Origin of the sequence: Streptomyces sp. NPDC001093, from assembly GCF_040298985.1 — a bacterium.
GTDB lineage: Bacteria > Actinomycetota > Actinomycetes > Streptomycetales > Streptomycetaceae > Streptomyces.
Genome location: NZ_JBEPBF010000051.1, coordinates 1 through 56,969 on the forward strand (window position 1 = coordinate 1; position 56,969 = coordinate 56,969).

The 56,969-nt window shown below is 72.0% G+C and carries 51 protein-coding genes (1 of these 51 running past the window's edge); 26 read left to right on the forward strand and 25 right to left on the reverse strand.

Annotated elements, in window-relative coordinates:
• On the forward strand, window positions 1-1,276 hold a 1,276-nt coding region (locus ABT288_RS24440; protein ID WP_351611473.1), incomplete at its 5' end, for an outer membrane protein assembly factor BamB family protein.
• 118 nt (window positions 1,277-1,394) lie between these two features.
• Here the strand turns inward: ABT288_RS24440 and ABT288_RS24445 are convergent.
• Genes ABT288_RS24445 through ABT288_RS24455 form a run of 3 tightly spaced genes read right to left on the reverse strand, consistent with a single transcriptional unit; the run spans window position 1,395 to window position 3,735 of the window.
• Window positions 1,395-2,171, reverse strand: a complete 777-nt coding sequence (locus tag ABT288_RS24445) for an enoyl-CoA hydratase/isomerase family protein (RefSeq protein ID WP_351611476.1) — start codon at window positions 2,169-2,171, stop codon at window positions 1,395-1,397.
• A complete protein-coding gene (locus ABT288_RS24450) occupies window positions 2,168-2,578 on the reverse strand; it encodes a Zn-ribbon domain-containing OB-fold protein (RefSeq protein WP_351611478.1) in 411 nt (136 codons plus the stop codon). The genes ABT288_RS24445 and ABT288_RS24450 overlap by 4 nt, the downstream gene beginning before the upstream one ends.
• Before the next feature lie 2 nt (window positions 2,579-2,580).
• Window positions 2,581-3,735 carry a lipid-transfer protein gene (locus tag ABT288_RS24455; RefSeq protein WP_351611480.1) on the reverse strand — a complete coding sequence of 385 codons (1,155 nt, stop codon included), beginning with the start codon at window positions 3,733-3,735 and terminating at the stop codon, window positions 2,581-2,583.
• A gap of 89 nt (window positions 3,736-3,824) precedes the next feature.
• On the opposite strand from ABT288_RS24455, the gene ABT288_RS24460 reads away from it, so the two are divergent.
• On the forward strand, window positions 3,825-5,429 hold the full coding sequence (locus ABT288_RS24460) for a FadD3 family acyl-CoA ligase (protein WP_351611482.1): 1,605 nt from the start codon (window positions 3,825-3,827) through the stop codon (window positions 5,427-5,429).
• 994 nt (window positions 5,430-6,423) lie between these two features.
• Here ABT288_RS24460 and ABT288_RS24465 read toward each other — a convergent pair.
• Genes ABT288_RS24465 through ABT288_RS24475 form a run of 3 tightly spaced genes read right to left on the reverse strand, consistent with a single transcriptional unit; the run spans window position 6,424 to window position 8,456 of the window.
• A complete protein-coding gene (locus tag ABT288_RS24465) occupies window positions 6,424-7,359 on the reverse strand; it encodes a hypothetical protein (RefSeq protein ID WP_351611485.1) in 936 nt (311 codons plus the stop codon).
• 58 nt (window positions 7,360-7,417) lie between these two features.
• On the reverse strand, window positions 7,418-7,624 hold the full coding sequence (locus tag ABT288_RS24470; RefSeq protein ID WP_351611487.1) for a DUF397 domain-containing protein: 207 nt from the start codon (window positions 7,622-7,624) through the stop codon (window positions 7,418-7,420).
• Complete coding sequence (locus ABT288_RS24475) at window positions 7,605-8,456, reverse strand: helix-turn-helix domain-containing protein (protein ID WP_351611489.1); 852 nt, start codon at window positions 8,454-8,456, stop codon at window positions 7,605-7,607. The genes ABT288_RS24470 and ABT288_RS24475 overlap by 20 nt, the downstream gene beginning before the upstream one ends.
• A gap of 119 nt (window positions 8,457-8,575) precedes the next feature.
• Between ABT288_RS24475 and ABT288_RS24480 the strand changes: the two genes are divergently transcribed.
• The gene (locus ABT288_RS24480; RefSeq protein ID WP_351611490.1) at window positions 8,576-9,067 is read left to right on the forward strand and encodes an ATP-binding protein; all 492 of its coding nucleotides are present in this window, start codon (window positions 8,576-8,578) and stop codon (window positions 9,065-9,067) included.
• An 83-nt stretch (window positions 9,068-9,150) separates the two neighbouring features.
• Here ABT288_RS24480 and ABT288_RS24485 read toward each other — a convergent pair whose 3' ends face one another.
• Window positions 9,151-9,384 (reverse strand): hypothetical protein, encoded by a 234-nt coding sequence (locus ABT288_RS24485; protein WP_351611492.1) that lies wholly within the window; start codon window positions 9,382-9,384, stop codon window positions 9,151-9,153.
• Window positions 9,385-9,568: 184 nt separating this feature from the next.
• Window positions 9,569-12,541: an SARP-family global regulator AfsR gene (gene afsR / locus ABT288_RS24490; protein WP_351611494.1), complete on the reverse strand. Its 2,973-nt coding sequence runs from the start codon at window positions 12,539-12,541 to the stop codon at window positions 9,569-9,571.
• A 179-nt stretch (window positions 12,542-12,720) separates the two neighbouring features.
• Between afsR and ABT288_RS24495 the strand changes: the two genes are divergently transcribed.
• From ABT288_RS24495 to ABT288_RS24520, 6 genes are all read left to right on the forward strand, one after another.
• Window positions 12,721-13,944 (forward strand): amidohydrolase family protein, encoded by a 1,224-nt coding sequence (locus tag ABT288_RS24495; RefSeq protein ID WP_351611496.1) that lies wholly within the window; start codon window positions 12,721-12,723, stop codon window positions 13,942-13,944.
• Window positions 13,945-13,949: 5 nt separating this feature from the next.
• Entirely contained in the window at window positions 13,950-14,867 is a 918-nt protein-coding gene (locus ABT288_RS24500; RefSeq protein ID WP_351611597.1) for an LLM class F420-dependent oxidoreductase, read from the forward strand.
• Between the two features lie 10 nt (window positions 14,868-14,877).
• Entirely contained in the window at window positions 14,878-15,648 is a 771-nt protein-coding gene (locus tag ABT288_RS24505) for an SDR family NAD(P)-dependent oxidoreductase (RefSeq protein ID WP_351611498.1), read from the forward strand.
• A gap of 100 nt (window positions 15,649-15,748) precedes the next feature.
• Window positions 15,749-16,867 (forward strand): LLM class flavin-dependent oxidoreductase, encoded by a 1,119-nt coding sequence (locus ABT288_RS24510; protein ID WP_351611500.1) that lies wholly within the window; start codon window positions 15,749-15,751, stop codon window positions 16,865-16,867.
• A 14-nt stretch (window positions 16,868-16,881) separates the two neighbouring features.
• Window positions 16,882-18,612 (forward strand): N-acyl-D-amino-acid deacylase family protein, encoded by a 1,731-nt coding sequence (locus ABT288_RS24515; RefSeq protein WP_351611503.1) that lies wholly within the window; start codon window positions 16,882-16,884, stop codon window positions 18,610-18,612.
• Window positions 18,609-20,057 (forward strand): aldehyde dehydrogenase family protein, encoded by a 1,449-nt coding sequence (locus ABT288_RS24520; protein WP_351611506.1) that lies wholly within the window; start codon window positions 18,609-18,611, stop codon window positions 20,055-20,057. The genes ABT288_RS24515 and ABT288_RS24520 overlap by 4 nt, the downstream gene beginning before the upstream one ends.
• Before the next feature lie 16 nt (window positions 20,058-20,073).
• On the opposite strand, the gene ABT288_RS24525 is transcribed toward ABT288_RS24520, so the two are convergent.
• Window positions 20,074-20,469: a nitroreductase/quinone reductase family protein gene (locus tag ABT288_RS24525; protein ID WP_351611509.1), complete on the reverse strand. Its 396-nt coding sequence runs from the start codon at window positions 20,467-20,469 to the stop codon at window positions 20,074-20,076.
• Window positions 20,470-20,556: 87 nt separating this feature from the next.
• Here ABT288_RS24525 and ABT288_RS24530 point away from each other — a divergent pair, with 87 nt between their 5' ends.
• Genes ABT288_RS24530 through ABT288_RS24540 form a run of 3 tightly spaced genes read left to right on the forward strand, consistent with a single transcriptional unit; the run spans window position 20,557 to window position 23,091 of the window.
• Complete coding sequence (locus ABT288_RS24530; protein WP_351611511.1) at window positions 20,557-20,979, forward strand: hypothetical protein; 423 nt, start codon at window positions 20,557-20,559, stop codon at window positions 20,977-20,979.
• 10 nt (window positions 20,980-20,989) lie between these two features.
• Window positions 20,990-22,636, forward strand: a complete 1,647-nt coding sequence (locus ABT288_RS24535) for a peptidoglycan-binding protein (protein WP_351611514.1) — start codon at window positions 20,990-20,992, stop codon at window positions 22,634-22,636.
• 59 nt (window positions 22,637-22,695) lie between these two features.
• A complete protein-coding gene (locus ABT288_RS24540; RefSeq protein ID WP_351611516.1) occupies window positions 22,696-23,091 on the forward strand; it encodes a hypothetical protein in 396 nt (131 codons plus the stop codon).
• On the opposite strand, the gene ABT288_RS24545 is transcribed toward ABT288_RS24540, so the two are convergent.
• Complete coding sequence (locus ABT288_RS24545; protein WP_351611519.1) at window positions 23,088-24,401, reverse strand: carotenoid oxygenase family protein; 1,314 nt, start codon at window positions 24,399-24,401, stop codon at window positions 23,088-23,090. The genes ABT288_RS24540 and ABT288_RS24545 overlap by 4 nt on opposite strands.
• Window positions 24,398-24,967 carry a hypothetical protein gene (locus tag ABT288_RS24550; RefSeq protein ID WP_351611521.1) on the reverse strand — a complete coding sequence of 190 codons (570 nt, stop codon included), beginning with the start codon at window positions 24,965-24,967 and terminating at the stop codon, window positions 24,398-24,400. The genes ABT288_RS24545 and ABT288_RS24550 overlap by 4 nt, the downstream gene beginning before the upstream one ends.
• 94 nt (window positions 24,968-25,061) lie before the next feature.
• Here ABT288_RS24550 and ABT288_RS24555 point away from each other — a divergent pair, with 94 nt between their 5' ends.
• Window positions 25,062-25,598: a PadR family transcriptional regulator gene (locus ABT288_RS24555; RefSeq protein WP_351611524.1), complete on the forward strand. Its 537-nt coding sequence runs from the start codon at window positions 25,062-25,064 to the stop codon at window positions 25,596-25,598.
• On the opposite strand, the gene ABT288_RS24560 is transcribed toward ABT288_RS24555, so the two are convergent.
• Window positions 25,567-27,084, reverse strand: coding sequence for a CehA/McbA family metallohydrolase (locus ABT288_RS24560; RefSeq protein ID WP_351611526.1), 1,518 nt, complete (start codon window positions 27,082-27,084; stop codon window positions 25,567-25,569). The genes ABT288_RS24555 and ABT288_RS24560 overlap by 32 nt on opposite strands.
• A 153-nt stretch (window positions 27,085-27,237) precedes the next feature.
• Between ABT288_RS24560 and ABT288_RS24565 the strand changes: the two genes are divergently transcribed.
• From ABT288_RS24565 to ABT288_RS24575, 3 genes are all read left to right on the forward strand, one after another.
• Window positions 27,238-28,083 carry an LLM class F420-dependent oxidoreductase gene (locus ABT288_RS24565; RefSeq protein WP_351611528.1) on the forward strand — a complete coding sequence of 282 codons (846 nt, stop codon included), beginning with the start codon at window positions 27,238-27,240 and terminating at the stop codon, window positions 28,081-28,083.
• Between the two features lie 64 nt (window positions 28,084-28,147).
• Window positions 28,148-30,733 (forward strand): bifunctional FO biosynthesis protein CofGH, encoded by a 2,586-nt coding sequence (locus ABT288_RS24570; protein WP_351611530.1) that lies wholly within the window; start codon window positions 28,148-28,150, stop codon window positions 30,731-30,733.
• Window positions 30,734-30,792: 59 nt separating this feature from the next.
• On the forward strand, window positions 30,793-31,359 hold the full coding sequence (locus tag ABT288_RS24575) for a hypothetical protein (RefSeq protein WP_351611532.1): 567 nt from the start codon (window positions 30,793-30,795) through the stop codon (window positions 31,357-31,359).
• Here ABT288_RS24575 and ABT288_RS24580 read toward each other — a convergent pair.
• Complete coding sequence (locus tag ABT288_RS24580) at window positions 31,352-31,861, reverse strand: DUF2165 domain-containing protein (RefSeq protein WP_351611534.1); 510 nt, start codon at window positions 31,859-31,861, stop codon at window positions 31,352-31,354. The genes ABT288_RS24575 and ABT288_RS24580 overlap by 8 nt on opposite strands.
• Window positions 31,862-31,946: 85 nt before the next feature.
• Here ABT288_RS24580 and ABT288_RS24585 point away from each other — a divergent pair, with 85 nt between their 5' ends.
• Both ABT288_RS24585 and ABT288_RS24590 read left to right on the forward strand, forming a co-directional pair.
• A complete protein-coding gene (locus tag ABT288_RS24585; RefSeq protein ID WP_351611536.1) occupies window positions 31,947-34,451 on the forward strand; it encodes a tetratricopeptide repeat protein in 2,505 nt (834 codons plus the stop codon).
• Window positions 34,452-34,583: 132 nt separating this feature from the next.
• The gene (locus ABT288_RS24590; RefSeq protein WP_351611538.1) at window positions 34,584-35,699 is read left to right on the forward strand and encodes an ADP-ribosylglycohydrolase family protein; all 1,116 of its coding nucleotides are present in this window, start codon (window positions 34,584-34,586) and stop codon (window positions 35,697-35,699) included.
• Between the two features lie 60 nt (window positions 35,700-35,759).
• Here ABT288_RS24590 and ABT288_RS24595 read toward each other — a convergent pair whose 3' ends face one another.
• Both ABT288_RS24595 and ABT288_RS24600 read right to left on the reverse strand, forming a co-directional pair.
• Window positions 35,760-37,319, reverse strand: coding sequence for a sodium:solute symporter family protein (locus ABT288_RS24595; protein ID WP_351611540.1), 1,560 nt, complete (start codon window positions 37,317-37,319; stop codon window positions 35,760-35,762).
• A gap of 207 nt (window positions 37,320-37,526) precedes the next feature.
• Complete coding sequence (locus ABT288_RS24600; protein ID WP_351611542.1) at window positions 37,527-38,315, reverse strand: SDR family oxidoreductase; 789 nt, start codon at window positions 38,313-38,315, stop codon at window positions 37,527-37,529.
• 90 nt (window positions 38,316-38,405) lie between these two features.
• Here ABT288_RS24600 and ABT288_RS24605 point away from each other — a divergent pair, with 90 nt between their 5' ends.
• Window positions 38,406-39,245, forward strand: a complete 840-nt coding sequence (locus tag ABT288_RS24605) for a hypothetical protein (RefSeq protein WP_351611544.1) — start codon at window positions 38,406-38,408, stop codon at window positions 39,243-39,245.
• A 19-nt stretch (window positions 39,246-39,264) separates the two neighbouring features.
• On the opposite strand, the gene ABT288_RS24610 is transcribed toward ABT288_RS24605, so the two are convergent.
• Window positions 39,265-41,175, reverse strand: a complete 1,911-nt coding sequence (locus ABT288_RS24610; RefSeq protein ID WP_351611546.1) for a DUF8823 domain-containing protein — start codon at window positions 41,173-41,175, stop codon at window positions 39,265-39,267.
• A gap of 186 nt (window positions 41,176-41,361) precedes the next feature.
• Window positions 41,362-43,761 (reverse strand): D-alanyl-D-alanine carboxypeptidase, encoded by a 2,400-nt coding sequence (locus ABT288_RS24615; protein ID WP_351611549.1) that lies wholly within the window; start codon window positions 43,759-43,761, stop codon window positions 41,362-41,364.
• A gap of 181 nt (window positions 43,762-43,942) precedes the next feature.
• Here ABT288_RS24615 and ABT288_RS24620 point away from each other — a divergent pair, with 181 nt between their 5' ends.
• From ABT288_RS24620 to ABT288_RS24630, 3 genes are all read left to right on the forward strand, one after another.
• Entirely contained in the window at window positions 43,943-44,701 is a 759-nt protein-coding gene (locus ABT288_RS24620) for a GOLPH3/VPS74 family protein (RefSeq protein WP_351611552.1), read from the forward strand.
• Between the two features lie 256 nt (window positions 44,702-44,957).
• Window positions 44,958-45,815 (forward strand): helix-turn-helix domain-containing protein, encoded by an 858-nt coding sequence (locus ABT288_RS24625; protein WP_351206220.1) that lies wholly within the window; start codon window positions 44,958-44,960, stop codon window positions 45,813-45,815.
• Between the two features lie 189 nt (window positions 45,816-46,004).
• Complete coding sequence (locus tag ABT288_RS24630) at window positions 46,005-46,196, forward strand: DUF397 domain-containing protein (RefSeq protein WP_351611555.1); 192 nt, start codon at window positions 46,005-46,007, stop codon at window positions 46,194-46,196.
• Window positions 46,197-46,341: 145 nt separating this feature from the next.
• Here the strand turns inward: ABT288_RS24630 and ABT288_RS24635 are convergent, their stop codons facing one another.
• Together ABT288_RS24635 and ABT288_RS24640 are read right to left on the reverse strand one after the other, a co-directional pair.
• Window positions 46,342-46,830 (reverse strand): glutathione peroxidase, encoded by a 489-nt coding sequence (locus tag ABT288_RS24635; protein ID WP_351611557.1) that lies wholly within the window; start codon window positions 46,828-46,830, stop codon window positions 46,342-46,344.
• A 31-nt stretch (window positions 46,831-46,861) separates the two neighbouring features.
• Complete coding sequence (locus ABT288_RS24640) at window positions 46,862-47,845, reverse strand: ArsR/SmtB family transcription factor (protein WP_351611559.1); 984 nt, start codon at window positions 47,843-47,845, stop codon at window positions 46,862-46,864.
• An 87-nt stretch (window positions 47,846-47,932) separates the two neighbouring features.
• On the opposite strand from ABT288_RS24640, the gene ABT288_RS24645 reads away from it, so the two are divergent.
• Window positions 47,933-49,129, forward strand: coding sequence for an MFS transporter (locus ABT288_RS24645; RefSeq protein ID WP_351611561.1), 1,197 nt, complete (start codon window positions 47,933-47,935; stop codon window positions 49,127-49,129).
• Here the strand turns inward: ABT288_RS24645 and ABT288_RS24650 are convergent.
• The 5 genes from ABT288_RS24650 to ABT288_RS24670 form a co-directional block, all read right to left on the reverse strand.
• Window positions 49,068-49,901 carry a slipin family protein gene (locus ABT288_RS24650; RefSeq protein ID WP_351611564.1) on the reverse strand — a complete coding sequence of 278 codons (834 nt, stop codon included), beginning with the start codon at window positions 49,899-49,901 and terminating at the stop codon, window positions 49,068-49,070. The genes ABT288_RS24645 and ABT288_RS24650 overlap by 62 nt on opposite strands.
• A 105-nt stretch (window positions 49,902-50,006) precedes the next feature.
• Window positions 50,007-51,401 (reverse strand): sensor histidine kinase, encoded by a 1,395-nt coding sequence (locus tag ABT288_RS24655; protein WP_351611567.1) that lies wholly within the window; start codon window positions 51,399-51,401, stop codon window positions 50,007-50,009.
• A complete protein-coding gene (locus tag ABT288_RS24660; RefSeq protein WP_351611600.1) occupies window positions 51,398-52,003 on the reverse strand; it encodes a phosphatase PAP2 family protein in 606 nt (201 codons plus the stop codon). Before ABT288_RS24660 ends, ABT288_RS24655 begins: the two co-directional genes overlap by 4 nt.
• 162 nt (window positions 52,004-52,165) lie before the next feature.
• On the reverse strand, window positions 52,166-52,924 hold the full coding sequence (locus ABT288_RS24665) for a polysaccharide deacetylase family protein (protein WP_351611570.1): 759 nt from the start codon (window positions 52,922-52,924) through the stop codon (window positions 52,166-52,168).
• Complete coding sequence (locus ABT288_RS24670; RefSeq protein WP_351611573.1) at window positions 52,921-54,327, reverse strand: glycosyltransferase; 1,407 nt, start codon at window positions 54,325-54,327, stop codon at window positions 52,921-52,923. Before ABT288_RS24670 ends, ABT288_RS24665 begins: the two co-directional genes overlap by 4 nt.
• Window positions 54,328-54,487: 160 nt before the next feature.
• Here ABT288_RS24670 and ABT288_RS24675 point away from each other — a divergent pair, with 160 nt between their 5' ends.
• Together ABT288_RS24675 and ABT288_RS24680 are read left to right on the forward strand one after the other, a co-directional pair.
• Window positions 54,488-54,907 carry a BlaI/MecI/CopY family transcriptional regulator gene (locus ABT288_RS24675; protein ID WP_351611575.1) on the forward strand — a complete coding sequence of 140 codons (420 nt, stop codon included), beginning with the start codon at window positions 54,488-54,490 and terminating at the stop codon, window positions 54,905-54,907.
• 4 nt (window positions 54,908-54,911) lie between these two features.
• A complete protein-coding gene (locus ABT288_RS24680) occupies window positions 54,912-55,928 on the forward strand; it encodes a M56 family metallopeptidase (RefSeq protein WP_351611578.1) in 1,017 nt (338 codons plus the stop codon).
• 26 nt (window positions 55,929-55,954) lie between these two features.
• On the opposite strand, the gene ABT288_RS24685 is transcribed toward ABT288_RS24680, so the two are convergent.
• Window positions 55,955-56,314 (reverse strand): hypothetical protein, encoded by a 360-nt coding sequence (locus ABT288_RS24685; protein ID WP_351611580.1) that lies wholly within the window; start codon window positions 56,312-56,314, stop codon window positions 55,955-55,957.
• 488 nt (window positions 56,315-56,802) lie between these two features.
• On the opposite strand from ABT288_RS24685, the gene ABT288_RS24690 reads away from it, so the two are divergent.
• Window positions 56,803-56,969: the 5' portion of a GYD domain-containing protein gene (locus tag ABT288_RS24690; RefSeq protein ID WP_351611583.1), read on the forward strand. 130 nt of this gene lie beyond the right edge of the window; 167 of the gene's 297 nt are visible here — the first part of the coding sequence; its start codon is at window positions 56,803-56,805; the stop codon falls past the right edge of the window.

Here is a 56,969-nt window from a genome sequence, read left to right on the forward strand (position 1 = left end):
CGCCCGCGCCGCCGCCGTCAAGGCGCCCCCGCCGGAGGCCGGCCTGGTCGCCAGCTGGTCCCGCCCGCGTCCCGGCGTCGCCGGCACAGACCCTGCCGTAGGCCCTGCCGTACCGTCCGCCCCGCCCCAGCCCCCCGAGACCGCGAGCGGCTGGCGGCCCTGGCGGTTCCGCATGTCCAACGAGGTCTGGGGCACCCCCTCGGTCGACGGCGACCTGGTCTACGTCACCTCCTTCGAGGTGCACGCCCTGGACGTGGCCACCGGCCGGCGCCGCTTCAAGACGCGGGACGTCGCCTGGTCCATGGCGGTGGCGGACGGCCGTATCCACGCCTCCGACGGCCCGACCCTGTTCGCCCTGGACGCCCGCGAGGGCAGCGACCTGTGGCGGCTGTCCACGGACGCCTGGGTGTACTCCCTGCACGCCGACCACGGCACGGTCGTCACCGGCACCCGGGGCGGCGGCGTGCAGGCCTGGGAGGCCGCGCACGGGCAGAAGCTGTGGGAGATCAGCGGCTGCCAGACCGACTTCGAGTCCCCCGAGGCGGGCCCGCTCGTCCACGACGGCACGGTCTACGTCTGGCAGGACGCCCGCCTGCGTGCCCTGGAGGCCCGCACGGGCGAGGAGCGCTGGTCGTACCCGGTCGGTGACGCGGCCGCCTGTGGCGGCGTGCCGGTCCGCCTGACCCCCGCCGCCGACGGGTACGTCTACGTCTCCGCCGGCACCCGCGTCCTCGCCATCGAGGCGGCGAGCGGCATGGTCCGCTGGCACTTCGAGGCCCCCGCGGTCTTCCTCAGCCCGCCGGCCTTCGCCCCGGGCCCGGCGGTGACGGGCGGCGGCGTCTACCTGGCGGACTACCTGGGCACCGTCTACGCCCTCGACGCCACCGACGGCCGCGACCGCTGGCGCATCGCCACCGAGGCCCGCTCCTCCATCGAGCCGGTCCTCGTCGCGGCCGGCCATGTCCACGTCGGCAGCGGCAAGGGCCTGTACACCCTGGACGCGGTCACCGGCACGCCCAAATGGCGCTTCCAGGCGGGCGGCGACGTCGTGGGCGCTCCCGCGGTGGCGGAGGGCCGTATCCACTTCGGCTCGACGGACCACCTGCTCTACACCCTGAAGTCCGACGACGGCCGCCTGCGCTGGAAGCTCGCGACCGGCGGCGAGATCACCGGCTCCCCGGTGGTCAAGGACGGCGTGGTGTACGCCTGCAGCAAGGACCGGTGCGTGTACGCGCTGGACGCGGAGAAGGGGACGGGCACGGCCCGCACGGCGTGAGGGGCACGCCGGGGACTGAGTGACGGCCGTCGTACCGGTGTGTCACGGAAGGGCTCCAGACGGCGGCCGTCCCAGGCCTGACGCTACCCCGGGTGCGGGTTCCGCGCCATGCGGTCACTCACCGTGTCCGCGGCTCGGTGCGGTCCCTGTTCCTGAACAGCTCCGCCTGCCGTTCGACCGGCAGACTGCCGAGGGCGATGAGGGACGGGGCCTGGGCGAACGCCTGGGCCAGGGCCGCCTCCCGGGCCGCCCACAGCGCCCGCACGGTCCCCTGCACCCCCTGCGGCGGATACCCGGCAACGACCGCGGCGCAGCGCACGGCGCCCGCCAGCGCCCCGCCCTCCTCCGTGACCTCCGACACGAGCCCGATCTCATGGGCCCGCCGGGCGGAGATCCGCTCGGCGTTCCCCATGAGCGCCATCCGGGCCGCCTCCCCGTACGGCATCCGCGCCGCCATCAGCATCGACTCGTAGGCGCTGACCATGCCGTACGAGGTGTGCGGATCGAAGAAGACGGCCGTCGGATCGGCGACGACGAACTCGCACTCGCCCAGCAGATAGAAGGCACCCCCGCAGGCCATCCCGCGCACGGCGGCCACGACCGGCTTCCACAGGTCGTTCGCCTTGGGCCCGACCGTCAGCAACGGATCGTCCTGCATGTACGGCGACGAGGGCTGCGGCACGACGACGTCCCGGTCGATCCCGGTACAGAACGCCCGCTCCCCGCCCCCGGTGAGCACCACGGCCCGCACCGAGTCGTCGAACCGCAACGCCCGCCAGACACCGGTGAGTTCGCGGGCCATGTCCAGGTCGATGGCGTTGAGCCGGTGCGGCCGGTCGAGGGTGACGACGGCGACCCCGCTGTCCTTGTCGGTGTCGACCCGTACGGCGCTCACGCCGGCACCCACTGCGGCAGCCCGCCGTCACCGAAGACGACATGCACCCGGGCGCCGATCCTGGGGCTCTGCGGATCAAGGGAGTCGAGGGGCGCACCGGCGCGGGCGACCAGATTCCCGACCAGCCGGATCCGGGGGCAGTCCTCCAGCTCCACCACGACGACGTTGTACGGCGCCTGCGCCGCGTAGTCGGGCAGCAGCGGCGGATGCGGCACGACGTAGGACCAGATCCGGCCGCGCCCGCTGGTGAGCCGCCACTCGCTCGCGAAGGACTGGCAGTGCGGGCAGCACGGGCGGGGCGGGAAGCGGGGTTCGTGGCAGTCGCCGCAGACCTGGACGCGCAGTTCGCCACGGGCGGCGTACTCCCAGAAGGGCGCGCCGTCGGTGTCGGTGACGGGGTTCAGCATGATCAGCTCCTCAGCAGGAGAGCGGAGGTGGGCACGCCCTCGCCGGCCGTGACCAGGCAGGTGGCGGCGCCGGGCACCTGGGCGGTGCTGGTCCCGCGCAGTTGCCTCACCCCTTCGTTGATGAGGTTGAAGCCGTGGACGTAGGCCTCGGAGAGCCCGCCCCCGCCGGTGTTGAGGGGCAGCCGCCCGCCGATCTCCAGGGCGCCTCCCTCGGTGAAGGCCCCTCCTTCCCCGCGCCCGCAGAAGCCGTAGCCCTCCAGCGAGAGCGGTATGAGGACGCTGAAGGCGTCATAGATCTGCGCCACGTCCACGTCCTCCGGCGTGAAGTCGGCGTGCTTCCACAGATGCCGGGCGGCGGTCCAGGCGGGGCCGGTGAGGGGGTCGTCGTTCCAGTAGTTGACCATGCCGTGGTGCTGGGCGGGCAGCCCCTGGGCGGCGGAGTGGACGTACACGGGCCGGGTACGGCAGTCCCGGGCGCGCTCCTTGGACACGAGGACACAGGCGAGGGCCCCGTCCGTCTCCAGACAGTTGTCGAAGAGGCACAGCGGCTCGCTGATCCAGCGCGAGGTCATGTACATCTCGCGGGTCAGCGGCCGTTCGTACATCACGGCGGCCGGGTTCTGGTTGGCCCGGTTCCGGCAGGCGAGGGCGACGTTGAAGAGGTGATCGCGGGTGGCGCCGTACTCGTGCAGGTACCGCCGCGCCAGCATGGCGATCTCGTCGACGGGCCGCAGGAGGCCGAAGGGCCGCGTCCACTGGGCCGGGGTGGGGAGCTGGACGCGGGTGTCGGTCCACGGCCGCGGCCCGGACCCCCGTTTCCGCGACCGCCAGGCGACCCCGACGGTGGCCTGCCCGCAGGCGATGGCGGCGGCGAGGTGCGCGACGGTCGCACAGGAGCCGCCCCCGCCGTACCCCACCTTGCTGAAGAAGGTCAGATCCCCGAACCCGACGGCCTTGGCGAGCTCGACCTCGTCGGTCTCCTCCATGGTGTAGGAGGCGAGTCCGTCGACCTCACCGGGCGCGATCCCCGCGTCCTCCAGCGCGGCGAGCACGGCCCGGCAGGCGAGCGTCTTCTCGTCCTCCGGAAGATGCCTGGCGAACGAGGTCTGCCCGATCCCGACGATGGCGGTGGCGTCCTTGAGCCCGGCTGCTGCCACAGCGTCCTCCCCCTCCTCAGCATCCTGACAGTCCGTCAGATTACAGCTAATCTGACGGACGGTCAGCTACGCGGTACAGGGGGCCTGTGATGAGCGACTGCGACTGGGACACCATCCCCGGCCTGGTCCGGTGGTCGGCCGAGCGGTACGCGGACACGGAGGCGGTGGTCGAGGGCCGCACCAGGATCACGTACGCCGAACTCGGCGCCCGGGTCGAGCGCGCCGCGGCGGCCTGCCTGGCGAGCGGGGTGCGGGCCGGCGACCGGGTGGCGGTCTGGGCCCCCAACTCCCTGGACTGGATCGTGTCTGCCCTCGGCGCGGTGACGGCGGGCGCGGTCCTGGTCCCGCTGAACACCCGCTTCAAGGGCGCCGAGGCGGCGGACGTACTGCGCCGCAGCGGGGCCCGGCTGCTGTTCGTGACGGGCACGTTCCTGGGCACCTCGTACGTGGCGAGCCTGCGCCGGGCGGCGGGGGAGGGGGTGGCGGACGGCCGGGCGCCGCTGCCCGGACTGCCGGAACTGGAGGAGGTGGTGGTCCTGTCGGAGGACGCGCCCCCGGACTTCCGCACCTGGAAGGACTTCCTGGCGGGCGGAGAGGGCGTGGGTGCGCCCGAAGTGGAATCGCGGCGGAGGGAGTTGGATGCTTCGGCGCCGTCGGACATCATCTACACGTCGGGCACGACGGGCCGCCCCAAGGGCGCGATGATCACGCACACCCAGACCCTCCGGGCGTACGAGATCTGGGCGGACCTGGCCGGGTTGCGGGCCGGCGACCGCTACTTGATCATCAACCCCTTCTTCCACACCTTCGGCTACAAGGCCGGGGTGATCGCCTGCCTGATGCGCGGGGCGACGATGATCCCTCAGCCGGTGTTCAACGTGGAGACGGCACTGGCGAACATAGCGGCGGAACGCATCTCGGTCCTCCCCGGCCCACCCACCCTCCACCAGTCCCTCCTGGACCACCCGTCCCGGGACGCGTACGACCTCTCGGCGCTGCGCCTGGTGGTGACGGGCGCCGCGGTCGTGCCGCTCCGCCTGGTGGAACGCCTGCGCGGCGAACTGGGCGTGGACACGGTCCTCACGGCGTACGGCCTGTCGGAGGCGAGCGGCATCGTCACGATGTGCCGGCGCGGCGACGCCCCGTCGGTCATCGCGTCCACGTCGGGCCGGCCGATCCCGGGAACGGAGCTACGACTGGTGGACGCGACGGGCGCGCCGGTACGACCCGGCGAGGCGGGCGAGATCCTGGTCCGCGGCTTCAACGTCATGCGCGGCTACTACGAGGACGCGGCGGCGACGGCGGAGGCGATCGCTCCCGACGGCTGGCTGCGCACGGGCGACGTGGGTGTCCTGGACGCGACGGGCAACCTGCGCATCACGGACCGCATCAAGGACATGTTCATCGTCGGCGGCTTCAACGCCTACCCGGCGGAGATAGAGCAGTCGCTCGCCCTCCACCCGGATGTCCGGGAGGCGGCGGTGATCGGCGTACCGGACGCGCGGCTGGGGGAAGTCGCCAAGGCCTTCGTGGTCCGCCGCCCCGGCTCGGTCCTGACCTCGGACGACCTGATCGCCTGGTCCCGCCGCGAGATGGCGAACTACAAGGTGCCGAGGTCGGTGGAGTTCGTGGGCGAGCTCCCGCGGAACGCGAGCGGGAAGGTGGTGAAGGGGGTTTTGCGGGGGAGGGGGTGAGGGGGAGGGGGCTGGACCGAGCCGGTGTCGATGGGTTGCCGTGGGGCCGCCCGCTTCTTCGGCCAGTGTCGTGCTTCCGCGAGGTGCGTCAAGGGCGCTGCGTTCCGCTGCGCTCCACTCCGCGTCGGCTTCGCCGATGGCCCTCCGGTCCACCCTTGACCCACCTCGCTCCAGCACGGGGAAGAAGCGAGCGGGCAGCCCGGGGAAAGTGGCCGGCTTGCCGGGGTCGGGCCGTTACGTCGGCTGCGTTCGCGTCGTCGGCTGTGGGGTGCGCGGTCGCGTCTCGCCTGCACGCCGGGCCGGCCAAGCGGCTCGCGGTGAGTGGGTGGGTGCGCGGTCGCGGGGTAGGGGGCACGCCGGGTGGGGTCGGCGGCGCTCGGCGGCTCGGCAACTGGGCCCTTCGGGATGCGACTTGAGTGGCTGGCGTGACCCCAAGAGCGCCCCTTCTGCCACACCAGCCCCAGGGGCCACGGTAAGCCGAGCAATCGGCAGACTTGGGCCAGCCTGGGAGCCAGCCTGGGAGAGCTGACCCGCCGTCCGCTGAGGACGAGAGTGCCCAAAGATGCCAATCCTCCGCCGTCCTCACGTTCGGGGGCCCTCAGGTGCAGATGCCAGGATCCCGCGCCGCCAGGCCGACCTTCACGGGCTGGGATCCCCCCAACTCGCCGAGCCGACCGGGCGTGCCGCCGCCGGGCTGGTGCGCCGCCCCGCTCCTCCCGTAAGCCGCCAACCGCGCCCGGCGTGCAGGCGAGGCGCGGTCGCGCCCGTCAGCCCCGGCCCGGAACGCAGCCGACCCGTACCGCAAACCCCGGCAAGCCGGCCACTTTCCCCGGGCTGCCCGTTCGCTTCTTCCCCGTGCTGGAGCGAGGCGTGTCAAGGGTGGTCCGGAGGGCCATCGGCGAAGCCGACGCGGAGTGGAGCGCAGCGGAACGCAGCGCCCTTGACTCGCCTCGCGGAGGCACGACACTGGCCGAAGAAGCGGGCGGCCCCACGGTCACCGGGAATCGCCGGTCAGGGCAGCCAGGGTGGCCCTGATCTCCTCGACCATGTACTCAGGGCGGTGGAAAACGTCCTCGGCGCTGTAGCGGAGGAGGCTGCGGATCTCCGGACACTTCAGGATCTGGTTGAAGCGGGCGACGTCCCTTCGGTGTGCGTCACGGGTTCCGTGGTAGGCGTAGCCCTCGATCTCCACCCCCAGCCCTGCCGCCCTGAACAGGAAGTCGACGACGCGGCGACTGCCGTCCGGGGTGCGTAGCTCGGCCTGGCTCTCGGGGTGCAGGTCGGCGTCGTACATGCGTAGTCGCGCAACCGTCTCGGCGGGGGAACCGGCGAGGGGGTCGGTCAGGGGCAGCCAGTTCCGGGCCCGGACCGACCCTTGCAAGGTCGTCTCAAGCGCCGCGGCGATCTCGTCCAGCTTGGTGAGCGGCGCGCGACGGACCCGCCCTACCCTGCGGCACGTCAGCGCCGAGTCCACGGCGACGATCGCCTCGTCCCTCGGGCCGCGCCGAAGCAGGTCGGCGAGCGTGCGGGTGGGGTTGGTGAGCCGTAACCCCTGCCGTTCCACCACGTCCCTCGCGCTGAGCGGCATCCGGTGGACGCGCACGCCCGCGCTCACCCCGCGGGCGGTGAGCTGCGGGTCGATGAACTCCAGCGGCCTCCTGCGGCCGTCCCCGAGCATCTCGACCCGCCAGAGGGCAGCCGCTGAACCGTGGCTCACGATCAGCCGGGGGTCGCGGAGCAGCCCGGCCCGAAGGTGAGTGAGCAGGTCCGGGTTCCGCCCGGGCTCGGCCCAGGCGCCCTGCCGCAGCCGGGTCCAGCCCTCTGCCCGTAGCGCACGTGTGAGGCTGCGCCGGGGCCAGCCGGCCTCCACGGCACGCGAGGTGAGCAGGACGCCCCGGTTGGCCAGCGCCCTCAACTCCGTCCGCTCCACTCCAGCAAGATCGCAGAATCCCTGACTTGCCGCTGAGCCTGTGGATAACCGGGCGGGGTCAGCCCTTCAACGAGTTGAGGAAGGTGCTCCAGGCGAGGGGGCGGAAGAGGAGCACGGGGCCGTCCTGCGCCTTCTTCGAGTCGCGGACGGGGATCACCACGCTGGGGTGTGCGTTGGAGACTTCGACACACTCGCCGCCGCTGCCGTTGCTGTAGCTGCTCTTGCGCCACGCAGCTGTGCTCAGGTCAATCCCGGTGCTTGCCATCTCGGTAGTCCTCTGCCGCTTGTTCGACCATGGCCAGGGACGCCTCTGGCGGGAGTGCCGCGGCCCTGAGCAGATCGTACGACCTGCGGTAGTTCTTCACGAGCGACGGATAGTCGATGAGTTGGCCATTGTGAAGCCCCTCGGTGTAGGCCACCGGTGGGGCATCCGGGAAGGTCATCACCCTCATCATGCCCATCATGAACGGGTGAGCGTGCGCCGTTTCCGGGAGGATCTGCAGAACACCCTGCGTGGAGCGGATCACGTGGGCGATGTGCTCCAGCTGTACCGCCATGTCGGTCGCGGGCAGGAGAGGCTTGCGGACAAGTGATTCATGCAGGACAGCCCAGAACGACGGTCGTTCTTCGCACTTCCAGATGTCCGCCCGCTTCAACCTGGCCTGAACCTGCTTGTCGACCGTCGCGGGTGGCAGCCATGGCAGCGACGTATGTACGACGGCCTCGGCGTAGGCCTGTGTTTGCAGCAGCCCCGGCACCAGCATCGGCGCCCAGTCCTCGATCGTCTCCGCATGCTGCTCCAACTCCGCCACATCCGCGAAGTACTCCGCATGCCCCGACTGCCGTGCCCTGCGGGCATCTTCACAACGGCGCTCGAAAAACCCGTCGGTCTTCAGCACCTTGTCGACATGCCGGGCCAGATCCACCGGCATGCGTCGCTCACCCCGCTCGATCTGGCTCAGGAACGGCACACCCCGGAAGCTCCCTTCCGCCAGCTGCTCCAGGGTCAGCCCCGCCAGTTCCCGTCGATAGCGCAACTCGGCGCCGTAGAAGGAGGGGACGTTCGCCGACGCGTCGGGGTCTTTGCGTGGGGGCACAACTCATCACCGCCATTTGCCAGTTGCGCTGCGTAGCCGAAACCTCTTCAAAAGGTACCGATGTCGGCGCCACTGTGTGACTGATTCATCACAGAGAGCACAGGAAGGCGTATGCAACCATGGCGTCCTCGAATCCCCCCAGCCCTCCCCCCGGCCTGGTGGCGCTCGGCAACTGCAACGCCGCCACGGCACGCGGGCCGGCAGCGGTGCTGCGGAGTCTCGGTACGGCACCGAGCCGGCCGCCGCTGGACGTGGAGCTTCCCGCCGTACCGGAGGCGCTCCAGGGACTGCGCCGTACCGTGCGCCGCTACCTGGACGCGCCCTGCACCGATGTCCAGCTCTGCGTCACCGAACTCGTCACCAACGTGATCCGGCATGTGGGGGAGGCGACTCCGGTCCGTGTGCGGGTGGCCCTGACGGACGGCAACCGCATCCGCGTCGAGGTCATGGACCCGGCCGGGCAGGCCCTGCCCGTGCCCCTGTCCGGCGCGCTCGACGCCGAGGACGGGCGTGGCCTCGCCCTGCTGGACGCGGTGGCGCTGCGCTGGGGCGTGGAGCAGGGGGTGGATGGCAAGACGGTGTGGTGCGAGCTCGGCATTCGTCGAACCTGACTGCCCCTGGACACACCTCGGCCGCGACGGCTCCCCCTCGGCGCCGTCGCGGCCGGTCCCCCGTTGTGTGTGAGCCTTGGGCCTTAGGCCGTCTCGGATCCGGCGTGATTCTCCTGCGGCTTCAGGACGCTCTCCGACACCAGGCCGGCGTGGTTCTCGAGCGGCTTGATGGCGTCGTTGCCCGTCGTGCTCCCGGCGTGGTTCTCCAGAGGCTTGACGGTGGAGCCGTCGTCCGGGCTGCCGGCGTGGTTCTCCAGCGTGGTGATCTCGTTCTTCTGCGAGGTCTCGCTCATCGTCGGCAACTTTCTGTCGAGCATCCTGGAAGGGTGATCAACCCGTCCGGCGGCTCCCCCGATGGGCCGCCGGACGGGACTCAAGGCCGTTCACCCTAACGGTGAGGCCAAGTGCCGCTCCGTTTGGCCCCCCGCCGCAACGGACCGGCACTCATGAGGATGGCGATCTGCGATAAACAAACAATGAACGTGGTGTCCGGCGGAGCCGTCAGGCTGTCGCGGCAGGGTGCAGGAGGGCCTTCACCTGGTCTGCCTCGGAGGCGCCGAACTGCTCATGGATGACGAGGGCTTCACGCCAGCACGCGCGTGCCCGATCGCTCTGCCCCAGGTGGTTGAGCGCCTGCCCCAGCGTCGTCAGGACGTTGGCCCGCATCCAATCGCCTCCGATGACGCGAAGAGCAAGAGCTTGCTCCGCATGCCGCGCCGCCAGGGCGTATTGGCCGGACGCGAGGTATGCCTCGGAAATACGGAAGTTCGCGGTCCCTTCCCAAAGGCGCTGCCGATTGTCCTGGAACAGCCTCAGGGCTTCGTGGAGTTGCTCCAGTGCCTCGACGCCACGATCGGCGGCGCTGAGCGCGATTCCCAGAGCGAGCCGCGCGTTGGCCACACGGAGCGTCAACCCGAGCTGATCGTAGAGAGCCAGACCCTGCCTGGCCAGCTCGACAGCGCTATGGAGCCGTCCCAGCTTGACGTGAATCCGAGACAGATTGCACAGGGCACTGGCCTGTCCCGGCAGGTTTCCGTCGGCGCGGTAGTTGGCGATCGCCTCCTGAAGGTGCTTCTCCCCGTCGTCGTTCCGGCCCTGATAGAGGGCAATGATTCCGCGGTCGTTGGGGGCCCAGCAGCAAGGCGCCAGATCTCCCGAGGCCTGTGCCAGCAGGATGGCGAGGCGAGCTTCCTCGTCCGCCTGGCTGAACTTGTCCGAGATCATCAGAGCGTTGGTCAGCGCCGTGCGTGCCCGCCCCTCGGCTCGTTTGTCTCCTGCGTCCTGCGCCAGGTTTCGCAGAGCTACAGCAGTCGTTTCGTACTGGTGGGAGTTCGCACCTGATTCCGTCAGATCCTTGGCCACCCACAAGAGATCGACCGAGCGCCTCAGCATTCCCTGCCCGGCGCTCTGACGAACGCAGGCCAGCAGGCAGTCGCCCTCGGCGTGCAGCCAGTCGACGGCGGCCTTGGAGTCGGGAAAGGTCAGGCCTGGGTGATGCGTGGACTCCAGGTGATCCACCAGCCGGTCCCCCGGCCGCTCCATCGCGTAAACCTGCGCCGCCGTGGCCAGATAGAAGTCCAGCAACCGCGACATCGCAGCCTCCCGCTCGCTGGGCGGCTGTTCGTCCCTCTCCGCGCAGGCACGCGCGTAGAGCCGGACCAGGTCGTGGAAGCGGTAGCGGCCCGGTGCCGCCGACTCCAGCAGCGACGTGTCCACCAGGGCCTCCAGCAGGTCTTCGGTCTCCTCCGACGGGAGATCGAGGACCGCCGCCGCGGCCGCCAGGGAGATGTCCGGGCCGTCGGCCAGGCCCAGCAGGCGGAACGCCCGGGCCTGGGCCGGCTCCAGCTGCCCGTAGCCCAGTTCGAAGGTGGCCTTCACCGCCAGGTCCCCGGCCTGCAGTTCGTCCAGGCGGCGGCGTTCGTCCGCGAGCTTCGCGGCGAGGACCGACACTGTCCAGGTCCTGCGCGCAGCCAACCGTGACGCCGCGATCCTGATCGCCAACGGCAGGAACCCGCACGCCGCCACCACGTCCAGCGCCGCCTCCCGTTCCGCCGCCACCCGCTCGCCGCCCACGATCTTCGTGAAGAGAGCGAGAGCCTCGTCGGGGGACATCACGTCCAGGTCCACCAGGTGGGCGCCCGCGAGGTCGACCATCCTCACCCGCGAGGTCACCAGGGCCGCGCAGCCCTCCGTGCCGGGCAGGAGCGGGCGTATCTGTGCCGCGTCCTTCGCGTTGTCCAGCAGCACCAGGACCCGGCGGCCGTCCAGGACCGAGCGGTAGAGCGCCGCCCGGTCGTCCAGGGAGTCCGGGATCGCCGAGTCCGCTGTGCCCAGGGCGCGCAGGAAGGAGCCGAGTACCGTCTCCGGTTCCGCCGGGCGGGGGCCCGCGCCCTGCAGGTCGACGTACAGCTGGCCGTCCGGGAAGGCGCCCCGCGCCCGGTGGGCCACGTGCACCGCCAGGGTCGTCTTGCCCACGCCGCCGATGCCGGCCAGTGCCGACACGGCCATCACCCGGTCCGCGGCGTCCGGGGACTCCGAGGCCGAGGACAGTACCTCGCTCAGTTCGGTCACGAAGGACGCGCGGCCCGTGAAGTCGGGAACCGAGGCCGGCAACTGCGCCGGGCGGACCGGTACCGCCGCCGGCTCCGCCGCCGGGGACGACGGCTCCGCCAGGGCTGGGTCCGCCTGCAGGATGCGTTGCTGCAGTTCCCGGAGGCCGGGGCGCGGGTCCACGCCCAGTTCCTCGGCCAGCAGGCGGCGGGTGTCGGCGTAGACGGCCAGGGCCTCCGCCTGCCGGCCGCTGCGGTACAGGGCCAGCATCAGCAGCTCGCGCAGCCGCTCGCGCAGGGGGTACGCGGCCGTCAGCGCGGTCAGCTCCGACACCGCCTCCGCGTGGCAGCCCTGTTCCAGGTCCATGTCCAGGCGGGATTCGAGGAGGCCCAGGCGCCACTCCTCCAGGCGGACCCGCTGGGTCTCGGCGTACGGGCCGGGGACGCCGGCCAGGACCTCGCCGTCCCAGCGGGCGAGGGCCTGGTTCAGCAGGTCCCGGGCCCGGCACAGGTCGCCGGCGGCCCGTGCCTTCTCCGCCTCCGCCGCCAGGTCCTGGGCGACGGCCAGGTCCAGGACGCCCTCGGCCGGCATCCGCACCGCGTAGCCGCCGGACTCGCTGACCAGCACCCCGGGGGGCAGGACCTTGCGCAGGCGGGAGGCGTAGGTACGCAGCGCCGCCAGCGCCTGCGACGGGGGCTCGGCGCCCCACAGCGCGTCGATCAGCTCCGCCGCCGTCGCCGTACGGCCCTCGCGCAGCAGCAGGGCGGCCAGCAGGGCGCGCTGCTGGGGCGAGCCCGTGCCGATCTGCTCCGCGCCGCGCCAGGCCCGCACCGGACCGAGCACGCCGAACCGCAGCGCCTCCGGCTCCGTGACGTTCACGGAGCCGGGACGCCGCTGCTCAGGCACTCGCGGCCCACCGTCCATGCGTTCGTCCCCCTCGGCATCACGAACAACCCCGTCAGTTTGCCTTGTTCCGGGCGGTTCCGTCAGCTGTGGGAGACGCCGATCACAGGCCGCTGCCTCGCAGCGCACAAACCCCTCACACCCTCTTTGCAAGCACCCGATAGCTGACGGACCGTCAGATCAGCGCTACCGTGAGGGCCATGGAGACCACACAGTTCCCGCTGATCATCTCCGTCGACGACCACACCGTCGAACCCGCCGGCGTCTGGCAGGACCGGCTGCCGAGGAAATACCAGGACGTCGGGCCCCGGATCGTGCGCGCCCCGCTGAAGGAGATGACCTTCCTGGGCGGGCGTTTCAAACCCGTCATGGGCGAACCCGGCAGTACCGACGGACCCCTCGGCGACTGGTGGGTCTACGAAGACCTGCGACGGCCCCTGACCCGGCTCGACACCGCCGTCGGGTACGACCGGGACGAGGTCAGGCTCGAGGTCATCACCTATGAGCAGATGCGGCCGGGGTCGTACGACGTGTCCGCGCGGCTCGCCGACATGGACGTCAACCACGTGCAGTCCGCCGTCTGCTTCCCCACCTTCCCGCGCTTCTGCGGGCAGACCTTCACCGAGGCCGCCGACAAGGAGCTCGCCCTGCTGTGCGTGCGCGCCTACAACGACTGGATGGTGGAGGAGTGGTGCGGGCCGAAGGCGCACGGGCGGCTGATACCGCTCACCCTCATACCCCTGTGGGACGCCGAGCTGGCCGCCGCGGAGGTACGGCGCAACGCGCACAGGGGTGTGCGGGCCGTCGCCTTCTCCGAGATACCCCCGCACCTCGGCCTGCCCTCCGTCCACACCGACGACTGGGATCCCTTCCTGGCCGCCTGCGACGAGACCGGCACCGTCGTGGCCATGCACATCGGCTCCAGCAGCCGTATGCCCTCCACCTCCGCCGACGCCCCGCCCGCCGTAGGCTCCACCATCACCTTCGCCAACTGCTGCTTCTCGATGGTGGACTGGCTGATGAGCGGCAAGTTCGAGCGGTTCCCGAACCTCAGGGTCATGTACGCCGAGGGGCAGATCGGGTGGATCCCGTACATCCTCGAGCGCGCCGATGTCGTGTGGCAGGAGAACCGGGGGTGGGGCGGCATCGCCGACAAGGTCACCCGGCCGCCGTCCGAGACCTTCGCCGAGCACGTCCACGGCTGCTTCTTCGACGACGCCTTCGGGCTCAGGAACCTGGACGCCATCGGGGTCGGCAACGTCCTGTACGAGACCGACTACCCGCACTCCGACTCCACCTGGCCCAAGTCCCGCGAGGTCGGTGAGGCCCAGATGGGGCACCTTCCGGCGGACGTGGTCGAGCGGATCGTGCGCGGCAACGCCATCGAGCTGCTGGGGCTCACCCCCGAAGGGCTCTGGCGGTGAGTGCCCTGGCGTACGGCGTCCAGCTGCCCGTGCAGGCGCAGAGCGCCCTGTTCGCGGAAGGCTGGGAGGCCGGGGCCGGGCCCGAGGACCTGGTGGCCGTCGCGCGGGCCGTGGACCGGGCCGGGTTCGACTACCTCGCCGCCTGCGACCACGTGGCGATCCCGCGCCGGCTCGCCCCCGCCATGAGCACGGTCTGGTACGACCCGGTCGCCACCCTCGCCCACCTCGCCGCCGTGACCGAGCGGGTACGGCTGCTCAGCCATGTGGCGGTCGTGGGGCTGCGGCACCCCCTGCTCACCGCCAAGCAGTACGCCACCCTCGACCACCTCTCCGGCGGCCGGCTGGTCCTCGGGGTCGGGGCCGGGCATGTGCGCGAGGAGTTCGAGGCGCTCGGGGCCGACTTCGAGCGGCGGGGGGCCGTGCTGGACGAGGTGATCGACGCGCTGCGGGCCGCCCTGGGAGCGGAGGAGTTCCCCGAGCACCACGGGAAGACCTACGACTTCGCCGGGCTCGGCCAGCGCCCCCGCCCGGCCCAGCCGCGGGTCCCCCTGTGGGTCGGCGGCTCCTCGCCCGCCGCCGTACGCCGGGCCGCGCTGAAGGGGGACGGCTGGCTGCCGCAGGGGGATCCGCGGGAGCGGCTGCCCGCGCAGATCGAACGGATCCGGCGCTTGCGCGCGCAGGCGGGCGCCGAGGGGCCGTTCACGGTCGGCGCGATCGCCGAGCCGCTGTACGTCGGGCGGGCCGGCTGGGACGTCGGAGGACGGACCCTCACCGGGGCGCCGGAGGAGATCGCCGAGTCGCTGCGGGCCTACCGGGCGATGGGCGTGGACCAGGTCCAGGTGCGGTTCCGCAGCCGGAGCCGGGCCGAACTCATCGAGCAGATCGGGCTGTTCGGCGCGGAGGTCGCACCCCGGCTGAACTGAGGAGGATGCCATGGGCAAGCTGGACGGACGGGTCGTCGTCATCACCGGGGCGGCACGCGGGCAGGGCGAGCAGGAGGCCCGGCTCTTCCGGGCGGAGGGGGCGCGGGTGGCCGTCGCCGATGTGCTGGACGAGCAGGGGGAGGCCCTGGCCAAGGAGATAGGCGCGCTGTACGTCCATCTCGACGTCGGCACCGAGGAGGGCTGGCGGGAGGCCGTCGCGGCGGTCAAGGAGGCGTACGGGCACATCGACGGGCTGGTGAACAATGCGGGGATCCTGCGCTTCAACGCGCTCGTGGACACCCCGCTGGACGAGTTCATGCAGGTCGTCCAGGTCAACCAGGTCGGCTGTTTCCTGGGCATGAAGGCGGTGGCGCCCGAGATGGCCGACGGCGCGACCATCGTCAACACCGCCTCCTACACGGCCCTGACCGGCATGGCGGCCGTCGGGACGTACGCCGCCACCAAGCACGCCGTGCTGGGGCTGACCCGGGTGGCCGCGCTGGAGCTGGCGGGCCGGGGCATCCGGGTCAACGCGATCTGTCCGGGCGCCATCGACACCCCGATGTCCAACCCGGCGCGGCTCGACCCGGACGCCGACCCGGAGGAGATGAGCCGGGCCCTGGACGAGCTGTACCGGGGGCTCGTGCCGCTCGGGCGGGTCGGGCAGCCGGAGGAGGTGGCGCGGCTGGCGCTGTTCCTCACCTCGGCGGACTCGTCGTACATCACCGGGCAGCCGTTCGTGATCGACGGCGGGTGGCTGGCGGGGGTCTCCGTGATCTGACTGTCCGTCAGCTATTGACGGTCACGACGGCCGATGCGACAGTCGGCCGACAGGATATCTGACGGAGCGTCAGAAGAGAGACTGAGGACGGTGAACGGCCTTGGAATTCGGGCTCTTTGTACAGGGATACGTGGGCAAGCGCGCCGAGACCGACCCGCTGGCCGAGCACAAGGCGCTGATGGAGGAGACCGAGTACGTCATCCAGGCGGACAAGTCCGGCTTCAAGTACGCCTGGGCCTCCGAGCACCACTTCCTGGAGGAGTACTCGCACCTGTCCGCCAACGACGTCTTCCTCGGGTATCTCGCGCACGCGACCGAGCGGATCCACCTCGGGTCCGGGATCTTCAACCCCCTGGCCCAGGTCAACCACCCCGTGAAGGTCGCCGAGAAGGTCGCCATGCTGGACCACCTCAGCGAGGGGCGCTTCGAGTTCGGCAGCGGACGGGGCGCCGGCAGCCACGAGATCCTCGGGTTCATACCGGGTGTGACCGACATGAACCACACCAAGGAGATCTGGGAGGAGACCATCGCCGAGTTCCCGAAGATGTGGCTCCAGGACGAGTACGCCGGCTTCCAGGGCAAGCACTGGCAGCTGCCGCCGCGCAAGGTCCTGCCGAAGCCGTACGGGAAGTCGCACCCGGCGATGTGGTACGCGGCCGGGTCGCCGCCGTCGTACGCCATGGCCGCGAAGAAGGGGCTCGGCGTGCTCGGCTTCAGCATCCAGAAGGTCTCCGACATGGAGTGGGTGCTCGAGCAGTACAAGACGGCGGTCGTGAACGCGGAGCCCGTGGGGGACTTCGTCAACGACAACGTGATGGTCACCACCACCGCGATCTGCGCGCCCACACACGCCGAGGCCATCGAGATCGCGGTGAACGGCGGGCTGCACTACCTTCCGTCGCTCGTCTTCCGGTACCACGACACCTTCCCGCGCCCCGAGGGCTTCCCGGTGTGGCCGGAGACGCTGCCCCGGTACACGCCGGAGTTCGTGGAGCTGCTCGTGGAGGAGGAGCTGCTCATCTGCGGTGACCCCGACGAGGTGCTGCGCCAGTGCAAGCGGTGGGAGCAGGCGGGCGCCGACCAGCTGAGCTTCGGGCTGCCGGTGGGGGTGCCGAAGGAGGAGACGCTGCAGACGATCCGGCTGATCGGGGAGCACGTGATCCCCAAGATCGACACGGATCCGGTGCACCGGACGTCCAGGTTCCGTCAGGCCGTCTGAGGGGGGTTCCGGACATGCTGGACCATCTCATCAAGGGCGCCACCGTCGTGGACGGCACCGGCGCCCCCGCCCGCACCGCGGACGTCGGCATACGCGGCGGCCGTGTCGCCGCCGTCGGCGAGATCACCGAAGAGGCCCGTACGGCCGAGGACGCCTCCGGCCTGATCCTCACCCCCGGCTTCGTCGACCCCCACACCCACTACGACGCCCAGCTCTTCTGGGACCCGTACGCCACTCCCTCCCTCAACCACGGAGTGACGACGGTCGCCGCCGGGAACTGCGGGTTCACCCTCGCGCCGCTCAACCCGGCCCGTCCCGAGGACGCCGACTACACGCGCCGGATGATGTCCAAGGTGGAGGGGATGTCCCTGGTGGCCCTGGAGGAGGGGGCGCCCTGGAGCTGGCACTCCTTCGGGGAGTACCTGGACGCGCTCGACGGGCGGATCGCCGTCAACGCGGGCTTCATGGTGGGGCACTGCGCGGTGCGGCGGTATGTCATGGGGCCGCAGGCCGTCGGGGGACAGCCGAGCGAGGAGCAGCTCGCGGCGATGCTGAGGCTGCTGCACGAGGCCATGGACGCCGGGGCCTGGGGGCTGTCCACCACCCAGTCCGGTACCCACTCCGACGGCGACGGGCAGCCGGTCGCGTCCCGGCATGCGCGGCCGGCGGAGCTGCTGGCGCTGTCGAGGGCCGTCGGCGAGCACGAGGGCACGCAGATCGAGGCGATCGTCGCCGGCTGCCTGGACCAGTTCGGCGACGACGAGATCGACCTGCTCGTGGAGATGAGTGCGGTCGCCGGGAGGCCGCTCAACTGGAACGTGCTCACCATCGACGCCGCCGTACCGGAACGGGTGCCGCGGCAGCTGAGCGCGAGCGAGCGGGCCCGGAAGGCGGGCGGGCGGGTGGTGGCGCTCACCATGCCGATCCTCACCCCGATGAACATGTCGCTCGGCACCTTCTGCGCGCTCAACCTCATCCCGGGGTGGGGTCCGGTCCTCGGGCTGCCGGTGCCCGAGCGGATCGCCAGGCTCCAGGACCCCGGCGTCCGGGCGGAGCTGCTGCGGCGGGCCCGGTCGAAGGAGGCGGGCGTCTTCCGGCGGCTGGCGAACTTCGGGCGGTACGTCATCGGGGACACCTACAGCGAGGCCAACCGGGGGCTCACGGGACGGGTCGTACGGGACATCGCCGAGGAGCGGGGGCAGGACCCGTTCGCCTGCCTGGTGGACATCTGCGCCAACGACCGGCTGCGTACGGTGCTGTGGCCGATGCCGACCGACAACGACCCGGCGTCCTGGGCGCTGCGTGCCGAGACCTGGCAGCACGAGGACGTGCTGCTCGGCGGGTCCGACGCGGGCGCGCATCTGGACCGGATGTGCGGGGCGCCGTACACCACCCGGTTCCTCGGGGACTGTCTGCGCGGCCGGAAGCTGCTCGGGCTGGAGCAGGCGGTGAAGATGCTGACCGACGACCCGGCGCGGCTGTTCGGGCTGCGGGAGCGGGGACAGGTGCGCGAGGGCTGGCACGCGGACCTCGTCCTCTTCGACCCGGAGCGCATCGACGCCGGCCAGGCCCGGCTGGTGCACGACCTGCCGGGTGACAGTCCTCGCCTGGACTCCAGGGCGATCGGCGTGCGGGCCGTGTGGGTCAACGGGGTGGCGGCGATCCGGGACGACGTGGTGACCGGGGCCGTACCGGGCAAGGTGCTGCGGTCGGGGACCGACACGCGGACGGTGAGTACGAGGTGACGGGGCAGCCGCTGTTCGTCGGCGGGGAGTGGGTGGCGCCGGACGGCGGGCACTACCCGGTGACCGACCCGGCCACCGAGGAGACCGTCGGCTGGGCGCCGGAGGCCTCGCCGGAGCAGGTGCGGGCGGCCTGCGCGGCGGCCCGGGAGGCGTTCGGGGCGTGGTCGCGGACCCGGCCGGAGGAGCGGGCGGCGGTGCTGGGCCGGGCGGCCGACATCATCCGTGACCGGACGGGGCCGTACACCGAGCTGGCCCGGGCGGAGACCGGGGCGACCACGGGGACCGCCCGGGCGATGCAGGTCGGGGTGGCCGCCGCCCGGTTCCGGCGGTACGCGCGCGTGGAGCCCGCCGAGTGGCCGATCACGCCGCAGATCAACGAGGCCGGGCCGATGGGGAAGGCCGCCGTGATGGGCGCGCTGGCGGTACGGCAGCCCGTCGGGGTCGTCACCTGCATCACCTCCTACAACAACCCCTGGGCCAACCCGGCCGGCAAGGTCGCGCCGGCGCTGGCCATGGGCAACACGGTGGTCGTGAAGCCCGCCCCGCAGGATCCGCTGTCCGTCTACCGGATGGCCGAGGCCCTTCAGGCGGCCGGGGCGCCACCGGGGGTGGTGAACGTCGTCTCCGGGCGTCGCACGGAAGTGGGTGAGGCCGCTGTCGCGTCCCCCGATGTCGACATGGTCAGCTTCACCGGGTCCACGGCCGTCGGCCGGCGGATCGCGGAGGTGTGCGGCCGGGACATGAAACGCCAGTTGATGGAGCTGGGCGGCAAGGGCGCGGCGGTCGTGTTCGACGACGCCGACCTCGGCTCGGCCGTCGCCGGCATCGGCACCACCTTCTCCTTCTACAGCGGGCAGATCTGCACGGCACCGACCCGGGTGCTGGCCCAGCGCGGGGTGTACGACCGCCTTGTCGAGCACCTCGCGGGGTACGCCCGCGGGGTGAAGGTCGGGGATCCACGGGAGGCGGACACGGTCGTCGGCCCGGTGATCTCGGCGGAGCACCGGGCGCGGGTCGAGTCGTACGTCGAACTCGGCCGCAAGGAGGGCGCGTCGGTGGTCGTGGGCGGCGAACGGCCCGCGCTCGACCGGGGTTTCTACGTGGCGCCGGCACTCCTCGCCGACTGCGCCACCGACATGCGGGTGGCCCGGGAGGAGATCTTCGGGCCGGTGGTCGCGGTGATCCCCTTCGACGAGGAGGACGAGGCGGTCGCGCTCGCCAACGACTCCGAGTACGGGCTCATCGACTACGTCTGGTCCGGCGACGTGGCCCGGGCGTTCCGGGTGGCCCGGCAGCTGCGGGCCGGCGGGGTCGGCATCAACACCGTCGGCCGCAACATGGAGGCCCCGTTCGGCGGCTTCAAGAAGAGCGGGGTGGGCCGCGACGTCGGCTCCTACGCGCTGCACGCGTACAGCGAGGTGCAGGCGATCGTGTGGCCGGGGTGAGCGGGACCGGCCGCGCTCAGTCCTCCAGGTCCACCCGGACCGTCAGCAGGTCGGTCCCGAACGCCCGTACCGCCGCGCTGTTGAAGCGGGGCAGGGAGCGCAGGCGGGCCACCGGGTCGTCGTCGGGGAGGAGACGGGCGGTGCCGCGGTGCCAGCGGCCGCCGATGCGGACGCGAACCCGCGGGTCGGCCTGGATGTTGCGCACGTACTGCGACCTGGTGCCGAATTCGGAGACCAGCCAGAAGGACCCGCCGACCCTGCGCCCGCCGACCGGCGTCCGCCGGGGCAGGCCGGAGACGCGGCCGGTGGTCTCCAGGAGGACCTGGAACGGCAGCCGCCGGTTCAGCGGGTTGGCGAGATACCGCTGAAAGCCGGTCACGAGGCGGTGCTTGAGGTCGGTGCGGGCTGACATCTGTCTGCTCTCTCCCGGTGTCTCGCGTGGATGCCGTGTCCGCACCGTGCGCGGCGCGTGAGGCGCCCAGGATCGTACGAAGGGCGCGTGTTAGCCTCCCCCGCGGTCATGTTCGAGCGCAAACGGGGGAGCGTGATGGGCGCGTCGTCGGACGGCTACACGGTCAGGCACGGCATGTCCGGGCAGGCGAAGGAACTCGACGGCGCGGGCGACGACGCGGGCCGCGTACACCAGGCGATCGTCACCGACGAGTGCTACGGCCAGGACGCCCTGGGCGGCGCCGAGTCGGCGGCGGCGTTCAACGCGTTCGCCGCGGCCTGGCTGGAGGACGCGGCCACGCTGCAGTCGGCGCTGCACGAACTCGCGTGCAAGGTACGGCTCGCCAAGGGCGCGTACCAGGGATCCGATCACACGGCGGCGACGCGGACCGAGGCCGTGACCGTCGGCGGCGACGGCATCACCGGCATGCCGGCGCACGGCGGGCGTCCGTCGGCCCTGACGCAGTACTGAGGGCCGGCCGATGGGAATCTTCGACGACCTGAACCCGCTGACCCCCTTCGCTGCCCTGAACACCCCGTCCGGCCGCCGTTCCTGGCTGGCCGGCCTGTGCACGAGCATCCCCAGGGCCACGGACAGGAACGATCTGCTGGACCTGATCGACAACGCTCTCCTCACCTCGGCGCCGGCCGGCGACACCGCGACGCTGGAGTCGCTCGGCACGCGCTACCGCGGACAGGTCGACAAGGCCGGTGAGCTGCACGACCGGGTGAACAGGGTGGCCCGCAAGGGTCTGCCGGAGGTCTGGGTCGGCCACACCAGCGTCCTCGCCTCCGACGCGGTGGCCGGCGCCGCCCGCGCCGCGACCAGGATGTCGGAGGCGTTCCAGGGCGGCGCGAAGGCGCTGCACGCGCTGGCCGACGCGCTCGGCACCGCGCAGACGCAGGACGCCGACGGCCGTGCCCTGCTGCGGCAGGCCAAGGAGCGGCTCGGCCCGAGGGACAGCTTCTTCGACGTCGGCAGGGCGATCGAGACCGCCCAGGAGAAGGCGGAGGAGAAGGCGGCCCTGGAGGCGGGCCGGAGCCTCGCCACCGGTGGGGTCGAGCTGATGCACAAGGGCGCCGTCACCGCGGACGACGCCGTGCGCGCCGCCACCCGTGACCTGAACAAGTGGGCGGCCGAGGCCCGCGCCGGGAAGATGCACAGCGGTCAGCTCTCCGCGGTGGACCGGATGATGCTCGCCGACGCCAGCGGCAAGGACGGTGCGCCGGACTGCAACGAGATCCTCACCGCGGGCGAACTGGAACGCTCCGGCCGGGCCATGGACCAGCTCTCGCCGGCCGACCGGGCCCGGATGGACCGGCTCCTGGCGGACGCGAAGACCCCGCAGGAGAAGGCGTACCTGATGAAGGCCCTCGCCGCGGGGCACGGCGTCGACGACATCCAGACCTTCGACGGCAAGATCCACGGCAAGGACCCGGCCTGGCTGCAGCGGCATCTGACGCCGATCGTCACCCAGGTGGACAGCCTCAGGGACGAGGGAACGGACCCCGGCAACGGCGCCAACGTCAACACCGCCGTGCAGAGTTTCGACGGCCAGAAGTGGATGCAGGGCGGCGACGGACGGGACAACACCTGTGTCGCCTCGTCCACGGTCACCGCCCGCGCCCTGGTCGACCCCGTCTACGCCCTTTCGCTCACCGGTGGGCCCAGCGGGCAGGAGGACGACCCCACCGCCTTCCGGAACCGCCTGGTGGCCGAACAGCACCGGGTGCATCTGGAGGGGCACGGCGGTGCCCATTGGAACGGTATGCACGCGGAGGGCAACAACGAGGTCGCCGACAAGGAGATCAGCCCGGAGACCGGCAGTTCGTACCAGACGCACTTCATCCAGGACCCCGCTGCCCGGCGCAATGTCCTGCCCGAGATCGAGAAGGCGGTGGCGGACGGCAAGCCGGTGCCCATCGCCGTCGGGGGAACCGACGCGACGGGCAGGTACTACGGGCACGCCCTGATGGTCGTCGGCCAGCAGGGCGACAAGTTGGAGATCTACAACCCGTACGGCACGACCACCTGGGTGAGCGAGGACGACTTCGTCAACGGCGGCATGGCGAAGGCCAGCAACAGCTGGACCCCGGACGCGGTCGAAGTCCACCTGCCCCAGGACTGAGAACCCCCCAGGACCGATAACCCCCAGGACCGAGAACACCGCGAACCGCCATGACTCCCATGCCCCCAGCCCCCGAGAACCGCACCGACGACGAGGTCCTGGCCGCCACCGACGTCACCGTGCTGCTCCGTTACGGACTGACCCAGGAGGCCTTCCGCACCGCCCTGTTCGGCGACGGTGCCATCGCGGCCGCGGTCACCCTGGACCGGCTCGGCGTACTGCCGCGCTCGCTGGTGTTCGTCGCCGAGATCGTCCGGTCCGGCGGTCTGGCGTACGCGGCCGGGCTGCCCGAGCCGCTGCCGTCCCCGGAACCGGCCGCGATCCTGCGGGACTGGCTGACCGGGGCGGCGCAGACCGCCACCACCCCCGAGGCCGAGACCCGCGCCGCCCGCTGGCTGAAGGCGGTGGCCGAGATCATCGCCATGCGCCGGGCCACGCGCGACGGCACCGCCTAGGCATCGCTGTCCGCGAGCCAGTTGCCGTGGAAGCCGAACGGCACCCGCGCCGGCAGGTGGATCGTGGCGACCGGGGGCGCGGTGAGGTCGTCGGCGTCCAGGACGGCCAGGTCACTGCGGTCGGTGGCGGCGTCGTACACGTACGTCATGAGCCAGCCGGGGCCGCCGGGCCTGTCGTCGGCGGGGGCGAAGGCGGCCTCGCCGGGGGTGCGGCCGGGCCCGAAGTCGTGCGCGGTGACGGCGCCGGAGGCCAGGTCGTAGCGGACCAGGGAGGTGCCGCTGGTCATGTGCCCGTGTCCGGCGGCGAGTCCGGTGAGCCGGTCGTCGACGCGCGGGAACTCGCCGGGCCGGTCGTCGCACTGCTCCTCACGGACCGTGCCGGCCGCCGGGTCGATGGTCCACTTCCACAGCACGGCAGGCTCCTCCCGCGTGCCGCCGCCCGCGTCGCGCCGCCACATCTCCGGGTAGCGCATCACGTGCAGCACGATGGTGCCGTCCGGCGCGTCGTGGGCGTTGAGGGTGTGGAAGACGTAGCAGGGATCGACGGCGAACCAGCGGACCCGGCCGCAGGGGTCGTCGCGGCGCAGCACGCCGAGCCGGGCGCCGTACCCGTCGTCCCAGCTGTACGGCATCGTGCCGCCGGCCAGGGCGAGTTCGACGTCGAAGACGACGGGCAGGTCCATGAAGACGACGTGCCCGGCGGTGAGCGCGAAGTCGTGCAGCATGGTCGGCCCGGGTACCTCGACCGGCCTGCTGAGCTCCAGCTCGCCGGTGGCGTCGGCCCGGTGGTAGGTGAGGTGGGTGGGCTCCAGCATGCCGTAGCCGAAGAAGTGGAGTTCGCCGGTGGCCGGGCAGGTCTTCGGGTGGGCCGTCATCGCGGTGGTGAGGCGGCCGTCGAAGTCGTAGGGACCCTTGGTGTCCAGGTCGCGGGTCAGCTCGTGGGGCAGGGCGGTCTCGACCAGGGCCAGGGTGCGGCCCGCGTGCCGGACGACGTGGGTGTTGGCCGGTCCCGCGGTGAGGTCGCGGCGGCCCCGGTCGTCGTACAGCCGTGCCCCGTCGGTCAGTCGGCCGGTGCGGACCCAGCGGTTGCGGTAGGAGACGGCCCGCCCGCCCTCCAGGCGCACCCCGTGGACCATGCCGTCGCCGAAGAACCAGTGCCCGGAGGCGGCGTCGGCTGGGTTCGGGCCGTTGCGCAGGTACCAGCCGCACAGCTCGGGCGGGATCGTGCCGGTCACCGGCAGGTCGTGGGCGGTGAGTTCCTCGGTGACCGGGGCGTAGTTGCCGGACAGGTGCTTCGGGGTGGCGTTCACCGGGCCACCTGCCCGGCGGCCTGGGCCTTCGCCTGGACACGGGCGACATAGCGGACGGTGAAGAGCATCGGGACGGCGAAGCCGGCGATCTGGACGGCGGTCGCGGGCGTCGAGTGGGCGCTGCCGGAGTGGGCCAGCACCGCGAGGGCGACGGCGGTCAGGACGAAGGCGGCGGTCCACACGGACGTGATGACCACGTTGACCCGGATGAAGGGCTTCAGGTCCCAGAACTCGCGTGGGGTGGTGCGCTTGGCGATGCCCAGGGTGAAGGGCCGGCCGACGGCCAGCGAGAGGCCGGCGATGACGGCGAGGGTGCCGGAGGAGAGGGCGGCGGAGTAGGCGTGCACACCCGAGTGCGGGTCGGCGAAGGCGAGGGCCGCGAGGACCGCGAAGAAGACCGCCGAGCCGGCCTCGATGACGAGGGCGTCGAAGCCGGCACCGGCCCGCCTCTGCTGGGCGATGATCCCGACGGCCACCACCAGGGCGGCCGACGCGCCCCACTGCCAGTCACCCGAGGGGATGACGGCGAAGACGATCCACGGCAGGAACGTGCGCAGGTAGGACATGGGATTCCCCCGCTCAGTGTGTGTCCCAGTCTTGACATGTCAAAAGTAGAAGGTCGGCTCGCGACATGTCAACAGTGGAATGTAGGATGCGGGCATGAGTCTCAGACACGCCCTGCTCGGCCTGCTGTCGGACCGTCGCGCCAGCGGGTACGACCTGCTGAAGACGTTCGAGACCTCGCTGGCCAACGTCTGGCCGGCGACCCAGAGCCAGATCTACACCGAGCTGACCAAGCTGGCGGGCTCCGGGCTGATCGCGGTGGCCGCCGAAGGCCCGCGCGGCCGCAAGGAGTACGAGATCACCGACGAGGGCATGGCGGAGCTGCGCCACTGGCTGACCGAGGTCCCGCCCCAGCCGGTCATCCGCAGCGACGTCCTGCTGCGCGTCTTCTTCCTCGGTGTGCTCACTCCCGAGCAGGCCCGCGCCTATCTGACCGACCTGACCGACATGTCCCGGGCCGGACACGAACAGCTGCGGCAGCTCGCCGACTCCATCGACTGGGACGAGGGCAACCTCTCGGTCTACGGCCGCATCGCGCTGGAGTACGGTCTGCGCTTCAACGCGATGCGGCGCGAGTGGGCCGAGTGGGCGGCCGAGCAGCTCAGGCAGCCCCGAGGAAGACCGGGTTCGTGAAGGCGGCCAGGGCGCCCGGCACCGGTCCCGCCGCCGCCTCGTGCCGCAGCTCGGCGCGCACGTACGCGGCGTAGGCGGGCGTCGTACGCCACTCGGCCGCGCCTGTGCCGGAGACCGGCAGCGGATCGCTGGTGAACAGCACACCCTGGTCGGTGACGAAACGGATCGAGCAGCGCGGGGCGCCCGAGACCTCCAGCCGGACGGTCACGGGGGTGTCGGCGGCCACGTCCAGCCGCTCGCCGATGCCGGCCTGCTGTCCGCGCCCGCCCGTCACCGTGAAGGCGAGGGTCACGTTCTTCGACTCGGCCACGTAACTGCGTCCCGCGCGGATGCCTTCCTGGATCGCCTCCCGGGTCAGGTCGTCGGCGAGGACGACCGTCTGGGGACTGCCGACCACGTCCGGATCGCGGTGCGCGTCGCTGTTGCCCATGGCCGGGAGCCAGGGCCGCCCCTGCCGCACGGAGGCGACCAGCTGGTTGTCCCACTCGGCCAGCGTCACCTCGTCGTCCGGGGTGTAGGGGCCGTTCCACACCTCCACGGCGTCCGCCTCGCCGAAGCCGAACTTCCAGCCGCAGCCGACGCAGGTGGCGTGCGGGTGGGCGGGGACGACCAGGCCGCCGGCGCGGCGGATGTCCCGCGCGAAGCGGGCCCAGCGGTTGTCCCGGGCCCGGTAGCGCCAGTCCACGAACGTACCGGGCTCGGTGCCGAGCGCCACCACGTGGCCGTTCCGCGTGGTGACCTCCTCGCCGAGCATGATCAGCAGGTCGTCGCCGGCCTGGTCCGCCCAATGGGGGTGCGCGGAGTGGGTGTTGTGGTCCGAGGAGTTGATGAAGTCCAGGCCCGCGGCCCGCGCCAGGGCCGCGATCTCGGCCGGGGTGCGGCGGCCGTCGGAGTACCAGGAGTGCAGATGGCAGTCGCCCCGGTACCAGTCCCGGCCTCGTCCCTTCGCCCGGGCGGGCGGATACACCGGCCGCGGGGTCTCGCCCGCCTCGCCGTAGGTCAGCGTGATCGTCAGCTCGTACGTCAGCCCCTGCGGCGCCACCGTGTAGGGGCCCAGCGCGACGTACCAGGTGCCCTCCCGCACCGGGCCGGGGATGTACCCGGGAGTCGCGTCGTCGGCCCGGACGAAGAACTCCGTGCGCGCCCCGCCCGACCAGCCCCGGAAGCCCCGGCCGCCCAGCTCGGTGCCGTGCCGGTCGAACAGGCCGATGTCGAGTGCGTTGGCCGTGGTGCCGGCCGGGACCGAGGGCCTGTCGTAGGTGTAGGAGACCTTGATCTCCCGTACGCCGGCGGGGACTTCGACCGGTACGTACACGAAGTCGGGGGAGCCGGGCGGCAGGGTGCCGCGAACCGACCGGGTCTCCTGCTGCTGACCGTCCGCCGCTGCGAAGCTCACGCTTCCCAACGTAAGGGCAGCGGCGGCGCCCGTCACGAACAGCGCGCGTCTGCCGATGCCATGAGCCTGACCGTGCGTGTCTTCAGCCATGGCGGTCAGTCTCCCGCGCGCGCGTGAACACGCGTGAAAGAGCGGGCGATTGGCGTCCGACAGGTGTCATGCACGCGACTTCACGGCCATCGGCGCGGACTGTGCCGACCAGTCGGTATGGACAGTGCGGGCCCGGCCCGGTACAGATGGGCCATGCGTATCGCCGTCACCATCTTCCTCACCGACGAGACCATCGCGCCGGTACGGCTCGCCCGCGAACTGGAACACCGCGGTTACGCCGGCCTCTACCTCCCCGAACACACCCACATCCCGGTCGAGCGGGCCACCCCGTACCCGGCCGGCGGCGACCTGCCCCGCGAGTACGGCCGTACCCTCGACCCCTTCGTCGCCCTGGGCCAGGCCGCGGCCGTCACCGAGCGCCTCGGCCTCGGCACCGGCATCACCCTGCCCGCCCAGCACGACCCCATCGCCCTGGCCAAGCAGATCGCCACCCTGGACCACCTGTCCGGCGGCCGCTTCACTTTCGGCCTCGGCTACGGCTGGAACGTGGAGGAGGCCGCCGACCACGGCGTGGAGTGGCGCACGCGCCGGGAGCTGGTCCGGGACCGGGTGCGGCTGATGCAGGCGCTGTGGGCCGGGGAACCGACGGCCTACGAGGGCGAGTTCGCCGCCGTACGGGCCAGCCACGCGTACCCCAAACCCGCGCAGAAGCCGCGTGGCCCGGTGACCGGCCCTCGCACGCTCCTCGGCGGGACGGCCGGGCCGAAGCTGTTCGCGCACATCGCCGAGTACGCCGACGGCTGGCTGCCGATCGGCGGCCGCGGCCTCACCGAGTCCCTGCCGGTGCTGCGCACGCTGTGGGCGGACGCGGGCCGCGACCCGGCCGCTCTCCAGGTCGTCCCGTACGCGGTCCAGCCGACCCCGGGCAAGCTGGCCCATTACGCGGAGCTGGGCATCGAGGAGGTCGTACTGCAGTTGCCCCCGGCGGGACAGGCGGAGGTGCTGGGGGTGCTCGACGAGTACGGAAGCTTTCTGTAGGGCGAATTTCCTGCGGACCGGGCGGAGCCCCTTGCTCTGATCACCCCGAACGTATCCTCGAGGGATGACGACTTCCGCGACCTCCGGAACCGGACCGACCGAGAACTCCATGCGTCGCGCCCTCAAACGCGCCCGGGACGGCGTCGCCCTCGACGTGGCCGAGGCGGCGGTGCTGCTCCAGGCCCGCGGCGAGGCCCTGACCGACCTCGCCGCGTCCGCTGCCCGGGTGCGTGACGCCGGTCTCGAACAGGCGGGCCGCCCCGGCGTCATCACGTACTCGAAGAGCGTCTTCATCCCCCTCACCCGGCTGTGCCGGGACAAGTGCCACTACTGCACGTTCGTCACCGTCCCCGGCAAGCTGCGCCGGGCCGGCCACGGAATGTTCATGTCCCCGGACGAGGTGCTGGACATCGCCCGCAAGGGCGCCGCCCTCGGCTGCAAGGAAGCCCTGATCACCCTCGGCGACAAGCCGGAGGACCGGTGGCCCGAGGCGCGCGAGTGGCTCGACGCGCACGGCTACGACGACACCATCGCCTACGTCCGCGCCGTCTCCATCCGGATCCTGGAGGAGACGGGCCTGCTGCCCCACCTCAACCCCGGCGTGATGACGTGGACGGACTTCCAGCGGCTCAAGCCCGTCGCCCCCTCCATGGGCATGATGCTGGAGACGACCGCGACCCGGCTGTGGTCCGAGCCCGGCGGCCCGCACCACGGCTCCCCGGACAAGGAACCGGCGGTACGGCTGCGGGTGCTGGAGGACGCCGGCCGTTCCTCCGTGCCCTTCACCTCGGGCCTGCTCATCGGCATCGGGGAGACGTACGAGGAGCGGGCCGAGTCCCTCTTCGCCCTCCGCAAGGTCTCCCGGGCCTACCACGGCATCCAGGAGCTGATCATCCAGAACTTCCGCGCGAAGCCGGACACGGCGATGCGCGGCATGCCGGACGCCGAACTGGACGAGCTGGTCGCCACGGTGGCCGTGGCCCGCCACATCATGGGCCCCTCCGGCTGCCTCCAGGCCCCGCCGAACCTCGTGGACTCCGAGTACGAGCGGCTGATCGGCGCCGGCATCGACGACTGGGGCGGGGTGTCGCCCCTGACCATCGACCACGTCAACCCCGAACGGCCCTGGCCGCAGATCGAGGAGCTGGCCGAGAGGTCGGCCGCCGCGGGCTTCGAGCTCCGCGAACGCCTCTGTGTCTACCCGGAGTTCGTGCTCCGCGGCGAGCCCTGGCTGGACCCCCGGCTGCGCCCGCACGTGAGCGCGCTGGCCGACCCGGAGACCGGCCTGGCCCGCCCGGACGCGACCGTCGAGGGCCACGCGTGGCAGGAGCCCGAGGAGGCCTTCGTCCCGGCCGGCCGTACGGACCTGCACCGCACGATCGACACCGAGGGCCGCACCGCCGACCGGCGCGACGACTTCGACGAGGTGTACGGCGACTGGGAGGCGCTGCGCGAGGCGGCCGCCCCGGGCATGGCGCCGGAGCGCATCGACACGGACGTACGGCAGGCGCTGGCGACCGCGGCCGACGACCCGACCCGCCTGACCGACGCCGAGGCCCTGGCCCTGCTGCACGCGGACGGCCCGGCGCTGGACGCGCTGTGCCGGGTGGCCGACGACGTGCGCAGGTCCGCGGTCGGCGACGACGTCACGTACATCGTCACCCGCAACATCAACTTCACCAACGTCTGCTACACCGGCTGCCGCTTCTGCGCCTTCGCCCAGCGCCGCACGGACGCCGACGCGTACACCCTGTCGCTGGAGCAGGTCGCCGACCGCGCCCAGCAGGCCTGGGACGTGGGCGCGGTCGAGGTGTGCATGCAGGGCGGCATCCACCCGGACCTGCCGGGCACGGCGTACTTCGACATCGCGAAGGCGGTCAAGGAACGCGTTCCCGGCATGCACGTCCACGCCTTCTCGCCGATGGAGGTGGTGAACGGCGCGACCAGGACGGGCATGTCGATCCGCGAGTGGCTGACCGCCGCCAGGGAGTCCGGCCTGGACACCATCCCCGGCACGGCGGCGGAGATCCTGGACGACGAGGTCCGCTGGGTGCTGACCAAGGGCAAGCTGCCCACGGCCACCTGGATCGAGGTGGTGAAAACGGCCCACGAGCTGGGCATCCGCTCCTCCTCCACGATGATGTACGGCCATGTCGACCAGCCCCGCCACTGGCTGGGCCATCTGCGCACGCTGGCCGCCCTGCAGCGGGAGACGGGCGGATTCACGGAGTTCGTCACCCTCCCCTTCATCCACACGAACGCGCCGGTGTACCTCGCGGGCATCGCGCGCCCGGGCCCTTCCACCCGGGACAACCGCGCGGTGACGGCGATGGCCCGGCTCCTCCTCCACCCTTGGATTCCGAACATCCAGACAAGCTGGGTGAAACTGGGCACGGAGGGCGCGGCGGAGATGCTCCGCTCGGGAGCCAACGACCTGGGCGGCACCCTCATGGAGGAGACGATCTCCCGCATGGCGGGCTCGTCGTACGGCTCGTACAAGTCGGTCCGCGACCTGGTCGCCGTGGCCGAGGCGGCCGGCCGCCCGGCGAAACCGCGCACCACGCTCTACGGCGAGGTGCCTCAGGAACGGCAGCGGGCGGCGGAGGCCTCCGACGGCCACCTGCCCGAGCTGCTGCCCGTCCTGGACTGAGTACGATGATCCGACCCCCGACCTGAGGCGGGGCCCCGTAGCGGAGGAGATGCGTACCCGTGGCTGCCCGACTGCCCTCCTGGGCCTGGGTCACCGGCCTGACGGCAGGCGCGACCGCGGCCGTCGTCGCCCTCGCCGTACAGGCGGACCACGGGCCGCGTCCCGCGGCCGCCGTGGCGGCCGGGCCGAGCCCGTCCGTCTCGGCGAGCGCCCACGGCTCGGCCGCACCGCACTCCCCGGGGGCGCCCGCGCTGCCGGACGCGTCGGGCGAGGGCCGCCGGATCGTGTACTCGCTCGGCGAGAAGCGGGTGTGGCTGGTCGACGCGACGGGCAAGGCGACCCGGACGTTCACGGTGTGGCCGGGCACGGTGAGCCCGCAGCCCGGCCGCTACTCGATCACCCTGCGCGGGCAGCCCCTCAAGGGCTCGGACGGCGTGGAGATCGAGCACGTCATGTACTTCACCAAGGTGGAGGGCGTGAACATAGCCTTCTCCAACGCGCTGGACGGCTCCTCGCCGCCCCCGGCGGACGGCAAGAAGCTGGGCGGCATCCGTATGCACAAGGAGGACGGCGCCGCCCTGTGGTCCTTCGGCGATCAGGGCACCAGGGTGGCCGTCGTCAAATAGTGTCTTCCCGGCGGGCGGGCAGCTGGTTGACGATCAGGGCGACCCCGGCGAGCAGGAAGATACGGGTCGCGGCCTCCAGCCCGTTCCAGGTCTTGGACTGCCACATCGAGAACCACTCACCCCCGATCGCGATGAACCCGGCGCCGAAGAGCAGCAGCAGCATCAGCAGCCCGTAGGTGGACCAGCGCCGTGCGAGGTCGTCGTCCTTCCGCCGGGCCCAGAGGTAGGTGCCCCGGATCAGGACCAGGGCGGCCACCGTCTCCCACGCGATGATCAGGACGTAGGCGGTGTCCTGAAGCCCGGTGCCGGTGATCGCCCGCCACATCAGGTCCTTGTCGTGGAAGGTCGTGTCCATCGCCAGCACATGCCGGACGAACTGCTGGTTCGTCCCGAAGTCGGTGATGTTCCCGAGGGCGACCAGGGCGATGTAGAGGGCAAGTATTCCGGTGAGCACACCGGCGGCGAGCGCGAGGCCGGTGTGACGCGTGGGGGTGGTGGTCATGGCTGAATTCTCTCCTGCCCGGGGCCCGGTTATCGCGTGGTCATTGCGCCAGAATGAGAGGCCGGGTTGCGGGAGGGGCTGACGGATGGCGCAGGCACGGCCGTCGATGCAGGAGCTGATCGGGCGGCGCAGACGGGCGGGGTTCGTCGGACGCAGCGATGAACGGGCGGCTTTCCGCGCGAACTTGGACGTACCCCCCGAGGACGAACGCCACCGCTTCCTCTTCCACGTCCACGGCAACGCGGGCGTCGGAAAGACCTTCCTGATCAGGGAGTTGGAGCAGATCGCGCGGGAACGCGGGGCGCTGACGGCGTACGTCGACGAGAGCGTCGGGAGCGTGCCGGAGGCGATGGCGGCGATCGGCGACCAGCTCGGCCGGCAGGGCCACCGGTGCAAGGAGCTGGAGCGGCTGCTGGCCGCCTACCGGGAGCGGCGGCACGAGGCCGAGGCCGCCGCCCTCGCCCTCGACCCGGAGGCGGCGCCGCATCCGTCGGCCGGTTCGCTGGCCGTGGCGCGGGCCGGTCTCGTCGGGCTCGGCATGGCGCCGGGCGTCGGACCGTTCGCCGGCGCGCTGGACGCGGCCCAACTCGCCCAGAGCGCCGACCGGTTGCGGGCAGGGCTGAGCGCGCGGTTCCGTAACCAGGAGGACGTGCGCCTGGTGCTGTCGCCGGAGCGGGTCCTGACCCCGGCGCTGCTGGGCGAGCTCGCGGCCGCCGCCTCCGCCGCACCGTGGATCGTCCTGCTCTTCGACACCTACGAGCGCACGGGCGCGTTCCTGGACGGCTGGCTGCACGAGATCATGACGACGGACCGGTACGGCACCCTGCCGGCCAACGTCGTCCTGGTGACCGCGGGACAGCTCCCGCTCACCCCGGCGCGCTGGGCCGGATTCGCGGACTTCGTCGCGGACGTGCGGCTCGGTCCGTTCACGGAGGCTGAGGCACGCGGACTCCTCGCGGACAAGGGCGTCCGGGACGAGCCGGTCGTCGCCGAGGTGCTGCGGCTGACCGGGGGCCTGCCGGTGCTCGTCTCCACCCTGGCCGAGACCCGGCCCGCCGACCCTCGGGACGTGGGCGATCCCAGCGCAACGGCCGTGGAGCGGTTCCTGAAGTGGGAGCAGGATCCGGTGCGCCGGGCCACCGCACTGGCCTGCGCGCTGCCGCGGACGCTGGACGCGGATGTGTTCCGGGCCGTGGTCGAGTGCCCGGAGGAGGAGTTCGACGGGCTGTACGCCTGGCTGCAGGACATGCCGTTCGTCAGCGGGCGCGGGGACCGGATGCGGTACCACGACCTCGTGCGGGCGCCGATGCTGCGGCTCCAGCGCCGGCAGTCGCCGCGGAGCTGGACCGAGCGGCACCGGCGGCTCGCGCGGACCTTCGCACGGTGGCGCGCGGAGACCGAATCCGCCCTGGAACCGGGCGAGTTCTGGAAGGAGGAGGACTGGCGGGAGCTGCGCCTGGCCGAGTCCTACCACTCGCTCTGCGCGGCTCCCCGCGCCGCGCTGCCCGCCGTGCTGGCGGACCTCGTCACCGCCTGCGACCACGGGGACGACGTGCTGTGGCGCTGGGTGCGGCTGCTGGTGGAGGCATCCGAAGACACCGGTGACACAGGTGCCACGGGCACGCGGAACCTGGCGGGCTGGTCAGGCGCGCTGGCGGAGGCGTTCGCGGCGGACGCGGAGGCCGGGGTGGCCGGTCTGCTGCTGGACCGGGCGCGGGGCGAGGAGCCATGGCGGGCGACGGCGTACGCGGTGCGGGGCGACGCCCTGGCGCGCCGCGGCGACCAGCAGGGCGCGCTGGACGCGTACGACCGTGCCCTCGCCCTCGACCCCTCCCTGGTGCGGGCCCTGCGGGGCAAGGTCCTGGCGCGCAGCTCGCTCGGCGACTACCGGGGGGCCCTGGAGGACCTGCGCCGGGTGCTGGAGCTGGAGCCGGACAACCCGTACAACATGTTCCTGCGCGGGGAGCACCTGCGGATCCTGGGCCGGTACGAGGAGGCGGTGGCCGACCTCGACCAGGGGATCCGGCTCGACCCCGGCCAGGCCTTCGCCTGGGCCTCCCGGGGCGCCGCCCGCCTGGCCCTCGGCGAGCTGGACGACGCGCACGCCGACCTGAACCGGGCGCTCGATCTCAACGCCGACTACGCGTGGGCCCTCGCCCGCCGGGCCCGTCTCTGGCGCGCACGCCGGGACCGCACCCGGCAGCTCGCCGACCTGGACCGGGCGCTCGCCCTCCAGCCGGACTGGGCCTGGGGCCGCTGTGAACGCGGTGACGCGCTGCGGGTGGCCGGCCGGGACGAGGAGGCTCTCGTCGACTACGACCGCGCGCTCGCCCTGGACCCGGACTACGCCTCGGCGTACGCGAGCCGAGGCGCCTCGTACGCCAACCTCGGCCGCCTCCAGGAGGCCCTCGCCGACCTCGACCGCGCCCTGTCGCTCAACCCGGTCTACGTCTGGGCGCTGCAACGCCGGGCGGAGGTGCACCGCGGACTCGGCGCGGATGCCCTGGCCGAGGCGGACGAGTCCCACGCCGCCCACCTCTCCCTCCCCACGCCCCCACCACCGCGCCACCACCCCTCCTCGGTCAACTGACGTGCCCCCTGTCACGTCCGTAGCTGAGAGGGAATGACCACTGGGGGGCGATTTGCCCCCCTGAACGGACCATTCCCCGTCGATTACAGTGCTGAGCGTCGTACGGACGGACGGTGCCGTGGGGAGGTCTGGATGAGTGCGACATCCGGCGCCGTCTGGGGCCGAGCCGAGCAGCAGGACTACCGCAGCAGGGTGCGCGGCACCCTGCTGGGCGTCGCCGTGGGCGACGCGCTCGGCGGGCCCGCCGACCCGCTGTCCCTGGAGGAGATCCGGGCCGCGTACGGCCCCGAGGGGCTGCTCGACCTGGCCTTCGGGCAGGGGCGGCGCGGCACGGTCACCCATCACACCCAGCTCACCCTGTTCAGCGTGGACGGGCTGATAAGGGCCCAGGTGCGCCGCGACACCGGCGCCTGGCACCCGCCGACCGATCTGCACCGGGCGTACCGGCGCTGGGCGGCCACCCAGCGGGACTGGGGGCCGGACGAGCGCCGCAAGGACGACGGCTGGCTGGCCCGGGAGGAGTGGCTGTACGCCCGCCGGGAGCCGACCCGGGCCCTCCTCGTCGGGTTCGGCGACGACGTCATGGGCACGCTGGAGGCACCGAAGAACCCCGATGAGCTGGGGCCGGAGGCGGTGGCCCGGTCCGCGCCCTTCGGGCTGCTGGTCGGCTGGGAGCCGCAGCTCGTCGCGCAGCTGACGGTGGAGTGCGCCGCCCAGAGCCACGGACATCCCCTCGCCTACCTGTCGGCGGGCGCGTACGCCGTGATCGTGCATGGGCTGGCCCGGGGCGAGAGCCTGGACGGCGCCGTGCAGCGGGCCCTCGCCCTGCTCGCCGCCCGGCCCGGCCACCAGCCCGTCTCGGACGCCCTGCAGCATGCCCTCGGGGCGGTACGGCAGGGGATGCCGAGCCCGACGCGGGTGGAGGAACTGGCCGGCGACGGTACGGCGGACGGGCTGCTGGCCGCGTCGGTGTACTGCGCGCTGGTGGGGGAGGACGTCCGGCACGGGCTGTGCCTGGCGGTGAACCAGAGCGGGCCCTCGGCCGCGGCGGGCGCGCTCACCGGCGGCCTCCTGGGCGCCCTCCACGGCGAAACGGCCCTCCCCCCGGCCTGGCTGGCGGAGCTGGAGGGCCGCCCGACGGTGCTGGAACTCGCCGACGACTTCGCGATGGAGATGACCCAGGGCCCGGCACTGCACGGCCCGGCGGGGTCCTCACCGGGGTGGCTGGTCCGCTATCCGCGGGCCTGACCTCGGACCCCGCGCGCGACGGGTGGCCGGTCGGGATGTCTCCCCGGTGGACGGTGCCCCCTACGGCGCTCCCACCACGTCGTCCCCCGCCCCCGCAGGGACCGGTACCGCCGCCACCGCGTCGCCGTCGGTGTTGACCTTCTCGATGATGGCCAGGCGCTCGGGCGTCTCCTCCGGCTTCAGGTAGCCGATGACGGTGTAGAGGACCAGGGACACCGCCAGCGGGACCGAGACCTGGTACTGGAGCGGGACCCCGCCGGAGACGTTCCAGTTGATGGGGTAGTTCACCAGCCAGAACGCCAGCAGACCCGCAGCCCAGCTGGTGAGCGCCGCCGTCGGGCCGGAGCGGCGGAACGGGCGGAGCAGGCCCAGCATCATCGGGATCGCGATCGGGCCCATCAGACCGGCGACCCACTTGATGACGACCGTGATGATGTCCTTGAACGTGGGGGAGTTGACCTGCGTCGCCACCGCCATGGACAGACCGAGGAAGACCAGGGTCGTCACGCGGGCCGCGATCAGTCCGGAGCGCTCGCCCCAGCCCCGGGCACGGGAGGACAGCACCGGAGCCACGTCACGGGTGAACACCGCCGCGATCGCGTTGGCGTCGGAGGAGCACATGGCCATCGTGTGGGAGAAGAAACCGACGACGACCAGTCCCAACAGGCCGTGCGGAAGCAGCTGTTCGGTCATCAGGCCGTAGGAGTCGGAGCCGTCCGGCTTCCGGGCGTGGACCAGGAGGGGGGAGATCCACATGGGGAAGAAGAGGACGACCGGCCAGACCAGCCACAGGACCGCCGACAGGCGGGCGCCGCGCTCGGCCGCGTGTGCGCTGCCCGTCGCCATGTACCGCTGCGCCTGGTTGAGCATGCCGCCGTTGTACTCGAAGAGCTTGATGAACAGGAACGCCAGCAGGAACACCGTGCCGTAGGGGCCGACCAGCGGCTTGCCGTGGCCGTGCAGCGCCGGCTGGTTCCAGGCGTCGAAGAAGCCGATGTGCTTGTCGTTCAGCTTCAGGACGACGGCGACGAACATCGAGACGCCGGCGAGCAACTGGATGACGAACTGGCCGAGTTCGGTCAGCGCGTCCGCCCACAGGCCGCCGATCGTGCAGTACACGGCCGTGATCGCACCGGTGATGAGGATGCCCTGGTTCAGGGTGACCCCGGTGAACACCGACAGAAGGGTGGCGATCGCCGCCCACTTGGCGCCCACGTCCACGATCTTCAGCAGCATGCCGGACCAGGCGAGCGCCTGCTGGGTGGACAGGTTGTAACGGTTCTTCAGGTACTCCAGCGGGGAGGCCACATGGAGCCGGGAGCGCAGTCGGTTGACGCGGGGTGCGAACAGCTTCGACCCGATGGCGACGCCGAGCGCGATGGGGAAGGACCAGGTGACGAAGGAGGTGACGCCGTAGGTGTAGGCGATGCCCGCGTACCCGGTGAACATGACCGCGCTGTAGCCCGACATGTGGTGCGAGATGCCGGAGAGCCACCAGGGCATCTTGCCGCCGGCCGTGAAGAAGTCGGAGACGTTGTCCACGCGCTTGTGCGACCAGACGCCGATCGCGACCATCACACCGAAGTAGCCGATGAGCACGGCCCAGTCGAGACTGTTCATGTGCCCGATCGTGGGTGCCCCCACGTGAACACGACAAGCGACTGTCCGGTCAAGAGCCGGTAAAGATGTTCGTCTTTGTGACCTTCGTTCATCTACATGAACCAGTCGGCGAAGCCGGATCCGGTCGCCAGGCCGTGGTACGGGCGAAGACGTTCGCGCTGCCCCGGCCGGTGGCGGAGTCGTGTCAGCCCGGCAGGACACATCGGGTCACCGCATCAACTCGCCCGCGTTGACCAGCAGCGACTGCCCGGTGATGGCCCGTGCCCGGTCCGAGGCGAGGAACACCACCGCATCGGCCACGTCCCCGTCGGTCGCCGGCTCGGGCAGGGCCATCCGGTCCGTCAGTCGCCCCAGCACCTCCGCCTCCGGCACGCCCTCCGTCTGCGCGGTGAACCGGACGTACGCCTGCACCGGCGGTCCCCACATCCAGCCCGGCAGAACGGTGTTGACCCGGATCCGCCCCGGCCCCAGCTCCCGCGCCAGCGAGTACATCGCGCTCGTCAGCGCACCCTTCGACGCGGCGTACGCCGCCTGCTTCACCTGCGAGGGCGCGGCCACCGCCGACTGGGTCCCGATGAAGACGACGGACCCGCCCCCGCCCTCCCGCAGCGCGGGGAGGCAGGCCCGGGTCATCCGGAGCGTGCCGAGGAGGTTCACCTCCATGACCGACTGCCACGTCGCGAAGTCCGCGTCCTCGACGCCGCCGAAGTACGAGTCCCAGGCCGCCACGTGCACCACCGCGTCGATCCCGCCGAACCGCTCCCGCGCCAGCGCGGCCAGCGCCTCGCACTGCCCCTCGTCGGTGATGTCCGTCGCCCGGTACGCCGTGCGCGCGCCGGACGGATCGATCCCGGCCGCGCTCTTGGCGAGGTTCGCCTCGGTGCGCGCCCCGAGCACCGCGTTCCCGCCGTCCCGTACGACGGCCGCGGCGACCTGGTGACCCAGCCCGGCGCCGACTCCCGAGACGACGACGGTCTTTCCGGCGAGCAGGGACATCCGTACCTCCCGGGCTATGGCGCTTCATCTGACGGACCGTCAGAGTATGGGCGACCGGAGGAGGACGGAAGGGGAGGGAAGGGGAACCGCATGAGCGAGGAGACCCGCAGCGAGGCGTACGCGGAACTGGCCGCCGTGGGACCGTACGGCGTCCGCCCGGGCCACGCCCTGATCACCATGGTCGAGCCGCACCCCGGGCACGAGTACGCCTACAACCGCTGGTACGAGGACGACCACTACTACGCCGGCGCGATGGCCATGCCCTGGATGTACGCGGGCCGCCGCTGGGTGGCGACGAGGGACCTGCAGCTCCTGCGCCGCCCCGAGAAGTCGGCGATCGCCCAGCCCGTCACCGCCGGCTGCTACCTCTCCACGTACTGGATCACCGCCGGCCGCTACGACGACCACATGAAGTGGACCGTCGCCATCAACAGGCGCCTCAACCGCGACGCCCGCGTCTACCACGACCGCACCCACGTCTTCACGTCCTTCCAGGACCACGAGACGACGGTCTACCGCGACGGCGCGGTCGGCCCGCGGGACTTCCACGCCCTGGACCACCCCTACGCGGGCCTGGTCCTGGAGGTGATCGACACGGAGTCGGCGGAGCAGCGGGCCGAGCTGCTCCAGTGGCTGGCCGCCCGGCACCTCCCGCGCCGCCTCGCGGGCTCCCCCTCCGCCCTGGTGACGGTCTTCCGCCCCACCCCCCTGCCCGGCGACCGCATGACCTACGTCAAGCAGGTCGAGGGCGTCGACACCCGTCTGACGCTGCTGTGGTTCCTGGAGGCCGACCCGAGGGAGTGCTGGCAGGACCACTTCACGGGGCTGGACGAGCAGGTGACCGACTCGGGCCTGGGCAGGCTGGAACTGCTGGCGCCGTTCGTCCCGACGGTGCCGGGGACGGACCGGTACGTCGACCGGCTCCGCTGAACCTCACCGGGTCACGGCGTCACGGCGTCACGGAGTCGCGGGGCCACGGAGTCCTGAGCTCGTCCGGACACGGGGTGCCCCGGGGGAGCTGGTACGGCGCCGCCAGCCGGTAGGTTCCCGCCTTCGGCGCGAGCAGCATGGTCCACTTGTCCCCGTTGGCGTCCTCCGGCGTCTCCGCCAGGCACCCGTTGGCGTTCCGGTACTTCTTCGGCGGGCCGGAGGAGACCATCTGCGGCGGCTTCAGGCTCTTGCCGTGCTCGTCGACGATGCTCAGCCACGGCGAGTAGGGGATCCTGATCAGGATCCGCCCGGCCTTGCGCACCTGAAGGGTCATCTCGCCCTGGTCGGCGCGGTCCACCACGGCGTCGGGCTCGGCCAGCGGCGTCGGATCGGTCACCCGGAACAGCTGCCAGTTGGCGTCGCCCCACACCTGCGTCAGATACGGCATCCCGCGCCGCAGCAGTTCCCGCTCGCGCTCGCCGCCGTCGCCGTCCGGGTTGTCCTTCGGCAGGACGACGAAGTGGACGGCCCAGCGCTGCAGCCACTCGTGGTAGTTCGCCGAGTTGAGGGTGTCGTCGTAGAAGAGCGGGTTGCGCTCCATGTCGGCCTGCCGGTTCCAGCCGCGCGCCAGGTTGACGTACGGCGCGAGCGCCGACGCCTCCCGGTGCGAGCGGGCCGGGACCACCTCGACGCGGCCCTTCTCGGCACCGGCCTTCTGCAGCTGGTGCACCAGCGGGGCGAGCTCGCGGGCCCAGGACGCGGCCGGGGTCGTGTGGATGATGTCGTCCACCGACTTGAAGCCGATCCAGCCGGCGAAGCCCAGGAGCGCCAGCACGGTCGTGTACCACCTGCGGGACTTCGGCACCGTGAACGGCAGCGCGGCCACCAGCGCCGCACCCGCGAACAGCATCGGCAGCCGGGAGATGTTGGAGCCGATCTGCGAGTTGATCAGCCACACCAGGACCACGCCGACGCTGTAGACGGCCGCCGTCAGCCGGACCGTCACCCACTGCCTGGGCACGAGGAACAGGCACAGCAGGCCGTACAGCAGGGGCAGGATCACCGAGCCGATCGTCATCGGCTGGGTGCCCGAGAAGGGGAAGAGGAAGTACGAGGCGGCGACCACCACGGTCGGGGCGAGACCCAGCGCCCAGGCGCCCGGCCGCCGCTTCTGCAGGAACAGTGCGACCGCGACCAGCCCGACGAACAGCCCCGAGACGGGCGAGGCCATGGTGGACAGACCGGCCAGCGGGGCGGCCACCGCCGCCTTCGCCCAGCGTTTGTGACGCCACCGGTACGGCCAGCAGAAGACGGCCGCGACGGCGCCGAGCGCGAACATCGTGCCGAGCCCGAAGGTCACCCGGCCGGAGATCGCGTTGCACAGAAACGCGAAGACCCCGGCGAGCGAGGCCCACAGCGGGTTCTTCACCGCGCGGCTGCGGATCAGGACCAGCGTCAGCAGGCCCGCCGACACGGTCCCGGCGATCATCATCGTCGTACGGACGCCGAGCACGGCCATCAGATACGGCGACACCACGCTGTACGACACCGGGTGCATGCCGCCGTACCAGGCGAGGTTGTACGCCGAGTCCGGGTGCCGGCCGACGAACTCCGCCCAGGCGTCCTGCGCCGCGAGATCGCCACCGCTGTTCGCGAACGTGAAGAACCAGACGATGTGCAGGACCCCCGCGAGGGCCGTCACGGACAGCACGGGGTGCTTGAGCAGCCGCTGCCGCAGGGGTTCGGCGGCGGCGAGGAGACGCGCGAGCCGGCCGGCGGGCGTGTCGAGGTGCTCACTGTCGGTACGGCCGTCCGGGTGGCCGGAGTGATCCCCGCGACCGTCCGGGTCAGGCTCGGACAGGCGTATTCGCGGGCCGGATCCCGGCCCAGGATCGGCGTCGTCGGCGCGTGTCGGCTCGGCTGTGGCCACCTGAAGGCACTCCCCGTGTCCCGTCTTCTGTTCTCGGCCGTGTTCCACGGTGTTCCCGGCTGCTTCCCGTCCAGTTCGCGGCCATGTCCCGGTGACCGGCGACCTGCCCCGATTCGTGACGCTAGCACGCACCCCGCCGCGGGTCTCCGTCGGCGGGGTGCGTGCTGGTGAGACCGCGGTGCGGACTCAGCCCAGACGGGTCAGCTTGGCGCCGAAGCCGGGCTCCGCCAGATCCTCCTGCAGGGCCACCGGCACCCTGACCGCGCCGGCCGAACCGTCACCCACGGTGAGCGAGCCGACCTGGGTGCCGGCCTTCGCTGTGTGCGGCACCTTGTCGGCGGCGAAGGACAGCTTCACCGTCAGCCCCGACCAGCCGGCCGCCGTGACGTCCTTCGTCGCCACGATGGGCGTACGGCCGCCGAGACCGTCGTCGACGTACCCGACCACATCGCCCTTCTTCAGGATCGTCACCGACTTCAGGGCGCCCTGCGCGGCGCGGATCAGCTTGTCGCCCGCGTCCAGGACCCCGCTGATGATGGTGTGGTCGAAGCCGCCGGCGGGCTGGCGCAGCACGGCCCCGATGATGGTGCGCGTCTCGCCGCCGACCTGCTGCTTCGCCGCGAAGACGAGGTTGCCGAGGGCGGCCGGCGTGGTGCCGGTCTTGATGCCGACGACGTTGTTGTGGCCGACCAGGCGGTTGTAGTTGGAGTGGTTGACGCCCTTGTAGTCGTTGTACGACATCATCGCCGCGACCTCGCGGAAGACGGGCTGCTCCATCGCCGCCCGGGCCAGCTTCACCTGGTCCACCGCGGTGCTGACCGTGGAGGCGGTCAGGCCCGAGGGGTCGGTGTACGTCGTGTTGGTCATGCCGAGACCCTTGGCGGCGGCGTTCATCTTCTCCGTGAACGCCTGCTCCGAGTGGGAGTCCCAGCGGGCGAGCAGCCGGGCCACGTTGTTGGCGGAGGGCAGGAGGATGGCCTCCAGCGCCTCGCGCTCGGAGATCGAGTCGCCCGCGGTGACGCGGACGGTGGACTCCTGGCCCGCGTCCGACTGCTGCTCGGCGGGCTTGTCGATCGTGATCTTCGGACCGTCCTGACCGCTCTTGAGCGGGTGGTCGCGCAGGATGAGGTACGCGGTCATCACCTTGGCGACGCTCGCGATCGGTACGGGCTTCTGGTCGCCGGAGTTACCGAACGTGCCGATGCCCTGGACGTCCAGCGCGGCCTGACCAGTGGCCGGCCACGGGATGCCGGCCTTGCCGCCGTCGAAGGTGTAGGTGTCCTTCGCGGTGAGGTCGAGCGTGGGGTCGGGGAGCGGGCGGAGGGTCTGTACGACCGCGAAGATGATCGCCAGGAGCAGGACCAGGGGCGTCCAGATCTTGACCCGGCGCACGACCGTGCGGACCGCCGTCTCCGGGGGCGGCGGCGTGTTCGTCAGCTCCGCCAGGAGGTCCAGCGGGGGCTTCGGGGGGAGCGGCTGCTGGGTGGTGCGCTCGGGGCCGACCTGGGGGACGGGGGTGGTGGTGTCCGGCCTGGCCTCCGGCTTGGTCTCCGGCTTGGCGGCCGGCGCCATGTCGTTCTTGAGCGCGACGAACTTACTGGTGCGCTCGGGGTCGGACTCCGGGGCCTTGGGCGTGTTCGTCTTCCCGCCGAGCTTGAGCATGGTCGTCGGCTGGTCGACCTGCGGGGCGGACGGGGGCTTTATCGCCTTGAAGACGGTGGTGGGCTGGTCGACGGGGGCGTCGTCGCCCGCGTCCGCCTCCGGCGTGGGGGCGGGTTCGTCACTCGCCTCGGCTTCGCCTTCGGCGTCCGCGCTCCCACCCGCACCACTCGTGCGGGTCTCGTCGTCGGCTGCGGTCGCCTCCGGCGTGGGGGCGGGTTCGTCACTCGCCTCGGCTTCGCCTTCGGCGTCCGTGCTCCCACCCGTACCACCCGCGGGGGTCTCGTCGTCGGCTGCGTCCGCCTCCGGCGCGGGGGCGGGTTCGTCACTCGCCTCGGCTTCGCCTTCGGCGTCCGTGCTCCCACCGGCACCGCCCGTGCGGGTCTCGTCGTCGGCTGCGGGTGGCCCCTGTGGGGCGTCCTCGCCGTCGGCGTCCTCGGACCCGGCCTCGGCGACCACGGCCTCGGCTTCGCCGGCCTTCGCCTTCGCATCCGCCTGGGCCCCGGCGCCACTGTCCGCGTCGGAGTCCGCGTCAGCCTCCGGTTCGGTGCCCGTGTTCGCCTCCGCGTCGGCCTCCGTGGCCTCGGACCCGGTCTCGGTCTCCTCGGCCTCCGGCTCATCCGTCTCCGGCTCATCCGTGGCCGTCGGACCGGGACTTGCGGCGTCGCGGACCCAGGACGAGACCGCCTCGCGGAGGGCGGTGTCCTCCGACGGGGCTTCCGAGGCGCGGTCCTTGACGTCACGGACCGACAGGACCTTCGTTGCGGTGTCCGCGCCACCGGGCGCGGAATCCTTTTCGCGGGAGACGGCGAGGCGCGGATCGCGTGCCTCGGGAACCGGACCCGCGCTCCCCGACGTCGGTTCTGCCGACGACTCGCGCTGCTTCGACCTGTCGGGGGACTCGCCCGCCACCGATGCCTCCTCCATGCGCCGCACGCCTACGCGCGCGCCCTGTCCGAACCGTGTACCAGTGTCCTGTGTGAGGGCTTGGCCCCTGCAGTAGACGAGAACGACATACCTACCGGTTCCCTCACGAACCGGTCACGCACCCTCGACAGACCAATGTGAGAGGGGTCACCCTGTCATTCATCCACGCGGGGAGGCATGGATGGGCAGGAGCCGCAGAACACTTCCGGAGGAGCTTCTGCTGCTGGCACTGGACCCGGCCACGGGTACCACTGCGCAGCCGCAGTCGCTCGACCTCGGTCTGGCCGGTGCACAGCTAGTGGAGCTGGCGCTGGCCGGACGGATAGCCCCAGACGGGGATCGTATCGCCGTGGTGGTGCCACGGCCGACTGGAGATCCGACTCTGGACTGCGCGTTGGAGTTGCTGCGAAGGCGTGGCGCTCCCGTGCGTGCCGTCCACTGGATCGGCGGACCCCGGCTGGGGCTCCGTCAGACGTACCTCTCGCATCTGGAGCGGTGCGGCATGGTGCATGCCGTGGCCGGTCAGATGTGCGGGGTGCTGCCGACGACGCGCTATCAGGCGACGGACAACGAGATCAGCCGGGAGATCCGAGCCCGGCTGGATTCCGCGATCCGCACCGGCGTGCCGCCGGACCCGCGGACCGCGGCGCTCGCCGCCCTGGCGCACGCCGTCGGGCTCGGCAAGCACCTGTATCCGGGGAACGAGGGACGGTCGTCCCGGTCCCGGCTGCGGGATCTGATCCGGCACGACCCCATGGGCGGGCTTGTCGCGCACGCCGTGATGGACGTGCAGAACGGTGCCGTCGCACAGCCGCGCCGGGGCGCCGCCGCCACCGGGCGGCAGGGCGCGGCGGCCGGTGCACGGTCCGCGGCGGAACCCGCACGCGGGGTTCCGATGCAGCCGCACCGCGGATCCATGGCACGCGCCGTGGCCCACTGAGCCGTAACCCCGGTTCGCGCACGGCCGTTTCGGGAGCCGTCGGTCGGAGCGGGGCGGTGGGATCCTTCCCCGGGATCCCGCCGCCCCGCTCGACTGCGTTCCGGTACACCATCGGGTGGCGAGCCGTGGCGAACTGACGCGTACGCGCCGCATATCCACCGTTTCCCAGCGGTAGAAAGCACCTTGGTGGCAGTCTGCTCAGCAGCAGATACGCAAAGTGTTAAGCAACAGGCAGGCAGCCGGAGGTGCACGTCCCGTGGCGTCCAATGTCAATCCCACCGTCAGGCGGCGCCGGCTGGGCCAGGAGCTCCGCAGGCTTCGCGAGCTCAAGGGCATGACGGCCGAGGAAGTGGCGGAACGACTGCTGGTGTCGCAGTCGAAGATCAGCCGGCTGGAGAACGGCCGCAGAAGCATCAGTCAGCGCGATGTGCGCGACCTGTGCGGGGTCTACGAGGTCGAGGACCAGCGGATCGTCGACTCGCTGATGGAGATGGCCCGGGACTCCCGGCAACAGGGCTGGTGGCACACCTTCGGGGACATCCCCTACAGCGTGTACATCGGGCTGGAGACCGACGCCGAGTCGCTCAGGGTGTACGAACCCCAGCTGGTCACCGGTCTGTTGCAGACCCGCGCCTACGCGGAGGCCCTGGTGCAGGGCGCGCTGCCGGAGACGTCGACCGCCGAGATCGAGAAGCGTGTGCAGGTGCGCATGCGCCGACAGGAACGTATCACCGCCGAGAACAACCCGCTCCGGCTGTGGGTGGTGCTCGACGAGGCGGCGCTCAAGCGTGTCGTGGGCAGCAGGCTGGTGATGCGCGAGCAGCTGGACCATCTGATCGAGATGTCCCAGCTGCCGCACGTCACCGTGCAGGTGCTGCCGTTCGAGGTGGGCGCGCATCCGGGGCTCAACGGCCAGTACGCGATCCTCGAGTTCGCCGACGCGGCCGACTCCAGCGTGGTGTACCTGGAGGGCGTCACCAGCGACCTGTACCTGGAGAAGGCCCAGGACGTGCAGAAGTACGCCGTGATGTACGAGCATCTGCGGGCACAGTCCCTCAATGTGGAGCAATCCCGGCAGTTCATTGCGAAAGTGGCGAAGCTGTACGCCGAATGAGCGGCTGTCACGGAGGGCGCCGGATCTTACACCGAAGGTCCATTCCGATGGAAGGCTCTCCTGGAATATGCCATCCGGTTGAGTGAACGACTACTCCGGCAGGCGCGGTTGCCCGGTAGCGTCGATCACGCCAATCAGACGACAAGGTTGGCGTGAACCGCACTATCGCAACTCGCAACAGGAGTGGACATGGCACTGATTCAGGGCGCTTCGGAGACGTGGATGAAGTCCTCCTATTCCGCGGGCAACGGCGCCTGCGTCGAGGTCAAGTCGCCCACCGACGCCGAACTCGCCGTCCGTGACTCCAAGGTCTCCGAGGGCCCGATCCTGGCCTTCCCCGCCGACGCGTGGAACGCCTTCGTGACCTCGGTCAAGGCCTAGGGGGCCCTCCCTGACCTTCGTCAGTGAAGCCCCCCCGACGAAAACAACTTCACAAGCACCACCAGAAGAGCCCTCTCGACCGGTCGCCGTCCTTGCCGAGAGGGCACCTTCTGTTCGGGGGCACCGGGGCAAGGCCCAGCGCGGCTCAGCCGAGCTGGGCCTCGATGGCGGTCACGATCGCGTCCGACTCCGGCTCGGTCTGCGGCGAGAACCGGGCCACGACCGTGCCGTCCCGCCCGATCAGGAACTTCTCGAAGTTCCAGCGGATGTCGCCGCTGTGCCCCTCGGCGTCGGCGAAGCCCACCAGACGCTCGTACAGCGGATGCCGGCCCTCGCCGTTCACCTCGACCTTCTCGGTGAGCGGGAAGGTCACGCCGTACGTCGCCGAGCAGAACTCCGCGATCTCCTCGGCGGTGCCGGGCTCCTGCCCGAGGAACTGGTTGCAGGGCACCCCGAGCACGGTGAACCCGCGGTCGGCGTACCGCTCCTGGAGCTTCTCCAGGCCCGTGTACTGGGGGGTGAGGCCGCACTTGGAGGCCACGTTGACGACGAGGACGGCCTTGCCCTCGTACTGGGTGAGGTCGGCGGGGCCCCCGGCGAGGGAGCCGATTTCTACGTTCAGCACGTTGGTCATACGGGGAGCCTAGACGCCCGAGGGCCGCACATCAGGCACAGCCCCGCGCCCCCTGGGGCGCCTCCAGCAGGACATCTCCGGCAGCCGTCCGTACGTACAACACCGACCGTCCGGCCCTGCGCCGTTCCACCAGCCCCGCTTCCCTGAGCACCTTCAGGTGGCGCCCCACCGAGCCCAGCCCCTGCCCGGTCACCGCCGTCAGCTGGGTGGTGCTCATGGGGGAGGCGAGGAGGGCCAGGACTTCGGCCCGGGCCGGACCGAGCAGGGCGCCCAGGGCGGACGGGACGGTTCTGATGCCCGCGTCGGCGAGGGCACCGGCGCACGGGTAGACCACCGCGTAGCGCACCCCGTCGTCCCAGGCGACCCAGCCCGCCCGCTGCACGGTCACCGGCACGAAGAGCAGCTCGGCACCGGAGATCTCCCGGGGCGGGTACGCGTGCAGGTTGATCTGGAGCAGGTTCTCGCCGAGCCAGCGGGTGCGTCCGGGCCGCAGCTCGTCGAGCACGCTCACCCAGCCGCCCCGGCTCACCTGCGCGGTCCGCGCGACCACGTCCGCCTCCAGCACCCGCCGCCGCCGCTCCCAGGACGGCCGTACGGTCCTCTCCCACACCCACTGAAGGAGTACGGCCGCCCGCTCGGGCAGGTCGTCCCGGTCCAGCTCGGCGGGGAGCGGGCCGACGAGTGCGGTGCGCAGATGGGCGCGGGCCGCCTCCGGCGCGGTCGAGCGGACCCGGGAGACCTCGTCCGCGAACGTCTCCCCGCCGCGGGGCGCCGGGGTCAGGAAGTCGGCGATCCACTCCCGGCCGAGCCCGGCCCGCACCAGCCGTGCCGTCACCGGCTCGGCCGCCAGCAGCGCCCGGTAGGCGGGCAGCTGGGCGCGCAGCCACGCCTGCTCACCGGGATGCGCGGCGTCCGCCCCGTGCAGCAGCTTCAGGCAGGCGAAGGTCTCGGCGAGCGGCGAGACGACGAACCGGCTACGGGCGAGTGTGTCCGCGTTGAGCTGCCACAGGCCCACCCCGGGACCCCCCTCACGGCCGTACGGGCTTTCGCGCTGTGGCGAAACAATAACGAGCCCGCCCGTGACCCGCCGAGACTCCCCGGCATGTCCAGCTATCGATCCCTGCTCCGCACCCCGGAGTTCACCCCGCTCTTCGCCGGCTCGGCCGCGCAGACCGCCGCGCAGACGGTCGGCGGGCTGGCCCTGGCCACCCTCGTGTACCGGGCCACCGGCTCGCCGCTGCTGTCGGCGGTGAGCATGTTCGGCCCCTCGCTCGCCCAGGTGCTGGGCGCGACCTTCCTGCTGTCCGGCGCCGACCGGCTGCCCCCGCGTACGGCGCTGTCCGCGATCGCGCTCGCCTTCGCGGCCGGTACGGCGGTTCAGGCGGTGCCCGGTCTGCCGGTCGGCGCGGTCTTCGGCGTCCTGCTGCTGCTGGGCCTCGTGGCCTCCCTGGGCGCCGGGGTCCGCTGGGGCCTGCTGAACGAGATCCTCGCCAAGGACGGCTATCTGCCGGGGCGTTCGCTGTTCAACATGATGAGCGGGCTGATGCAGATCGCCGGGTTCGCCACCGGCGGCGCCCTGCTCGCGATGCTCTCCCCGCGCGTCTGCCTGCTGCTGGCGGCGGCCCTGTACCTGACGGCCGCGCTCGCCCTGCGCCTCGGCCTGACCGCCCGCCCGCCCCGGAGCGGGGGCCGCCCCACCGCGTCGGCGACCTGGCGCACCAACGCCCTGCTGTGGTCGTCCCGCCCGCGCCGCCTCACCTACCTGGGCCTGTGGCTGCCCAACGGCCTGGTCGTCGGCTGCGAGTCCCTGTACGTGTCGTATGCGCCGCACGCCGCCGGCACGCTGTTCGCCTGCGGGGCGTTCGGCATGTTCGCCGGCGATGTGGCGGTGGGCCGGCTGCTGCCGCCCGCGGTACGCCGCCGCCTGGCCACGCCCCTGTTGCTGTTGCTGGCGACGCCGTACCTGGTGTTCTGCGCGCACCCGCCGCTGCCGGTGGCGGCGGTGTGCGCGACGGTCGCCTCCGTGGGCTTCGGCGCGAGCCTCGTGCAGCAGGAGCGGCTGATGGACCTGACCCCGGACGAACTCGCCGGCCAGGCCCTGGGGCTGCACTCCTCCGGCATGCTCACCATGCAGGGGGTGAGCGCCGCGCTGGCCGGCGCGGTGGCACAGCTCACCTCGCCCGCCGCGGGGATGACGCTGATGGCGGCGGGCTCGGTGGCTGTGACACTGGCGCTCGCTACGGCTGCTCGGCGCTCTGCGGAGCCGGGGCGGGAGCCTGCTGCTGCCGAGGCACGCTGAGGTCGGCGTCGATCTTCTGCGCCGCCCGGTCGAAGTAGCGCAACAGCTCGACGGGGAAGGGCATCACAAGGGTCGAGTTCTTCTCGGCGGCGACCTCGACGACCGTCTGCAGGAGCCGCAGCTGCATGGCCTCCGGACTGTCGGACATGATCCTGGAGGCGTTGGCGAGCTGCTGTGCGGCCTGGAACTCACCGTCGGCGGTGATGACCCGGGCCCGCCGCTCCCGCTCGGCCTCGGCCTGCCGGGACATGGACCGCTTCAGCGACTCGGGCAGCTGGACGTCCTTGATCTCGACGCGGTCGATGTGGATGCCCCACCCGGCGGCCGGGCTGTCGATCATCAGCGCCAGCCCCTCGTGCAGCCGCTCCCGGTCGCTCAGCAGGTCGTCCAGATCGCTCTTGCCGATGATGGACCGCAGCGAGGACTGGGCGACCTGCCCGACGGCGAAGACGTAGTCCTGGACCTCGATGGCCGCGCGCACCGGGTCGGTCACCCGGAAGTAGACGACCGCGTCGACCTTCACCGACACGTTGTCCTTGGTGATGCCCTCCTGGGTGGGCACGGGCATGGTCACGACCTGCACGTTGACCTTGCGCATACGGTCGGCGAAGGGGATCAGGAAGGTGATGCCGGGCTGCCGGTGGCCCGGCAGGGCCTTGCCCCACCGGAACACGACCCCCCGCTCCACCTGGTTGACCACCCGCATACCGCTCTTCAGCACGAACAGCGCCAACAGCGCCACCACGACGACCGCCACCACGGTGCCTTCCATGGGCACTCCATTCCTCGCAACGGCACGGACACCGGGAAGGACACCGGCGGTGGCCGGATGGATGCGGTCGCCGCGTCATGAATGCGTCAAGACTGTAGGGCTCGGTCACGCCGTGGGCAGGGCGATCGTGAATCTGGCGCCGGGGGTGTGCCCGGGGTCGTAGGACACCTCACCGCCGACGGCGCGGGCCAGGCGGCGTGCGAGTGGGAGCCCCAGGCCCGCGCCGTCGTGCCCGTCGCCGGAGTCGGCGCGCCGGCCCGGCTGGAACAGCTCGCCCACGAAGGCCTCCGGCACGCCGGGGCCGTCGTCGACGACATCGATCCGCACGGAGCCGGGCACGCGCCGCGCGGAAACGGTCACGGTGGAACGGGCGTAGCGGGCGGCGTTCGCGAGCAGGGGGCTGACGATGCGTTCGAGGAGGCCGGAGGGAACGCCGGCCTCCAGCACCGGAGCATCCGTCTCCACGGCCGTCCGCACCCGCTCCGGCGCGTCGAGCTGCCGGAGCAGGCGGTCCAGGACCGGCACGACGTCGGTCGTTCCGGGGGCGGTCGCCGGGTTCAGCGTGTTCTCGCGGGCCTCGTTGAGCAGCGTGTCGCAGATCGTGCGCATGGACTGCGCGGCCTCGGCGATCACCTCGTGGGCGGCACGGGTCTCGGCGTCCGTGCGCGGCCGGGTCCGCCACCAGTCGAGCTCCATGATGATCCTGGTGAGCGGGGTGCGCAGTTCGTGGGACAGCTCTCCGGTCAGCTGTTGCTCGTGGCGCAGCACTGTGCGGATGCGGTCGAGGAGCGCGTCCAGCGAGGCGCCCAGACGGGCGAGTTCGGCCGGGTGTTCCGCCGCGCCGAAGCGGTCGTCCGAGCCCACCGCACTCCACTGCGTGGCCTGGTCGGTCATGGTCCGCACCGGCCGCAGCGCCCGGCCGACGGACAGGCGGGTCAGGACGTACGTGCACCCGAGCATCACGGTGTCCAGGATCAGCGACCCCAGCAGCAGGGTGTCGGCGGAACTGCGGTACGGGGCCAGGTCCAGGGCGGTGACCACGGTGGCGCCGGCGTGGCGGCCGGGAATCGGCAGGGAGCACAGCCGGACGGGCCGGTGGCCGTGGGCGTGGAAGGGGGCGCAGGCGCGCCCGCGCCGTGCGGCCAGCCCGTCGGCGGCGCGGGTCAGTGCGCCGTCCCCGGCGGTGGACGGCGGCTTCTCCAGCAGGCCGGTCCCGGCGTAGATCCACACGTTGGTGTCGAGCAGGCGGTCGTTGACCGTTTCCACGACGCGGACCCGGGAACCGCTGGTGTCGACGGTCGTGGCCACCGCCGCCGCCCTGTTGCGCAGCTCGTCGTCCGCCTGGTGCTGCAGATGCCGGTCCATCACGGCGTTGAACGCCACGGTCAGCACCGTCATCAGCAGCGCGGCGGCGGTCAGCGCCACGAGGGAGAGCCGCCCGCGCAGGGTGCGCGGGGCCAGGCGGCGAAGGACCCCGAGGGAGCCGAGGGCACGGTTCATGGTGTCAGCAGCATCGCACCCAGGCGTCTGGCTGCCAGCCACCGCGCCAGGACGGCCGACCACCGCCGCGTCGCGCGCGTCGCCGTCAGTGCCACCAGGGCGCCGACGAGGAGACCTGCCAGGACGTCGTGCGGATAGTGCACGCCGACCCACACCCGGGAGATCCCCATGGCCAGCGCGGCCACGACCGCGACCGCCCCGAGACGGCGCGAGACGAACAGGAGGGCCACGGCGGCAGCGGCGGCGATGGCCGCGTGGTTGCTCGGGAAGGACCAGTCGCCGGGTCCCGGGCACGCCTCCAGTGTTCTCACGTGCAGGCTCTGACACGGCCGGTCCTCGCGCACCGCCAACTTGAGGAGGGCGTCCACGCCGTACGCCACGACGACGATCACCGGCACCGCCAGTGCCGACACCGCGGCGACGGCCCCCTTGCGCCGGGCTCCCCACCAGCCGGCCACGGCCAGGACGGCGAACACCGCGAGCCCGTACGTCGACCAGGCCGAGACCGTGCCGTCCAGCCAGGCCGGCGAGTGCCACGCGAGGCGCACCACGTCCGAGTAGGCGGAACCGTCGACGGAGGACCCGTCGAAGGCGAGGATCACAGTGCTCATCGGGGCGGGCCTTTTCGTGCGGGTGCATCTGCGGGTGAATCGGCGTGAGTGAACGGCCGGCAACTGGATGACTACAGAAACGTAGACCGTCTACTGAACCGTAGACGAACGGCATCCTGGAATCGTTCCGGTCGCCGGCACCTCATCGGCACCTCATTCGCCGCAGGCCACCCGCGGCCCACCCGCAGGCCATCCGTGGTCACGCAGCCGGCCGACGTCGAAGCCACGCTCCGCGCAGGTGTCGAGGATGCGGGGCAGCGCGCCCAGGGCCGAGTGCCAGGCGCCCGGCGCGGAGGTGCAGTCGGAGTCGTGGAGCAGGATGGTGCCGCCGCCGTCCAGATCGCGGGTGACGGTGCGGTGGACGGACGCCGGGGTGGCCCTGGCCCTCCAGTCCTCACCCCAGCAGGTCCACAGCACCGGCGTGAGACCGAGGCGGCGGGCCGCCACATGGGCGGCGGTCGACATGACGCCGTAGGGCGGCCGGAAGAGGGTGGGCACGCGCCCGGTGAGCGCGGCCACGGTGTCACGGGCGCGGGCGAAGTCGTCGTAGGTCGCGCGCGGGCCGCGCAGCAGCAGCGGGCGGTGCAGCCAGCCGTGGATGCCGATCTCGTGACCTGCCCCGGCGATCTCGCGGACCAGACCGGGTGAGCGGTGCGCCTGCGCGCCGAGCAGGAAGAAGGTGGCATGCACCCCACGCTCGGCGAGCAGCCGCAGGAAGAGCGGGGTGGAGCGGGGGTCCGGTCCGTCGTCGAAGGTCAGCGCGACGTGGTCCGGACGGCCCCGGCCCGCGAGGCGGGGCATGAGCCGGTTGCGCAGGGGGCCGTAGGTGGAGACGACGGGTGTGGCGTGGGCGGCGGCGAGTACGGGCAGGGCCGCCAGGGCAGCCGTACGGAAGGTGTGGGCGGTGGTCACGAGTGGTGGCCTTCCTGCCGGGGGGCGAGATGTGCGGCGAGTGCGTCCGGGTCGAGGCGGTGGCCTATGGCGTGCGCCAGTGCGGGGCCGTCGTACGCCGTCGCGATCCCGGTGCCGACGGCGCACGCCCACACGGCGCACGCGACGGCGGCCGTGGCGGCGAGCCGGCGCGGCGTGGGGCGTCGGCGCGTGAGGGGGCGCGGGCGGCGTTGCGTGAGCCCCGAGTGGTGCACGCGGGCTATCTCGGCCGCCGGGCCTTCGCCCGGCGCCCCGGCGAACAGGGCGAGGCCCGTCTCGCGCTGGCGCGGACCGAGCGGGCCGTCGATCAGGTCGTGCAGGACGGCCTTGAGGCCGGCCGGGTCGCGGATCCACACCGCCGCCCCGGCCTCGTCCAGGGCTGCGGCGTTGGTCAGGCCGTGGCCGGGTATGCAACGGTAGCCGGCGACCGGCAGGCCCGCGGCGAACGCCTCCAGGGAGGTCAGTCCGCCGGCGTTCTGGATGAGGACGTCGGCGGCGTGCATCAGGGCGGGCATGTCGTCCACCCAGCCGTAGGCATGCTCGATGCCGTCGGCGCGCAGTCGCTCGGCCAGCGCCTGGTTCCGGCCGCAGACGACGACCGGTACGGCCGCGCCGCTGTCGCGCACCTCCAACGCCACCCGCCGGACCGGCCCGACGCCCCAGGAGCCGGCGACCAGCAGGGCGAGCGGAGTGTGCGGCGGCAGCCCGAACCTGGCCCGCGCGCGGTCGCGTTCCTCCCGGTCGCAGGGCCGGAACCGCGGGTCGGTGACCGGCCCGCGCACCCGTACGTCCCGGGCGCCGGCGGCCCGCGCCTGGGCGGCGGGCACGGCGTGGGCCGCGAGGTGGACGTCCACGCCGTCCGCCACCCACAGCGGATGCACGGAGAAGTCGGTGAGGTAGGTGAGGACCGGCACGGTCAGCCGCCCGTCCAGGCGCAGCCTGCCGAGCACCCGGCTCGCCCCGGGGTAGGTGGAGACGACCGCTCCGGTCCCGGGAGCCAGGGCCCGCAGCACCCGGTCCTCGGCCGCGCGGAGCAGCGCCCGCGCCGCCGGGCCGCCGCCTCCCGCGCGCTCGGTGCTGGAGTAGATGCGCTGGTAGGCCCACGGCGCTCGGACGAGCAGCCGGTGGTAGCCCTCCTGGACGGCCCTGCCGAGCCGGGCGGGCAGCAGGTCGAGCAGATCGTGCCGGTCGACGGTGAAGCCGTCTGCCGTGAGGCGGCGGTCCAGCTCGGCGGCGGCGCCGTCGTGGCCCGCGCCGACGCTCGCGGAGATGATCGCGATCCGGCCGGAGGACGTCGCCGGACCGGGGTCCGTCGTCTCGCTTCGCGGCCGCGACACGGTGCCCGCGGGCGCGGGGCTGGGGAGAGTGCGTCCGGCTTGGGGCATGGGTCGGTCCTCCGCCCGTCGGGAGCTGGGGGGCTCTACAAGATGTAGTAGATCGCGCTTCGAGGCCGGAGCATACCTCCTACAACTAGTAGGAGATGTTCGGTGGCCTGCAGAGGACGACCGGGTAGCCTCTGCTGACGAGGGTGAGGAAGGGCAGACGGTGAGCGACCCGACGGACGAGGAGACCCACGGCGGAGCCGGCAGGCGGGCGCGCGGTGAGCTGGAGGGCGATGTGCTGGCCGCGCTGTGGGCCGCCGACGGCCCGCTGACCGCCCGCCAGGTGCTCGAGCGGCTCCCGGGCGACCTGGCGTACACCACCGTGCTGACCATCCTGTCCCGCCTCCACGACAAGGGCATGCTCCTACGGAACCGGGAGGGCCGCGGATACGCCTACACCCCGGTCCGCGACGAGGCCTCGCACACGGCCCGGCGGATGCGGTCGCTGCTGGAGGAAGGTACCGACCGCGAGGCCGTGCTCACCCGCTTCGTGTCCGAACTCTCCGCACGGGACGAGCAGTTGCTGCACCAGCTGCTGTCCGGGCACGACACCCGCGACGAGCGTTCCGACGGAAGGCGGTGAGCCGGTGCTGATCAGCGTCTACGTCCCGTTCGTCGTCACCGCCGTGATCAGCGTGCTCGCGCCGCGCCTGGCGCGCCGGCTCACCCCGCGTCCCGCGGCCTGGGCCCTGGCCTGCGCCGCGCTCGTCACCGCCGGCGGCTGGACCGGCTCGCTCGCCCTGCTGGCGTTCACCGGCATCGCGCAGATCCCCGAGGTCGCGGCCGAGGGCCACTGGTCGGTGGCCGCGCTGCGCGCCGAGGACCCCGTGTACGCCGTCGTCGCGGTCGTCAGCGCGCTCGTCCTCGCCACCGGCGTCGTCTCGCTGGGCGTGTCCGCCCTCCGCCAGGCCCGCCATGTCGCGCGGGTGCGGCGGGAGTGCAAGGGGCTGCGCGGTGACACCGAACTGGCCGTGGTCGACGACGACGCTCCGCTGGCGTTCGCCCTGCCCGGCGCGCCCGGACGCATCGTGGTGTCCCGGGGCATGCTGTGCTGTCTCGGCGACGACGAGCGCGAGGCGTTGCTGGCGCACGAGCGGGCCCATCTGCGCCGGAGGCACCACCTGTTCCTGAGCCTGTGGCGGCTCACGGCGGCCCTGAACCCGCTGCTGCGCCCCCTGGCCGACACCGGCGCCTTCGTCCTGGAACGCTGGGCCGACGAGGAGGCCGCCACGCAGGTGGGCGACCGGGCGGTCGTCGCCCGCGCGGTCGGGCGCGCGGCACTCGCGTCCACCGGCGCGTCGCGCCCCGCCGTTCTGGCCGCGACCGGCGGTGAAGTCCCCCAGCGGGTACGGGCCCTGCTGGCGCCGCCCCCCGCCCGCCGAAGCCTGCCCTTCCTGGTCGGCGCCGTCCTGCTGACCGTGTGCTGCGCGAGCCTGGCCAACGCCGCGTCCGACAGCGACCGCATGGTCGACAGCGCGAAGCGAGCACAGTGCGCGACGCTGCTCGGCGCCGCGGGCGGGACGCCGACGGGTGAGCACCGGCACGACCCCGCTTTCTGCTGCGGCCCCCACCAGCGGTTCGAGCACGGCGAACACCACTCGTAGCCGTGGCGGCGCTGCCACCACTGCTGTCACCACTCGTCGTCGCAGATCACCCGGAAGCTGCCCACGGCACCATCGTCACCGAACAGGCCTCCTGCCAGGCCCCCGGCCAGGCCCTCGTGGACGGTGCGGGTCACCACCCCGAAGGTGTTGCCGTGGGGACCCACGGTGGCGACCGGAGCGCCGTTGTCACAGGCGAAGCCCCGGAAGACCTCGACCGTCTTCCGGCTGTCGTTGAAAACACTGAAGCTGTCCGAGCCCAGTCCGCTGGCCGCGGTGATACACCCGTCGACCGAGGCAGGGTAGGAACGCTCGTTGAAGAAGATCCTCCCCTCCTCCCCGCGGCCATGACGGCGCCCTGCGCCGTCGCGGCCCTCTTTCCTCTCCACGTTCCCGCTCCCGCCGCCGGAGGGAGCCGCCGCAGATCCGGCTCGTCGGACGGGCTGGGCCGCCCGGTGGACAGGCTTGGCCGCTCGGTGAACGGTCTTGGCCGCTCGGTGCGCAGACGGCGACGCCGGAGCGGATCCGACGGTCGCGGCGTAGGTGATCCCGGCGGCTGCAAGGACGGTCGCGCCCACTCCGGCGCCGACCACAGCAAAAGTACGCGAGGGCATGTCACTTCTCTCTGTCTCACGGACGTCGGCCGTGCGACCGACCTGCGACGAACGTACCGACAGCTCTTATGACCGGCATTCCGGACATGTCCAAGGTGTGACGCCATGGACCGACCAGGTGGCCGGCCAGGTGGCAGCGCGGCGGCCCCCTCGATGCCCTGCGGTCGCTCGTACCGCTCGTTCGGGTGCGTATCTCGTGCAGGTTCCGCCCCGGGTGCCGAGGCTTGACTTCGCGATGTGTCCCCTCGTGAAGGTGGAAGAACATGCCGACGTACGTCGCCTTGCTGAACTGGACCGAACAAGGGGTCCGAAACTACAAGGACACCGCGAAGCGCGCCGAGACCTTCGGTTCAGCGGTACAGAAGCTCGGGGCGAAGCTCCTGAGCATCTACTGGACCGTCGGACCGTACGACCTCGTGGCCGTCGTCGA

Coding starts and splice junctions, on each gene's coding strand:
- ABT288_RS24450 (WP_351611478.1), bottom strand. CDS start 2,578: ATGCTGAACCCCGTCACCGACACCGACGGCGCGCCCTTCTGGGAGTAC.
- ABT288_RS24460 (WP_351611482.1), top strand. CDS start 3,825: ATGAGCGACTGCGACTGGGACACCATCCCCGGCCTGGTCCGGTGGTCG.
- ABT288_RS24470 (WP_351611487.1), bottom strand. CDS start 7,624: ATGGCAAGCACCGGGATTGACCTGAGCACAGCTGCGTGGCGCAAGAGC.
- ABT288_RS24480 (WP_351611490.1), top strand. CDS start 8,576: ATGGCGTCCTCGAATCCCCCCAGCCCTCCCCCCGGCCTGGTGGCGCTC.
- ABT288_RS24485 (WP_351611492.1), bottom strand. CDS start 9,384: ATGCTCGACAGAAAGTTGCCGACGATGAGCGAGACCTCGCAGAAGAAC.
- afsR (WP_351611494.1), bottom strand. CDS start 12,541: ATGGACGGTGGGCCGCGAGTGCCTGAGCAGCGGCGTCCCGGCTCCGTG.
- ABT288_RS24495 (WP_351611496.1), top strand. CDS start 12,721: ATGGAGACCACACAGTTCCCGCTGATCATCTCCGTCGACGACCACACC.
- ABT288_RS24505 (WP_351611498.1), top strand. CDS start 14,878: ATGGGCAAGCTGGACGGACGGGTCGTCGTCATCACCGGGGCGGCACGC.
- ABT288_RS24515 (WP_351611503.1), top strand. CDS start 16,882: ATGCTGGACCATCTCATCAAGGGCGCCACCGTCGTGGACGGCACCGGC.
- ABT288_RS24525 (WP_351611509.1), bottom strand. CDS start 20,469: ATGTCAGCCCGCACCGACCTCAAGCACCGCCTCGTGACCGGCTTTCAG.
- ABT288_RS24535 (WP_351611514.1), top strand. CDS start 20,990: ATGGGAATCTTCGACGACCTGAACCCGCTGACCCCCTTCGCTGCCCTG.
- ABT288_RS24540 (WP_351611516.1), top strand. CDS start 22,696: ATGCCCCCAGCCCCCGAGAACCGCACCGACGACGAGGTCCTGGCCGCC.
- ABT288_RS24550 (WP_351611521.1), bottom strand. CDS start 24,967: ATGTCCTACCTGCGCACGTTCCTGCCGTGGATCGTCTTCGCCGTCATC.
- ABT288_RS24555 (WP_351611524.1), top strand. CDS start 25,062: ATGAGTCTCAGACACGCCCTGCTCGGCCTGCTGTCGGACCGTCGCGCC.
- ABT288_RS24560 (WP_351611526.1), bottom strand. CDS start 27,084: ATGGCTGAAGACACGCACGGTCAGGCTCATGGCATCGGCAGACGCGCG.
- ABT288_RS24565 (WP_351611528.1), top strand. CDS start 27,238: ATGCGTATCGCCGTCACCATCTTCCTCACCGACGAGACCATCGCGCCG.
- ABT288_RS24570 (WP_351611530.1), top strand. CDS start 28,148: ATGACGACTTCCGCGACCTCCGGAACCGGACCGACCGAGAACTCCATG.
- ABT288_RS24580 (WP_351611534.1), bottom strand. CDS start 31,861: ATGACCACCACCCCCACGCGTCACACCGGCCTCGCGCTCGCCGCCGGT.
- ABT288_RS24585 (WP_351611536.1), top strand. CDS start 31,947: ATGGCGCAGGCACGGCCGTCGATGCAGGAGCTGATCGGGCGGCGCAGA.
- ABT288_RS24590 (WP_351611538.1), top strand. CDS start 34,584: ATGAGTGCGACATCCGGCGCCGTCTGGGGCCGAGCCGAGCAGCAGGAC.
- ABT288_RS24595 (WP_351611540.1), bottom strand. CDS start 37,319: ATGAACAGTCTCGACTGGGCCGTGCTCATCGGCTACTTCGGTGTGATG.
- ABT288_RS24600 (WP_351611542.1), bottom strand. CDS start 38,315: ATGTCCCTGCTCGCCGGAAAGACCGTCGTCGTCTCGGGAGTCGGCGCC.
- ABT288_RS24605 (WP_351611544.1), top strand. CDS start 38,406: ATGAGCGAGGAGACCCGCAGCGAGGCGTACGCGGAACTGGCCGCCGTG.
- ABT288_RS24615 (WP_351611549.1), bottom strand. CDS start 43,761: ATGGAGGAGGCATCGGTGGCGGGCGAGTCCCCCGACAGGTCGAAGCAG.
- ABT288_RS24620 (WP_351611552.1), top strand. CDS start 43,943: ATGGGCAGGAGCCGCAGAACACTTCCGGAGGAGCTTCTGCTGCTGGCA.
- ABT288_RS24630 (WP_351611555.1), top strand. CDS start 46,005: ATGGCACTGATTCAGGGCGCTTCGGAGACGTGGATGAAGTCCTCCTAT.
- ABT288_RS24635 (WP_351611557.1), bottom strand. CDS start 46,830: ATGACCAACGTGCTGAACGTAGAAATCGGCTCCCTCGCCGGGGGCCCC.
- ABT288_RS24645 (WP_351611561.1), top strand. CDS start 47,933: ATGTCCAGCTATCGATCCCTGCTCCGCACCCCGGAGTTCACCCCGCTC.
- ABT288_RS24650 (WP_351611564.1), bottom strand. CDS start 49,901: ATGGAAGGCACCGTGGTGGCGGTCGTCGTGGTGGCGCTGTTGGCGCTG.
- ABT288_RS24655 (WP_351611567.1), bottom strand. CDS start 51,401: ATGAACCGTGCCCTCGGCTCCCTCGGGGTCCTTCGCCGCCTGGCCCCG.
- ABT288_RS24670 (WP_351611573.1), bottom strand. CDS start 54,327: ATGCCCCAAGCCGGACGCACTCTCCCCAGCCCCGCGCCCGCGGGCACC.